At 44.1% G+C, this 57,671-nt stretch carries 56 protein-coding genes, 1 tRNA gene and 1 pseudogene (1 of these 58 running past the window's edge); 47 read left to right on the plus strand and 11 right to left on the minus strand.

The annotated features are described in order from the left end of the window. Positions 1-130: 130 nt before the first annotated feature. Genes D1151_RS12745 through D1151_RS12755 form a run of 3 tightly spaced genes read left to right on the plus strand, consistent with a single transcriptional unit; the run spans position 131 to position 3,937 of the window. On the plus strand, positions 131-2,611 hold the full coding sequence (locus D1151_RS12745; RefSeq protein WP_161909151.1) for a YfhO family protein: 2,481 nt from the start codon (positions 131-133) through the stop codon (positions 2,609-2,611). Continuing rightward, positions 2,608-3,006 (plus strand): GtrA family protein, encoded by a 399-nt coding sequence (locus tag D1151_RS12750; protein WP_160201906.1) that lies wholly within the window; start codon positions 2,608-2,610, stop codon positions 3,004-3,006. Before D1151_RS12745 ends, D1151_RS12750 begins: the two co-directional genes overlap by 4 nt. Beyond that, positions 2,999-3,937 carry a glycosyltransferase family 2 protein gene (locus D1151_RS12755; RefSeq protein WP_161909152.1) on the plus strand — a complete coding sequence of 313 codons (939 nt, stop codon included), beginning with the start codon at positions 2,999-3,001 and terminating at the stop codon, positions 3,935-3,937. Before D1151_RS12750 ends, D1151_RS12755 begins: the two co-directional genes overlap by 8 nt. Positions 3,938-3,945: 8 nt before the next feature. Here the strand turns inward: D1151_RS12755 and D1151_RS12760 are convergent, their stop codons facing one another. Both D1151_RS12760 and D1151_RS12765 read right to left on the minus strand, forming a co-directional pair. Further along, entirely contained in the window at positions 3,946-5,940 is a 1,995-nt protein-coding gene (locus D1151_RS12760) for a thioredoxin domain-containing protein (protein ID WP_161909153.1), read from the minus strand. Between the two features lie 143 nt (positions 5,941-6,083). After that, positions 6,084-7,442 carry an NCS2 family permease gene (locus D1151_RS12765; RefSeq protein WP_160201903.1) on the minus strand — a complete coding sequence of 453 codons (1,359 nt, stop codon included), beginning with the start codon at positions 7,440-7,442 and terminating at the stop codon, positions 6,084-6,086. Between the two features lie 163 nt (positions 7,443-7,605). Between D1151_RS12765 and D1151_RS12770 the strand changes: the two genes are divergently transcribed. Then, a complete protein-coding gene (locus D1151_RS12770) occupies positions 7,606-8,322 on the plus strand; it encodes a TIGR01906 family membrane protein (protein ID WP_161909154.1) in 717 nt (238 codons plus the stop codon). A gap of 433 nt (positions 8,323-8,755) precedes the next feature. Here D1151_RS12770 and alr read toward each other — a convergent pair whose 3' ends face one another. The 3 genes from alr to purB all read right to left on the minus strand — a co-directional run bounded on the left by alr (position 8,756) and on the right by purB (position 12,804). Further along, positions 8,756-9,895 (minus strand): alanine racemase, encoded by a 1,140-nt coding sequence (gene alr, locus D1151_RS12775; protein WP_161909155.1) that lies wholly within the window; start codon positions 9,893-9,895, stop codon positions 8,756-8,758. Positions 9,896-10,020: 125 nt separating this feature from the next. Beyond that, entirely contained in the window at positions 10,021-11,310 is a 1,290-nt protein-coding gene (locus D1151_RS12780) for an adenylosuccinate synthase (protein ID WP_160201900.1), read from the minus strand. 60 nt (positions 11,311-11,370) lie between these two features. Beyond that, positions 11,371-12,804, minus strand: a complete 1,434-nt coding sequence (purB, locus tag D1151_RS12785) for an adenylosuccinate lyase (RefSeq protein WP_160201899.1) — start codon at positions 12,802-12,804, stop codon at positions 11,371-11,373. Between the two features lie 670 nt (positions 12,805-13,474). Here purB and D1151_RS12790 point away from each other — a divergent pair. The 3 genes from D1151_RS12790 (at position 13,475) to D1151_RS12800 (ending at position 19,510) form a co-directional block, all read left to right on the plus strand. Further along, complete coding sequence (locus D1151_RS12790; protein WP_161909156.1) at positions 13,475-14,605, plus strand: DUF362 domain-containing protein; 1,131 nt, start codon at positions 13,475-13,477, stop codon at positions 14,603-14,605. A 192-nt stretch (positions 14,606-14,797) separates the two neighbouring features. Continuing rightward, the gene (locus D1151_RS12795) at positions 14,798-17,068 is read left to right on the plus strand and encodes an ABC transporter ATP-binding protein (protein ID WP_161909157.1); all 2,271 of its coding nucleotides are present in this window, start codon (positions 14,798-14,800) and stop codon (positions 17,066-17,068) included. A gap of 3 nt (positions 17,069-17,071) precedes the next feature. Further along, entirely contained in the window at positions 17,072-19,510 is a 2,439-nt protein-coding gene (locus tag D1151_RS12800) for an ABC transporter ATP-binding protein/permease (protein WP_161909158.1), read from the plus strand. 79 nt (positions 19,511-19,589) lie between these two features. Here the strand turns inward: D1151_RS12800 and D1151_RS12805 are convergent, their stop codons facing one another. After that, positions 19,590-20,948, minus strand: coding sequence for an acetyl-CoA hydrolase/transferase family protein (locus tag D1151_RS12805; protein WP_160201894.1), 1,359 nt, complete (start codon positions 20,946-20,948; stop codon positions 19,590-19,592). A 508-nt stretch (positions 20,949-21,456) separates the two neighbouring features. Between D1151_RS12805 and D1151_RS12810 the strand changes: the two genes are divergently transcribed. Next, positions 21,457-21,531 (plus strand) — tRNA-Arg (locus tag D1151_RS12810). Positions 21,532-22,248: 717 nt separating this feature from the next. On the opposite strand, the gene D1151_RS12815 is transcribed toward D1151_RS12810, so the two are convergent. Beyond that, positions 22,249-22,482, minus strand: coding sequence for a helix-turn-helix domain-containing protein (locus D1151_RS12815; RefSeq protein WP_161909159.1), 234 nt, complete (start codon positions 22,480-22,482; stop codon positions 22,249-22,251). Positions 22,483-22,630: 148 nt separating this feature from the next. Next, positions 22,631-22,951, minus strand: coding sequence for a helix-turn-helix domain-containing protein (locus tag D1151_RS12820; RefSeq protein ID WP_160201892.1), 321 nt, complete (start codon positions 22,949-22,951; stop codon positions 22,631-22,633). A gap of 227 nt (positions 22,952-23,178) precedes the next feature. Here D1151_RS12820 and D1151_RS12825 point away from each other — a divergent pair, with 227 nt between their 5' ends. The 6 genes from D1151_RS12825 to D1151_RS12850 all read left to right on the plus strand — a co-directional run bounded on the left by D1151_RS12825 (position 23,179) and on the right by D1151_RS12850 (position 27,148). Continuing rightward, positions 23,179-23,706, plus strand: coding sequence for a hypothetical protein (locus D1151_RS12825; RefSeq protein ID WP_161909160.1), 528 nt, complete (start codon positions 23,179-23,181; stop codon positions 23,704-23,706). A gap of 177 nt (positions 23,707-23,883) precedes the next feature. Beyond that, complete coding sequence (locus D1151_RS12830) at positions 23,884-24,432, plus strand: DUF3793 family protein (RefSeq protein ID WP_161909161.1); 549 nt, start codon at positions 23,884-23,886, stop codon at positions 24,430-24,432. 32 nt (positions 24,433-24,464) lie between these two features. Further along, positions 24,465-24,887, plus strand: a complete 423-nt coding sequence (locus D1151_RS12835; protein WP_161909162.1) for a flavodoxin — start codon at positions 24,465-24,467, stop codon at positions 24,885-24,887. 204 nt (positions 24,888-25,091) lie between these two features. Next, complete coding sequence (locus D1151_RS12840) at positions 25,092-25,352, plus strand: hypothetical protein (protein ID WP_161909163.1); 261 nt, start codon at positions 25,092-25,094, stop codon at positions 25,350-25,352. A 272-nt stretch (positions 25,353-25,624) separates the two neighbouring features. Further along, positions 25,625-26,125: an NUDIX domain-containing protein gene (locus tag D1151_RS12845; protein WP_243151218.1), complete on the plus strand. Its 501-nt coding sequence runs from the start codon at positions 25,625-25,627 to the stop codon at positions 26,123-26,125. A gap of 48 nt (positions 26,126-26,173) precedes the next feature. Further along, positions 26,174-27,148, plus strand: a complete 975-nt coding sequence (locus D1151_RS12850) for a glycosyl hydrolase family 18 protein (RefSeq protein ID WP_161909164.1) — start codon at positions 26,174-26,176, stop codon at positions 27,146-27,148. Positions 27,149-27,260: 112 nt separating this feature from the next. Here the strand turns inward: D1151_RS12850 and D1151_RS12855 are convergent, their stop codons facing one another. The 3 genes from D1151_RS12855 to D1151_RS12865 all read right to left on the minus strand — a co-directional run bounded on the left by D1151_RS12855 (position 27,261) and on the right by D1151_RS12865 (position 28,478). Then, the gene (locus D1151_RS12855; protein ID WP_161909165.1) at positions 27,261-27,491 is read right to left on the minus strand and encodes a hypothetical protein; all 231 of its coding nucleotides are present in this window, start codon (positions 27,489-27,491) and stop codon (positions 27,261-27,263) included. 50 nt (positions 27,492-27,541) lie between these two features. Further along, positions 27,542-28,027 carry an ImmA/IrrE family metallo-endopeptidase gene (locus D1151_RS12860; RefSeq protein WP_243151219.1) on the minus strand — a complete coding sequence of 162 codons (486 nt, stop codon included), beginning with the start codon at positions 28,025-28,027 and terminating at the stop codon, positions 27,542-27,544. 106 nt (positions 28,028-28,133) lie between these two features. Further along, positions 28,134-28,478, minus strand: coding sequence for a helix-turn-helix domain-containing protein (locus D1151_RS12865; protein WP_161909166.1), 345 nt, complete (start codon positions 28,476-28,478; stop codon positions 28,134-28,136). A gap of 248 nt (positions 28,479-28,726) precedes the next feature. Between D1151_RS12865 and D1151_RS12870 the strand changes: the two genes are divergently transcribed. The 33 genes and pseudogenes from D1151_RS12870 to D1151_RS13025 form a co-directional block, all read left to right on the plus strand. Further along, positions 28,727-29,131 carry a hypothetical protein gene (locus tag D1151_RS12870; protein ID WP_160201832.1) on the plus strand — a complete coding sequence of 135 codons (405 nt, stop codon included), beginning with the start codon at positions 28,727-28,729 and terminating at the stop codon, positions 29,129-29,131. A gap of 84 nt (positions 29,132-29,215) precedes the next feature. Next, positions 29,216-30,097 carry a hypothetical protein gene (locus D1151_RS12875; RefSeq protein WP_161909167.1) on the plus strand — a complete coding sequence of 294 codons (882 nt, stop codon included), beginning with the start codon at positions 29,216-29,218 and terminating at the stop codon, positions 30,095-30,097. 3 nt (positions 30,098-30,100) lie between these two features. Next, positions 30,101-30,280, plus strand: a complete 180-nt coding sequence (locus D1151_RS12880; RefSeq protein WP_161909168.1) for a hypothetical protein — start codon at positions 30,101-30,103, stop codon at positions 30,278-30,280. Further along, positions 30,281-31,663 (plus strand): phage tail sheath subtilisin-like domain-containing protein, encoded by a 1,383-nt coding sequence (locus tag D1151_RS12885; protein ID WP_161909169.1) that lies wholly within the window; start codon positions 30,281-30,283, stop codon positions 31,661-31,663. Positions 31,664-31,692: 29 nt separating this feature from the next. After that, positions 31,693-32,154 carry a phage tail tube protein gene (locus D1151_RS12890; RefSeq protein ID WP_161909170.1) on the plus strand — a complete coding sequence of 154 codons (462 nt, stop codon included), beginning with the start codon at positions 31,693-31,695 and terminating at the stop codon, positions 32,152-32,154. Between the two features lie 115 nt (positions 32,155-32,269). Beyond that, positions 32,270-32,830, plus strand: a complete 561-nt coding sequence (locus tag D1151_RS12895; RefSeq protein WP_161909171.1) for a hypothetical protein — start codon at positions 32,270-32,272, stop codon at positions 32,828-32,830. Positions 32,831-32,901: 71 nt separating this feature from the next. Further along, a complete protein-coding gene (locus D1151_RS17070) occupies positions 32,902-33,036 on the plus strand; it encodes a hypothetical protein (RefSeq protein WP_279261623.1) in 135 nt (44 codons plus the stop codon). Between the two features lie 97 nt (positions 33,037-33,133). Beyond that, a complete protein-coding gene (locus D1151_RS12900) occupies positions 33,134-36,118 on the plus strand; it encodes a hypothetical protein (RefSeq protein ID WP_161909172.1) in 2,985 nt (994 codons plus the stop codon). After that, positions 36,115-36,795: a LysM peptidoglycan-binding domain-containing protein gene (locus D1151_RS12905; RefSeq protein WP_160201825.1), complete on the plus strand. Its 681-nt coding sequence runs from the start codon at positions 36,115-36,117 to the stop codon at positions 36,793-36,795. Before D1151_RS12900 ends, D1151_RS12905 begins: the two co-directional genes overlap by 4 nt. A 12-nt stretch (positions 36,796-36,807) precedes the next feature. Then, positions 36,808-37,827, plus strand: a complete 1,020-nt coding sequence (locus D1151_RS12910) for a hypothetical protein (protein ID WP_161909173.1) — start codon at positions 36,808-36,810, stop codon at positions 37,825-37,827. Between the two features lie 153 nt (positions 37,828-37,980). Then, positions 37,981-38,280, plus strand: coding sequence for a hypothetical protein (locus D1151_RS12915; protein WP_161909174.1), 300 nt, complete (start codon positions 37,981-37,983; stop codon positions 38,278-38,280). Position 38,281: 1 nt separating this feature from the next. Then, positions 38,282-38,740: a DUF2634 domain-containing protein gene (locus D1151_RS12920; protein WP_161909175.1), complete on the plus strand. Its 459-nt coding sequence runs from the start codon at positions 38,282-38,284 to the stop codon at positions 38,738-38,740. Positions 38,741-38,745: 5 nt separating this feature from the next. Continuing rightward, positions 38,746-39,897: a baseplate J/gp47 family protein gene (locus D1151_RS12925; RefSeq protein ID WP_161909176.1), complete on the plus strand. Its 1,152-nt coding sequence runs from the start codon at positions 38,746-38,748 to the stop codon at positions 39,895-39,897. A gap of 8 nt (positions 39,898-39,905) precedes the next feature. Continuing rightward, positions 39,906-40,487 carry a putative phage tail protein gene (locus D1151_RS12930; protein WP_160201820.1) on the plus strand — a complete coding sequence of 194 codons (582 nt, stop codon included), beginning with the start codon at positions 39,906-39,908 and terminating at the stop codon, positions 40,485-40,487. Continuing rightward, entirely contained in the window at positions 40,488-41,282 is a 795-nt protein-coding gene (locus tag D1151_RS12935) for a hypothetical protein (RefSeq protein ID WP_161909177.1), read from the plus strand. It abuts the gene before it with no gap. After that, positions 41,279-43,357, plus strand: a complete 2,079-nt coding sequence (locus tag D1151_RS12940; protein ID WP_161909178.1) for a hypothetical protein — start codon at positions 41,279-41,281, stop codon at positions 43,355-43,357. Before D1151_RS12935 ends, D1151_RS12940 begins: the two co-directional genes overlap by 4 nt. Before the next feature lie 97 nt (positions 43,358-43,454). Further along, the gene (locus tag D1151_RS12945; protein ID WP_160201817.1) at positions 43,455-43,727 is read left to right on the plus strand and encodes a hypothetical protein; all 273 of its coding nucleotides are present in this window, start codon (positions 43,455-43,457) and stop codon (positions 43,725-43,727) included. Between the two features lie 11 nt (positions 43,728-43,738). Beyond that, on the plus strand, positions 43,739-43,933 hold the full coding sequence (locus D1151_RS12950) for a holin (RefSeq protein WP_201759558.1): 195 nt from the start codon (positions 43,739-43,741) through the stop codon (positions 43,931-43,933). A gap of 348 nt (positions 43,934-44,281) precedes the next feature. Continuing rightward, on the plus strand, positions 44,282-44,854 hold the full coding sequence (locus D1151_RS12955; protein WP_161909179.1) for an N-acetylmuramoyl-L-alanine amidase: 573 nt from the start codon (positions 44,282-44,284) through the stop codon (positions 44,852-44,854). Positions 44,855-45,244: 390 nt separating this feature from the next. Then, complete coding sequence (locus D1151_RS12960; RefSeq protein ID WP_160201814.1) at positions 45,245-45,736, plus strand: DUF3990 domain-containing protein; 492 nt, start codon at positions 45,245-45,247, stop codon at positions 45,734-45,736. An 11-nt stretch (positions 45,737-45,747) separates the two neighbouring features. Next, a complete protein-coding gene (locus tag D1151_RS12965; RefSeq protein ID WP_160201813.1) occupies positions 45,748-45,987 on the plus strand; it encodes a hypothetical protein in 240 nt (79 codons plus the stop codon). A gap of 2 nt (positions 45,988-45,989) precedes the next feature. Next, entirely contained in the window at positions 45,990-46,205 is a 216-nt protein-coding gene (locus D1151_RS12970) for a DUF3791 domain-containing protein (RefSeq protein ID WP_160201812.1), read from the plus strand. Between the two features lie 316 nt (positions 46,206-46,521). After that, complete coding sequence (locus D1151_RS12975) at positions 46,522-50,082, plus strand: long-chain fatty acid--CoA ligase (RefSeq protein ID WP_161909180.1); 3,561 nt, start codon at positions 46,522-46,524, stop codon at positions 50,080-50,082. Between the two features lie 78 nt (positions 50,083-50,160). Continuing rightward, the gene (gene greA, locus D1151_RS12980; protein ID WP_160201810.1) at positions 50,161-50,640 is read left to right on the plus strand and encodes a transcription elongation factor GreA; all 480 of its coding nucleotides are present in this window, start codon (positions 50,161-50,163) and stop codon (positions 50,638-50,640) included. A gap of 17 nt (positions 50,641-50,657) precedes the next feature. Beyond that, complete coding sequence (gene lysS, locus D1151_RS12985; RefSeq protein WP_161909181.1) at positions 50,658-52,208, plus strand: lysine--tRNA ligase; 1,551 nt, start codon at positions 50,658-50,660, stop codon at positions 52,206-52,208. Positions 52,209-52,461: 253 nt separating this feature from the next. After that, complete coding sequence (locus tag D1151_RS12990; protein WP_160201808.1) at positions 52,462-52,824, plus strand: hypothetical protein; 363 nt, start codon at positions 52,462-52,464, stop codon at positions 52,822-52,824. A gap of 172 nt (positions 52,825-52,996) precedes the next feature. Further along, positions 52,997-53,407: pseudogene (locus D1151_RS12995) on the plus strand (CHAP domain-containing protein); the annotation flags it as partial. A 152-nt stretch (positions 53,408-53,559) separates the two neighbouring features. Next, positions 53,560-54,372: a phosphate ABC transporter substrate-binding protein gene (locus tag D1151_RS13000; RefSeq protein WP_160201807.1), complete on the plus strand. Its 813-nt coding sequence runs from the start codon at positions 53,560-53,562 to the stop codon at positions 54,370-54,372. 63 nt (positions 54,373-54,435) lie between these two features. Then, the gene (gene pstC / locus D1151_RS13005) at positions 54,436-55,308 is read left to right on the plus strand and encodes a phosphate ABC transporter permease subunit PstC (RefSeq protein ID WP_160201806.1); all 873 of its coding nucleotides are present in this window, start codon (positions 54,436-54,438) and stop codon (positions 55,306-55,308) included. Further along, a complete protein-coding gene (gene pstA, locus D1151_RS13010) occupies positions 55,305-56,153 on the plus strand; it encodes a phosphate ABC transporter permease PstA (RefSeq protein ID WP_330588340.1) in 849 nt (282 codons plus the stop codon). The genes pstC and pstA overlap by 4 nt, the downstream gene beginning before the upstream one ends. Beyond that, positions 56,150-56,905 carry a phosphate ABC transporter ATP-binding protein PstB gene (gene pstB / locus D1151_RS13015; RefSeq protein WP_160201805.1) on the plus strand — a complete coding sequence of 252 codons (756 nt, stop codon included), beginning with the start codon at positions 56,150-56,152 and terminating at the stop codon, positions 56,903-56,905. Before pstA ends, pstB begins: the two co-directional genes overlap by 4 nt. Further along, on the plus strand, positions 56,906-57,547 hold the full coding sequence (gene phoU, locus D1151_RS13020; RefSeq protein WP_160201804.1) for a phosphate signaling complex protein PhoU: 642 nt from the start codon (positions 56,906-56,908) through the stop codon (positions 57,545-57,547). Positions 57,548-57,640: 93 nt separating this feature from the next. Beyond that, positions 57,641-57,671, plus strand: the start of a protein-coding gene (locus D1151_RS13025; protein WP_160201803.1) for a winged helix-turn-helix domain-containing protein. It continues 644 nt past the right edge of the window; the window shows 31 of its 675 coding nt (coding positions 1-31); the start codon lies at positions 57,641-57,643; its stop codon lies beyond the right edge, outside the window.

The raw sequence follows: 57,671 nt of genomic DNA on the forward strand, positions 1-57,671 counted from the left end.
GTATCATATTTAGGGGAAATCTCCCCAAAGATGTTAAGATTTTTTTAAGAAAAGCATAAGATTTCTTTTCAGGTTTATTTAAGAACTGTACCTTATGATAGAGATGTAAACAAACAAAGGAAGGGTAAAGATGGAGACATTAGAGAACTGTAGGGAATGGGAAAAGAGAATAGGACAGGCAGGGGCGGAAATACTTCCGTATCTTTTACTGACGGGACTTACATTTCTGCTTCTCTATTTGCCTGTCGAACAGGGAGCAATCTTTGGGTCAGAAGGGGATTGGTACAGTCAACATGTAGGAGCTGCGGAGGCACTGAGGCAGACTATGCTTTCAGCAGGGGGGATTTTCCCGCAGTTTGTCGGACTCGGCGGAGGGATTAACGCATATGATCTGGCTTACTACGGATTGCTCAGACCGGATGTACTGCTTTCCTGCTTACTGCCGAATATCGAAATGAAAGAAATTATTTCAGCATATGCGGCGGCTGGGGCAGTGGTGAGTGTCAATCTTACGTATTTTTGGCTGAAGGGAAAAAGTTTCGCGATGAACTTTGCGGCTTTCGGTGCGGTGCTCATGGCGGCAGCCACGTGTTTCTTCCATGCACATCACCAGATTATGTTCATCAACTATATGCCATTTCTGGTGCTGGCGCTGCTGGGCATCGACCGGATTCTCGCGGGAAAGAACAGTTTGCTTTTGACAATCGCTTTGTTTCTGATCTGTATGCACAGCTTTTACTACGCGCCGACCTGCATGGTCGTATGCTTTCTATATTTTGTACATCAGCTTGCGGTTTCGGGAAATACTAAAAAAGTAGTGGTTCAAATTACGGTGAAGACGGCTTTCGCAGTCGTAATTTCTATCTGCATGGCGGCGGTACTGCTCCTTCCGACGGGACTTGCCATTTTATCGACGGAAAAAGATGCTGGAAGTTTTGCGCAGGAGTCCATCGAAACTATCAACTTATCTTTCAGCGGACTTTTATATCAGCCTTACAGCTGCGGCATGACCTTGATTTCTTTGTATCTGCTGCTATTGTCTCTATGGGATAAGAAAAAACGCTGGCTGACGGCAGTGGTGCTTCTGATTCTTATGGTGCCAGCTGTTTGGTACGTACTGAGCGGATTTCTCTATGCTAGAGAAAAGATTCTGATTCCGCTGGTTCCGTTGATTGTCTGGATTTGCACAGATACGCTGGCAAGGATATTAGAGGGCAAGCAGAAAGCGCTGATGTTGCCGGCGCTGCTTTGTGCCGTACCAATTGTGCTAAGAAAAGAAGACGCGTGGGCGCTGCTAATCTTGATAGATGGACTTGTGGTATTGGCATGGGTGCTCGTTCAGAGAATGGGGAAAATTCCCCAAAGAACAAAGCATGTGCTTACGGCATGTCTGCTGTTGCTTCCTCTCTGTGCCAACTTTGGGGTGAACAAAGAGTTAGAGCACTGGCTGCAGAAAGATGATATGCGACAAAGCTGGTTTTCTTTCGGAGATATTACCATGTTTGCTTCAGAGCCGTTATACCGTTTTGACTATCTCAGCAATAACTACGTCAACAGTAACGTGTTGCCGGACGGTAGTCTGAACAAGACAGCCATGTATTCTTCGGTGACAAGCAGCACCTATGGGAAATTTTATTATGATACGATGGGAAACCCAATCAGCATACGAAATCGGGTAGTTCTCATGCCAAATCAGAACAGCCTATTCAATTACTTCATGGGAATAAGGTATGTTTTGACCGGAGAACAACAGGTGCCTTACGGCTATGAGCCGATTTTCAGGCGAAACGGTTACGTCCTTGCCGAAAATCCCGATGTGCTGCCCATGTGTTACGGCACCGACAAAGTGCTTTTACAGGAGAAAGCAGAGCGTGGGGGAATTAGTGAATTTCCAAAGACTTTGGCACAGCTTTGCGGTGTGAGTGCAGAAGCGCAAAATCCAGAGGAACTCTTTGAAGAAGCATTTCCAACGGTTTACGATGAGAGTGTGCAAGGAAAACAGACGGTACACCTGAAAGAAACGCTGAAGGGCAAAGCCCTTGTCATCAGCCTTCATATAGACAGGAAGGACGACAGGCAGGTGCTCATCAATATCAATGGAATGGCGAATAATCTGTCTTCATGGTATGCGCCGTATCCTAATGAAAACTACGACTTCACTTATGTACTGTCGGATTCTGCAGGACTTTCGGAGCTGGAAATTGCGATGAGCAGGAGCCGCTACAATATCGAGGATATCAAAGTCTACACTTTGGATATTCCGACAGCAGAAGCGCAGGACATTGCGGTGCCGACTCTCGCAGAGGATTTTCAGGCAAACGGCAGCGATATATTTCAGGGAATAGTAACGATGAAGCAAGATGGCTATTTTGTTACATCTTATCCATATAAGAAGGGCTTTCAGATTTTGGTGGACGGGAAAGCGCAAAAGGCTGAAAAGGTCAATACCGCTTTCGTGGGATTTCCACTGGAGAAAGGAAAGCACAGCATTCAAATCAGTTATAAAGCGCCGGGGTTTGCAGCAGGAGCAGCACTCAGCGCAGCGGCGATGGCAATGCTGCTGTTATCACAAATTATAGTATTTTTAAGGAAAAGGAAAAGAGAGAAATGAAGAAATTGCAGGAATCACAAATTGTTCGTTACATTATGACGGGCGGCATGACAACAGGGGTTAACTATATCATTTACATCGGACTAATGGCACTTTCTGTCAACTATTTAACAGCAAACACGCTTGCATGGCTAGGCGCAGTAACTTTCGCCTACTTCGCCAACAGGAAAGTGGTCTTCCACTCCAAAGGAGATAAAAAACAGGAGTTTCTTCAGTTCTTTTCGCTTCGGGCGGCAACTTTGGTCATTGAGAATTTACTGCTGCTGCTTCTGGTAGACTGCATTGGCGCAGGAAGCTTTGTGTCAAAGGTTCTCGTCAGCGTTATCACAGTGGTACTTAATTACTTTGCTTGCAAGTACAGTATTTTTAAACAAAGGGGTGTTTCACATGAATAAGAGAGATTTAATCAGTGTTATTGTGCCTTGCTATAATGAAGAGGAGTCTTTACCTTTATTTTACATTGAAACTGGGAAAGTACTGCGTCAGATGACGGAGGTGGACTATGAGATTATCTTTGTAGATGACGGCAGCGGTGATAAAACCAGAACTATTATGAAAAATTTGGCAGAAAAAGATGAAAAGGTCCGCTATGTAGTTTTTTCCAGAAATTTTGGGAAGGAAGCTGCGATGTACGCCGGGCTCAAAGAAGCCAGAGGGGATTATAGCGTGATTATGGATGCAGATCTGCAGCATCCACCAGCGTTGCTGCCTGAGATGTACAAGGTTGTCAGCTGCGAGGACTATGACTGCTGCGGCGGGCTCCGCCTGAGCCGCGAAGGGGATGGTTTTCTGCGCAGTCTGTTTTCTAAAGCCTTTTACAAAATCAGCAAAGGGCTCACCCACATGGATATGACCGACGGGCACGGCGATTTTCGTATGATGAACCGCACGGTGGTTAATGCCATTTTGGAAATGAAAGAATATAACAGGTATATGAAGGGACTTTTTTCCTTTGTGGGATTTGATACCAAGTGGATTGAGTACGAGGGTGTGGAGCGTGCAATGGGATGTACCAAGTGGAGCTTTAAGAGTTTGTTTGCTTATGCATTTGAGGGAATACTTTCCTTTTCAACGGCACCGCTGAAAGCGGCAGGTCTAATGGGAATTTTCCTCTTTCTTGCCGGTGTGGTGTTCATGGGCTGCAACCTGATACAGAGTATCTGGGTTCCGGGGGCGGTGAGCAGCTTGGACGTGATACTCTTTGTGGTACTGCTTCTGGGCAGCCTGCAAATGTTGTTCATCTATATTTTGGGCGCCTACCTGTCTAAGGATTACCTAGAAAACAAGAGACGCCCCATCTACATCGTAAAGGAAAAAAGCTGCTGATGCAGTAATTACAAGGATTCCAGCGCATCCAGACTGTGGACAGGGCTATAGCATACATGGTTTCGGCAGAGGTAAAAGTCGCTGCCTTCTTCCGGAATCTCATAATTTTTCAGATAAGGAGATACTTTATGCAGTGTCTCCTCTGTTTTTCTTGTTTTCAGCACTACGTCCATCTGAAGATCCCAAAGTCGGCACAGCGTGTCTGTGGATAGGTTTTCTGCGTCAGGCATAGTGCAGATGAGTTTGCCCTCTTCAAAAAGATCCTGGCTGACACTCCAAAGGTAAAAACTATTACCAAAGGGATAATCACTGCAGGCTCTGTCCATGAAAGCAGACTGCTTGTCAGCAATGTCCTCCCAAAAGCTTTCACCGGTAAGAAATGCCAGTTTTTTTGTAATATGAGCAGCGACGGCATTGCCGGAAGGCATAGCCCCATCATAAGTTTCCTTAGGGCGCAGAAAAAGTGCCTCACTGTCGGCAGCATAAAGGTAAAAGCCGCCCTCTTTAGAGTCGAAAAACAGTTTTATCATGGTGCTGCCAATCCGGTCTGCGCGTTCCAAAAAGATAGGATTGAAGGTCGTGCTGTAACATTCCAAAAGTCCCCAGATGTAGCAAGCATAATCGTCCAGCGTTCCTGCAAAGGCATAGTGACCCTGCCGCCATCTGGCAAAAAGTTTTCCCTCATCTTGGAGATGTTTCCAGATAAACTCCGCCGCGGAAAGAGCAGCTTCCAGATAATCAGCATTTTTCAGCTGTCTTGCAGCTTTTGCAAAGGCGGCGATAGCAATTCCATTCCAGCTGGTGAGAACTTTGTCGTCCTTATGGAGTTTGGTGCGTTCTAACCGGTAGTCGTATAAAATTCGCAGCACGTCTTCGTCGGGCAGAAGACCGTGGTCTTTGGTACTCAGAAGATTGGGGATATTTTTCCCCATAAAATTGCCTTGTGGTGTGATGTCGTATTGAGAACAGAAGGCTGCCGCAGGTTCCAGATGAAGAACACTGCGAATTTCCTCCGGTGTAAAGAGGTAATAGGTGCCCTCTTCACCGTCGCTGTCGGCATCTTGTCCACAGTAAAAGCCGCCTTCTGGATCTTTCAGTTCTCGCAGCATGTAGGAGGCGGTTTTATTTGCTACAGTCAGATAAAGGGGAGATTTTGTCTCATAGTAACATTGGCTGTACGCCATGAGCAACAGGGCATTGTCATAGAGCATTTTTTCAAAATGGGGAATAAGCCACTTATCGTCGGTTGCGTATCGGCAGAAGCCGCCGCCAATGTGGTCAAAAATGCCGCCCAGATACATTTGGGTTAGGGTCTTTTCTGCCATAGCCAGGTATTTGTCACCTTTTTTACTTTTCTGCGCCATGAGAAACAGTAGGTTGTGCGCTGCGGGGAATTTAGGACTGCTGCCAAAGCCGCCATACTTTCTATCGAAGTTTTTTACAAAATATGACAGGGCTTCTGCAATAGAATTTTCTGGATTCTGTTTTGTCTGAGGTGCAGCGGCTTCCTGCTTTTGAAGAAAGGCAACTATTTGACTGCCCTGAGTAAGGAGGGAGTCTCTGTCCTCGGTCCATTTTTGAGAGACTGCGGAGAGCAGTTCTAAAAGACCGATTTGACCGTATTTGGTATGTTTTGGAAAATAGGTTCCGGCGAAGAAAGGTGTCCTTTCAGGCGTCATGAAGATAGTAAGCGGCCAGCCGCCGGAACCGGTCATAGCCTGAGCAGCGCGCATGTAGACGCTATCGATATCGGGGCGCTCTTCACGATCCACCTTGATGGAGATAAAATGGTCGTTTAAGAAAGCAGCAACCTCTTCATCCTCAAAGGATTCGTGTGCCATGACATGGCACCAGTGGCAGGTGGAGTAGCCGATACTTAAGAATATGGGAAGGTCCTTTTCTGCAGCGAGGTCAAAGGCCTCTTCACACCAGGGATACCAGTTTACCGGATTTTCAGCATGCTGAAGAAGGTAAGGAGATTTTTCGTGTTTCAGATGATTCATAATAAAAACGTCCTTTCAAAGCTTTTTATATTCCTTAGTATGACCGATTTAGGGAAATTTAGACAGGAGAATAAAGTGGAGGCTGGTTAAATGAAGACAAAAAAAGAGGCAATCAACAAGACTGCCTCTTAGTTCTTTATTAATTAGCGAATCAGTGTATAAATTCTGATTGCGAAAAGTAATGCGGATATCCACATAACCCAAGGAATATCTTTTACTTTTTTGGTGAGGACCTTCAGAATAACCCATGCCAGAATGCCGAACATGATTCCGTTGGCAATGGAGTAAGTGAATGGCATGAGTACCAGGGCGAGGAACCCGCCGACCACGTCTGCAATGTCACCGTCAAAGTGCATATTTTTCACAGCGCCAATCATTAAAAGCCCAACCCAGATGAGAGCAGGTGCTGTTGCAAATCCCGGAATTGCAAGGAAAATTGGGGAGAAGAATAGTGCAGCAATAAAGAGAACAGCAGTGGTTACTGCAGTCAGACCGGTTCTGCCGCCGTTAGCAACACCGGCACTGGATTCTACATAGCTTGTAACAGTGGAAGTGCCCAGACATGCGCCGACGATAGTACCGCAGGCATCCGCCATGAGAGCGCCTTTTACCTTAGGCAGATTTCCCTTTTCGTCCAGCAGATTGCCTTTGGAAGCAACGCCGATTAAAGTGCCGACAGTGTCAAACAGGTCAACGTAAAGGAAAGAGAATACGATGACAAGGAACTGCACCATGTTTTCGCCAATCCATGCAAAGTCAAATGAGAAGAATGCAGGGGCAGCTGGGATAAAGCTTGCACCGGAAAAATCAGGGAACAAGGAATACACGCCAGCTTCAACATCAACTGCATACCAGCCGATTGCTTCTGCAATCATACCCAAAATCCAAGTAGCCAGAATGCCGATGAGGATATAGCCTTTAACGTTGAAGTGGAACAAAACTGCGGTCAGAATCAGACCAACAAGTGCAAGTACCACTTGCGGCGTTGCAAAGGAGCCCAAGTTTACCAGAGTGGAAGCATCGCCGATGACGATTCCTGCACCTTTGAAACCGATTAAACCGATAAAAAGTCCGATACCAGCAGTAATGCCGTATTTCAGATTAGCAGGCACATCGTTTACCAGCTTTTCTCTGAAATTGCACAGAGACAGCAGAATGAAGGCCAGACCTTCCACAAGGACCGCAGCCAGTGCGATTTTCCAAGGATCGTTGATGCCTTTTGCAGCAAGGTCATCGCAAACGGTGAATGCAAAGTATGCGTTCAGTCCCATGCCGGAAGCAAGGGCGATAGGGTAGTTGGCAAAGAATGCCATGAACAGAGTTGCAATAGCAGCGGAAACAGCTGTTGCAGTGAAAACGCCTGCGCTGTCCATACCGGCTGCTGCGAGCATGCCCGGGTTTACTGCAAGAATGTAAACCATTGAGAGGAACGTAGTGGCGCCGGCGATAACTTCGGTTTTCACATCAGTGCCGTGTTCCTGTAGCTTGAATAATTTCTCCATAGTAGTACGTTTCTCCTTTGTCTTAAAAAATAAAAATAGATATGTCCATTATATATGCTAGAGGGCGCAATGTCCAAGAAAAAATTTGAATTTGGGCAGATTTTGGATAGTTTTGTCGAAATTGGTGCTTGAGTTTGTCTGTGTTCGGCAGTATGATAAAAGCATGAGAATATTAGAGTATATTGTGGGATTTGTCATGAGCCTTGCACTGGTACTGATACTATTGATTACTGCAGTGGAGGCGGTCGTTTATTGGAGTCCCGATTATTTTAAAAGTGAATACGAAAAATATGATGTGACAACGAGTGTAGAGATGGAAATGGAAGATCTGCTTCATGTCACTGATGAAATGATGGCATATTTGCGTGGGGACAGGGAAGAACTGCAGGTGCCGACGATGGTTGCCGGGCAGTCCCGCGGATTTTTCAGCGCCAGGGAAATTGCGCATATGGCAGATGTGAAAGAATTGTTTTTTGGTGGTATGATGATAAGACGGTGGGCGATTGTAGTCTTTGTTGTGTGCTTTGGCTGGCTGTTTTTGCGAAAACGGCTTTTGCTGACTCCTAAGTTTTTACTTTGGGGGATTTTGGGCGTGCTTGTGGTCTGTGCTGTCTCCGGCTTGATTGTGGCGACGGATTTTCACAAATACTTTGTCATCTTCCATCATATCTTCTTCGACAACGACCTGTGGCTTTTAGATCCAAAGACGGATTTGCTCATTCGCATTGTACCGCAGCCTTTCTTTGTGGATACAACGCTGCGGATTGTGCTGACTTTTGGCGGATGGCTGGTGGCGGTGCTTATGATTTGCAGCTTTTTCGTGTGGCGGCAGCGTGTGATGCAGCGTCAGTCCCATGACACAAGACGGACTGCGGCGTGAGCAGGACATTTGCCGATTGGACCAGTGTTATAATTCTTTAGTTTTTAGATTTTTGACCGCAAAGCCTTGTTTTGGGCAGATGACGGTCAGAGTTAAAATTTTTGTTTTTGAGGATTTGACCGTACTGATGCGTTTTATATGAAATGCGGTCAAAATTGGGAGCTCAATGATATTTGCAATTGCAGGGATATGTAAAATAATGGGAGATTCGTTGAATTTGCCTGTAAATATAATACTAAAAATTGGAAATTCGTGTGGATTTGAGGGAGTTTAAGGGGATAGGCAGCATGTTGTTAGCAGAGGAAATGGATTTTATGACCGCAAGTTGGATGATCTGAGCAAATGCGGTCATTTTTGTAAAACAAGAATTAAAAAAATGACCGCAATGTCTTAGAATTGGCATGTTGCGGTCATTTTTGCAAAAACACGAAGTTTATCGAACGTAAACTTTTGGAAGTCTCTGGCCGAAAGCGCAGCAGATTTCGTAATTGATGGTGCCAGTTGCGTCTGCAATGTCGTCGGCAAGGATTGTGTTTACGCCGTCTGTACCCATGATGATGACTTCGTCTCCAACTTTTACGTTTGGAACGTTTGATACATCAATCATGCACTGGTCCATGCAGATATTTCCGGCAATCGGGCAAACTACACCGTTTACGATGACTTTTGCCTGTGCGGAGTACGGACGAGGATAGCCGTCTGCGTAACCCAGGGCAATGGTAGCAATTTTAGATGGTTTACTGGAAATGTATTTTCTGCCGTAGCCCACAGAAAAGTTTTCCGGCACGTCTTTCAGGTGGACGATGTTAGCCTTGACGGACATAACCGGTTTCAGCGCCAGCTGGTTTTTATCTACTTCATGGGAAGGATAGCAGCCGTAAAGGATAATGCCTGGACGCACTGCATCAAAGTGAATGCTCGGCAGTTCCATGATGGAAGCGCTGTTTGCAAGGGTTCTCATCGGCACGTCAACGCCTGCTGCAACCAGTGCTTCGTAAAAACGATTGTATTTTTCTTCCTGCTGGTGGGAGTAGGTCTTGTCGTATGCGTCAGCGGTGGACATGTGGGAAAACAGACCTTTGATTTTGAAACCTGCCAGCATGGTGATTTTCTTAATATCAAAAATTGCGTTATCAATGTCATCTGCAAGATAACCGATTCTACCCATGCCGGTATCAACAGCGATTAGACCGGAAACAGTTTTGCCTGCTTTGAGAGCGGCGTCGCTGATGGCTTTAGCATTGGAAGCGCTGCAGACCACCGGTGTGATGTCGTATTCTACGATGGTGTCTGCATACATGTCCGGCGTCAGTCCCAGCATGATGATTTCTTCTGTTGCGCCAGCTTGGCGAAGTACGATGGCTTCCTGCAGTGTGGCGATGGCAAAGGTTTTTACGCCGTTAGCACGCAACACGTTTGCGCACATTACTGTGCCATGTCCGTAAGCGTCAGCTTTGATGACGCCAATCATTTCTTTATCTGCGCCGACTTTTGCTCTGATATTTTTGATATTGTAGTCTAAATTGGTTAAATTGATTTCAGCCCATGCGGGTCTGATTGCGTCCTTATACATAATCTCAAAATCCTTTCTTCGTAATAGGAACTGTGTTTTTAGAAAGGGAAAGGCACCGCCTGTTTCCCCTTTCTACGATTGTCGTATTTGTTAAGCCTGGTGCCAAAGATTGCAGCAAAACCAAATTACAGCTGCGGGGTTCTGTGAATGATATCGTCTCTGCCAGGCCCATTCGATACTAGTGTAATTGGGAATCCAATCTGACGTTCGATTTCGTTGACATATTCCTGGCAGGCTTTCGGCAAATCTTCCCAATTGCGAATGCCGCTTACATCGCTTTTCCAGCCGGGCATTGTTTTCAGTACCGGTTTGGCGGTTTCCAGATAAGTGGTATTCGGGAAATCCTGATGGATTTCTCCATCGATTTCGTAGCCGACACAGATTGGAATTTCATCCAAATATCCGAGCGGATCGATAACGGTTAAGGCAACTTCTGTAGTTCCCTGCATTCTGCATCCATATCTGGTAGCAACTGCATCGAACCAGCCAACCCTGCGCGGGCGCCCGGTGGTGGCGCCGAATTCGCCGCCGTCGCCGCCGCGGCGGCGAAGTTCGTCAGCTTCTTCTCCGAAGATTTCGCTGACGAAGGCGCCCGCGCCAACTGCGGATGAGTAAGCTTTTACGACGGTGGTAACTTCTTTGATTTCATATGGCGGGATACCTGCGCCTACAGCGCCGAATGCCGCCAACGTAGAGGATGAAGTAACCATTGGATAAATGCCGTGGTCTGTATCTTTCAGCGCGCCCAGCTGTCCTTCCAGAAGGATGTTTTTTCCTTCGGAAATAGCCTGGTGAAGGAAAGCGGAAGTGTTGGCAACATATGGTTTTATCATCTCTTTATATTGCTTCATGGTTTCCATGAGATCGTCAACTTTGAGTGCAGGTTTGCCGTACAAATTGACAATCATCACATTCTTTAATGTGCAGACGTTTTCCAGTTTCTCACGAAGTTTATCCTCCGGCATGAAGAGCTCGTTCACCTGGAAGCCGATTTTGGCGTATTTGTCGGAGTAACAAGGTGCGATACCGCTTTTTGTGGAGCCGAAGGATTTTCCGCCAAGGCGTTCTTCCTCGTATTCGTCCAGCAAGATGTGATACGGCATGACGATGTGGGCGCGATCTGAAACCAGAACTTTTGGCGCAGGGACGTCCCGGTCTGTCAAGGATTTGATTTCCTCAATCAGCTTCGGAATGTTCAGTGCTACGCCGTTGCCCAGAATGCTGGTGGTGTGTCCGTAAAAGACGCCCGATGGCAACATGTGCAGGGCGAACTTACCGTAATTGTTTTTGATGGTGTGTCCTGCGTTGCTTCCACCCTGAAATCTGACGATGATGTCGCAGTTTTCAGCCAGTGTGTCTGTGATTTTACCTTTTCCCTCGTCGCCCCAATTGGCGCCGACAATTGCTTTGATCATAGTGTAACCTCCTATTCGTTCACGTTTAGACGGGTTTTGCCTTACAGATGCGCTCCCCGATTAAACGTTAATTTCAGCAGTGAGACCAAGCAGCGCCTCATTTGCTGATAGAATAGGCTTTATGACCCCGCTGAGAAACTCTGTTGTCTGCTGTGGGGCTCTGCCCACATAGTTTTCCGGTTTCAAAGCCTTCTGTAAAGCCTCTTTTGTTATATGAAAGGCTGGGTCTGCCGCAATACGATCTAAAAGATCATTTGGCTTACCCTGCTCTTTGACAACTTTGCCCGCTTCCATGGAATGTACGCGGATTCGCTCGTGCAGTTCCTGACGGTCTCCGCCGGCTTTTACGGCATCCATCATAATGTTCTCTGTAGCCATAAAAGGAAGCTCTGCCATCAAGTGTGCTTCGATGACTTTCGGATAGACCACAAGACCGTTGGAAACGTTGATATATAATTCTAGGATTCCGTCCACCGCAAGGAATGCTTCGCTGACGGAAATTCTCTTGTTTGCTGAATCGTCCAGAGTTCTTTCAAACCACTGGGTTGCAGCTGTCAGCTGCGGGTTCATGGCATCACTCATGACGTAGTTGGCAAGGGCTGCCATACGCTCTGAACGCATAGGGTTTCTCTTGTATGCCATGGCAGAGGAGCCAATCTGGTGCTTTTCAAAGGGCTCTTCAACTTCTTTCATGTGCTGCAGCAGACGAATGTCGTTGGAAAATTTGTGTGCGGACTGGGCAATACCTGCCAGCACGTTCAGCACTCTGCTGTCAATTTTTCTGGAATAGGTCTGGCCGGAAACCGGGTAACAGCCGGGAAATCCCATTTTGTCAGCAATTTTCTGGTCTAAGGCTTTGCATTTTTCGTGGTCGCCTTCGAAGAGTTCCATAAAGGAAGCCTGACTTCCGGTAGTTCCTTTGGAACCGAGCAGTTTGAGACTGTCCAGAACGTATTCCAGATCCTGCAGGTCCATGACCAGATCATTGAGCCAAAGGGTTGCACGCTTGCCGACAGTGGTAGGCTGCGCTGCCTGATAATGGGTATATGCCAGCGTTGGAAGGTCTTTGTAGGTGTCTGCAAATTTAGCTAAAGAAGCGATGGTGTTGATGATTTTCTTTTTTACCAGCGTTAAAGCTTCGCGCATGATAATCAGGTCTGTGTTATCGCCAACATAGCAGCTGGTTGCGCCAAGGTGAATGATTCCCTTTGCATCCGGGCACTGCTGACCATAAGCGTACACGTGGCTCATGACATCATGTCTGACTTCTTTTTCTCTCGCCTTTGCGACATCGTAGTTGATGTCCTCGGCGTGAGCCTTTAATTGGTCGATCTGCTCCTGCGTGATGGCAAGCCCCAGTTCTTTCTCAGCTTCTGCCAGTGCAATCCAAAGTTTTCTCCAGGTGCGGAATTTCATGTCCGGCGAAAAAAGATACTGCATTTCCTTGCTCGGGTATCTTTCTGAAAGCGGACTGGTGTAATTGTTTGTTGACATACGAAAACCTCCCTACGTAATCTATAAAAATAACATATTATTATAGCATTTTACACGGGGAATTTCAAGAGCAGGACTATCGTATTTTTGCAATCATGAAGGATTAACTTAAAACGGTTGTTTTTGGAAAAAGTGTATAAGAAAAAGGCTGAATCTTAACCGAGAATTAGAAAATGTTAAAATAATGTATAAAAGTAATCGGTCAGATTCTCATTATAGTTATGGAAGGCTCATCTATTACTGTTCTCCACCCTAAAAACTTGCGTTTTATGCAAGTTTTGCGTGAAATTGTTTGAATGATTACAAAAAATGCAAGATATGAGAAAGGTCAAGATGAATTATTTATACACTTTTTTTAGAAAATCGTAATATAGGTTGAATCTCTTTACTTTCATAGGTCGTTCGCATATAATTTCTGACAATAAGCGTCAGTTCTTTAAGGTAAACATAATTGGTCTGATTGGTTCCTTGACCATTGCAATTACATCATTTTTCTTAAAAGCGCCTACATCAGATGCGTGTAAATCAGAAAAGGTTGAGATGGTGCTGACCTTGTATGAGACGCTATCAGATAGAGAAAAGGAGCTTTTTCGAAATAGAATAAGCTAGTGTTGACCAATCCTGCCAGATAACATATAATCAAGGTATATTAATTTAAGGAGGATGAAAGATGAGTTCAAGGGTTTATTTTACAGACATGCATGTAGGCATGGGCGATAGTTTGCTGGACAAGTTTGAACGTTTAATCACAAAAGCAGGCATCGATCAGATTGACTTTCAGGATAAATTTGTAGCAGTGAAACTCCACTTCGGTGAGTTTGGAAATATGGCATTTCTGCGTCAGCAGTATGCTAAGGTGCTTTGTGACCATATCAAGGCGAAGGGCGGCAAGCCATTCCTGACAGACTGCAATACCTTGTATGTGGGTTATCGCAACAATGCACTGAATCATTTGGATGCAGCATATATGAACGGCTATAACCCGCTGGCAACAGGTGTACATACCATTATTGCCGATGGTCTGCGCGGAACTGATGAACGTGAAATTCCGGTAGAGGGCGGCGAATATGTAAAAACCGCAAAGATTGGTGCTGCCATTGCAGAAGCAGATGTAATCATTTCTTTAACCCATTTTAAAGGGCACGTTGGTGCTGGCTTTGGCGGCGCTATCAAAAATATCGGCATGGGAGCCGGTTCAAAGAAAGGCAAGATGGAAATGCACAGCAGCGGCACTCCGATGATTAACACAGAGGATTGTATCGGCTGCAGCATGTGCGTGAAGAACTGTGCCAACGATGGTGTCCATGTGATCGATGGAAAAGCAGTGATTGATGAAGATAAATGTCTGGGATGCGGCTACTGCATCGCTTACTGTCCAAAGGGCGCTATTGCAACGAAGTGGGACGAAGCAAAGCCGGTGATGAATAGAAAGATTGCAGAATACACCAAGGCAGCCTTAGCCGGAAAAGAGGCATTCCACATCAATATGCTGATAAACGTATCTCCTGACTGCGACTGCGAGGGCGGAAATGACGTTGCAGTAATTCCTGATGTAGGCATGTTCGCTTCCTTTGATCCCATTGCCATCGACCAGGCCTGCGTAGATGCAGCCAACAAGCAGCCGGTGATTGCTGGCAGTGCGGCTGATAAGTGTGCCTGTCATGATCATGGATGTGGCCACGCACATGGTCACGACGTGTTCAAAATCATGCACCCGGATACCGATTGGGAAGCGGGACTGATTCACGGCGAAAAGCTAGGCATCGGCACCAGAGAATATGAACTGATAGACGTAAAATAATTTTTAAAACAGACAGACAGCAGATGAATCCGCTGTCTGTTTTTTGTGCAGAAGTAGTGCAGGGGTGCTGCGGAAGTCGGCGCCCCAACCTTTCTTACATTTTCCTTACATTTCTTAAATTTTCTCCAAAGTTATAGACGGTTGTGAGATTGTCGTGATATAGTAGTGGAAGAATTAGGAAAGGGGAGAAATATGTTAAGATTAGAACGAGTATCGAAATTCTACTCAAGCGGCGGACTGGTTTCTACAGGGTTCAACAAGATTGACCTAAATTTTGAAATGGGTGAGTTTGTCGCAATTACCGGAGAAAGCGGGAGCGGAAAGTCTACACTGCTCAACGTGATTTCTGGACTGGATTCCTTTGAGGAAGGCGAAATGTATATCATGGGTCAGCCGACCAGCGGATTTTCCAAAGAGGATTTAGAAGAATACAGAAAGAAATATATCGGAAATATCTTCCAGACGTTTCATTTAATCAACAGCTATACTGTGTATCAGAACGTAGAGCTGGTACTTTTGATGAGCGGATATGACAAGTCAGAAATTCCGGAGCGGGTACGAGAAATTATAGCGAAGGTCGGACTTTCCTCCTACGAGAAAACCAAGGCCTCCAAACTTTCCGGCGGACAAAAGCAGCGTGTTGCCATTGCCAGAGCGCTGGCGAAAGAGACGCCGATTATCGTAGCTGATGAGCCGACTGGAAATCTGGATAGTAAGTCAGCGGCGGAAATTATAGAGTTGCTGCACCAGCTTTCTAAAGATAAGCTGATCATCATCGTAACCCATAATTATGAGCAGGTTGAGCCTTACGTGACCAGAAAAATCACTATGCACGATGGAAAAGTGGCAGAAGATAAACGGATGGCAGTGACCATCGGCAGCTGCGGGGACGCGGAGGAGTCTGTCGAAACTGCGAAGGCAGACGGCCTTACCTTAGGAAGTATGGGACGGCTTGGCGTGCGCAATACCTTTAATATTCCTGCAAAATTTTTCCTGCTGCTGACGGTTTTTTTGTTCCTGTGCATGAGTGTAATCAGCCAGTACACATCCTTTAAGAACATGGGGGATATGGATACAGGCGGTTATAACTACTATTTCATGGATACTGACAGAAATAGAATTCTCTTTACTAAAGAGGATAGAGGCGAGTTGACCGAGGACGATTATGAAAAGATTGGAAAAATAGATAATGTAGAGCGAATTATCAAAAATGATCTCATGCTGGATTTAATCACCGATGTATCGGACGATTTTGAAAATGGAGATTTTTACATTACTTCTAAAATAGAAGAAGCAAAGGTTATGGAAGGACAGCTTGTGGAGGGCAGAATGCCGAAATCGTATAACGAAGCAGTCCTGATGATTCCGGAAGACGGTTATGCCGAAGCGGTTATCGATATGGTGATGAAAGCCGACAAGGTCGATGCGCGCAATCAAAATACAGGAAACAGTATTTTGCGTAAAAAAATGAAAGTCGTTGGCTACGGTTATCTGACCAAAGAACAACAGGAGACTTTAGACGAATCAGATATTTTATATGAAGCTTTATATTGTGTCGGTGAAGAGACTTTGGATGATATCAGATTGACAGTGCTGGAGCACCAGTGCAGCCAGGAGATTGTCTTTGCGGATAACATTTTAAGTGGGGACTCCGGTGCAGGCGTTTTACCAATCAAAGCAAGCGACAAAGTGCCTAAGGGTGAAATTTACGTGCCTGCAGACATTGCTGCGCTCAGTACGGAAAGCGCAGTAGGTAAAACTTTGAAACTGATCAATAAGAGCTTGTATTTTGAAAGCGAAATCAACTTCAGTGTGGGTGCGGTTTACAACCAGAGTAATCTGAAAACCCTCCTTGAAATCGAGAATTTTGAAGAGGTGAGCGGCAGTCTCTTTATCAATCCGAAGGACTATGCAGCCCTGTTTGACAAAGGGAATTTCCAGTCCTCCGTCCGTGTAAAAGACGATAAGCTGACTAAAGAAACAGCGGCGGAAATTGAAAAGGAGGGTTACCACACTTTCTGTGTACATGACGGATATGTGAGCTACGCCGGTGGTTTTGGAGTCATTCTCACTACATTTTACACCATCATGCTGGCGGCAGTGCTGATTGTGCTGTTCTTCATCACTTATTTCATCATTAAGCTAATCTTGAAGTCGAGGAACATCTATTTTTCGACTATCCGTATGCTGGGTGCAAGCAAAGAAAACTGCAGCAGTCTGCTGAAAGTAGAACTTTTTGCAGTGTTCAATATTGCTTACTTTATTTGCATGGGGCTTTTGGCGCTGGTAAAGTTGGAAGTGGTGAAAGTCGCTTATCTGCAGCAGTTGGTGTCTTTCCTTTCTATCGGGGATGTAGTGATTCTGTATGTAGTGCTCTGCCTGATGTCGGTACTTCTGGCGGGCAGATATGCCAGACAGCTATTTAAAAAGACAGCGATGAATGCGTATAAAGAGGAGGTGTAAGAGATGATTCGATTAACAAATGTAAACAAGTATTTTAATAGGAAGAAAAACAACGAAATCAGAGCCATTGACCACACCTCTATAGAACTTGCTGATAAGGGTCTCGTCACTTTTTTGGGAAATTCCGGCTGCGGAAAGACGACTCTGCTCAATGCAATCGGAGGTCTCGACAAAGTTGACAGCGGTGAAATTTACATCGGCGAGGAGAGACTGACAGGTCGTTCTGACGGGAAGAAAGACGAAATCAGGAATGCAAATATTGGATATATTTTCCAAAACTATAATCTCATTGAGGATGATACAGTTTTTAACAACGTAGCGCTGGTTTTGCGCATGATGGGGATTAAAGATAAGAGAGAAATCGAAGAGCGGGTCATGTATATCCTAAAGCGTGTAGGCATTGATCGATACAAAAACCGCCCGGCGAAAATGCTTTCCGGCGGAGAGCGGCAGCGTGTGGGGATTGCCCGTGCCATCGTAAAAAATCCAAAGATTATCATTGCTGATGAGCCGACAGGTAATCTGGACAGTAAAAATACGCTGGAGATTATGAATATTATTAAGGCAATTTCCCGGGAAAAGCTGGTGATTCTCGTCACCCACGAGAGAGAAATCGCGGAATTTTACGCATCCCGTATTGTGGAAATTGTGGATGGAAAAATCGTCAGTGACAGAGAAAATGCCCACAATAGCGAACTGGATTATCGGCTGGAAAACAAAATCTATCTTCAGGATATGCAGGTGCAGCAGGAGCTGGAATTAGAAAATGTGAAGTTAAAATTTTACAGTGATAAGAAGGACCAGCAGCTGGAAATCAAGGTAGTTCTCAAAAACAACAATCTATATATCGAAACTCCCGCTGGAATAGGAGAAGGTTCAGAAGCGGTGGAACTGGTCGATGACCATTACCGGAAAATTTCCAAAGACGTTTACGAGGCGTATGAATTTGACTATGCAAATATGCTGGATCAGAATTTTACGCCAAAGTACACCTCCATTTTTAATCCGGTGACTATGATTGCAGGTGGATACAAGAAAATTTTTTCTTATTCCCTCATTAAGAAAATTTTGCTTGTAGGGTTCATCATGGCGTCTATGTTTGCCGTTTATGCGGTAAGCAGTATTGCTGGAATTACCAATATTACAGACGATAAATTTGTCCAGGTTAATCAGAACTACTTGACGGTGAACGGGGCAAAGGTGACACCGCAGAACTTTAAAAAATACGAAAATATGGACGGCATTGATTATGCGCTTCCGGGCAATTCCCAGGTGAATTTCGCCTTTCCTCTGGATGATTATTACCAGACCAAAGGTGCGCAGGTCAGCTTAGCAGGATCCCTGACAGCTTTGGATATGGTAGAGGAAGAAAAACTGTTGGAGGGCAGAAATGCAAAGGACAGTTCGGAGATTGTCATCGATAGAATCACGGCGGATAGCTTTCTTTCTAACGATATGCCGAAAATGATTGGCCTGCTTTCAAAGGAACAGATTATTGGAAGAAAGGTAACGTTGCCGCGTCTGGGAGAATTCACGATTGTGGGAATTACTGATCAGGGAAGCCCTTCAATTTACGCAGACAGAGAGCTTTTTATGGATATTCTGATGGTGCAGGCAGAAATGCGTACGGAAGAAGATTCCGGATACACTGAAGAAAGCGAGGAGGCGATGCCGTTGGTGCTGTCCTACGGACTTCGTGACCGGGAAACGGTGACGCTTGTCGAAGGAGCGGCGCCAAAGAAAACCGGGGAAGTGTTGATTCATGAAATGCATCGATACGAGTCAGCTATCGGAAGTAAGCTCGATGTGAAGGTGAATGGTAAGAAGCTGACTGTCTGCGGTTATTACAACGATAAACGCGGTACAGACGCACTTTATGTCAGCAAGAATACAGCCATAGATTATCTGATGGAGGACCAGACAGAGATAGTGCTTTCTCCAAAGGATAAGGAAGCCACCTATCAAAACCTATCGGCGCAAAATGTCAAGGTCACAGATAATTATACTGCCGACAGGGAGTCTTATATCGATAGCTGCAAAAAAAAGATTATCGCAACAATTTTGGTGTCCGGCATTATCTTGCTCATTTCTCTTCTGGAAATGTATCTCATGTTGAGATCTTCTTTCCTCTCGAGAATTAAAGAGGTCGGCGTGCTTCGTGCAATCGGTCTAAAAAAGAAAGATATTTACAAAATGTTTGTCGGCGAAATCATCGCAATGACTACATTGACTACGATTCCGGGCATGGCGGTGATGGCATACATCTTAAATGGAATTTCAAAGATTCCAATGATCGGAGAACAGTATCTGATGAATCCGCTGGTATTGCTCATCAGCTTTGGTCTTGTGTTTGGATTTAATCTGGTAGCGGGACTACTGCCTGTATTTAACACCATGCGCAAAACGCCGGCAGCGATTTTGTCAAGAAACGACGTGAATTAAGATACACGAAAAAATATGAAAAAGTGGGTTGCCCCTTTTGGGTCAACCCACTTCTTCTTAAGATTGAGATATATTTGGATTAGAATGTACACTTGCTTGTATTTTTCCATATACCGTTCTTTTCAGCTGCTTTGATAAGGTCTTCTCTGAAGTCAGGGTGGGAGATGTTGATTAACATTTCGGCTCTTTCCCAAGTAGATTTTCCTTTCAAGTTAGCAGCGCCGTACTCGGTTACGATATAGTTGGTTGCAGTTCTCGGAGTGGTGACAATTGCACCTGGCGTCAAAATTGGGGAGATCAGTGATTCTTTGCTTCCGTCTTTCAGTGTTCTGGTCGACGGTGTGCAGATGAAACTCTTTCCTCCTTTTGACAGGAATGCGCCCATTACGAAGTCCACCTGTCCGCCTGTGCCGCTAATTTGCTGATGACCTGCAGACTCGGAACATACCTGTCCGTAAAGGTCAACCTGGATGCAGCTGTTGACGGAGATGAAATTGTCGATGCTGGAAATAACGTTAACATTATTTACGTAGTTTACCGGCGCACTGCAGCAAATCGGGTTATTGTCGATGAAATCATATAATTTTTTTGTGCCGCCTGCAAAGGTATAAAGGGCTTTGCCTTTATCTACCGGCTTATTTCCAGTTAATTTTCCTGCGTCAAATAAGTCCACATAAGCGTCCACAAACATTTCAGTGTGAGCGTTGATATTTCTTACATCGGAGTCTGCCAGCATCTGACCGATACAGTTTGGAAGACTGCCGATGCCCAGCTGCAGGGTGCTGTGGCTGTTGATCAGTTCCACTACGTGGGCGGCAATCTGTTTGTCGATGTCTGAAGCGGGCTTTGTTCCAAGTTCTGCCAAAGGTGCATTGGACCCTTCCACGATATGGTCGATTCCGTAAAGGTTTAGCTGTGTCTGATGACCGTGAGCGATTGGCATGTTCTGGTTGACTTCTACGATGATTTTCTTTGCACTTTTAATAACGCCCCACATGTCAGCAACCTGCGGTCCCAGATTGAAGTTACCGTGGCTGTCCATTGGCGCAACTTGGAAGAATGCGATGTCGATGTCGTTTTCATTGTTGACCCAGTAGTACGGCAGTTCATTGAACAGCATTGGGATGTACCAGCATCGCCCTTCTTTGTTCATTTGTCTGTCAAATGCGCTGAAATGGGCTGAGGCAAATCTTACCTGTTCGTTGGAAGAAGTTGCCTGATAAAGCTTAAATGGTTCTTTTCTGAGGGCTACCGTGCTGAGCACTTCAATGCCCTTTAGTTCATCTGCGCGCCTTGCAAGAGCTTCGTCGATATCATTGACAACACCGCAGCCTGTTCCATAGTGGATACGAGTGTTATTATGAACCATTGCGGCTGCTTCGTCCGCAGTAATTAGTTTCTTCTGGTATTCTTCTGCAAGTGAAGATACTTTGTACATAATGTTCCTCCCTTATATAAAAACGTCCTAATTCAATGACCAGCAAACTTTTCGGTGCACAGGCACGGTGACTCAGCATGGCATCGTTATTTCGTCTGTTAAAGTTTGTCTAGTTTTTAACAAATCCTTCCTCTATTCTACTACATTGTCAAATAATTATCAACCCCTAAATTACAAGTAAAGAGAAAACGATGGTGAAATCAGCAAAATAAAAATGACTATGCCTGTAAATTTAAGGGGGATTAAGTCAAACTGAGCGGATTTTACAATAAAATTTTTCCTGTGTATTTATTCCAGTTTTCAATCTTACATAGACTGATTACCAAATCTGTCTTTCTTACGAAAAAAGAGATCTGTTTTTGCAGAGTTTGAAATCTTTTTGTGAAAGCGTGCAATCTTCCATAAAATAACATTAACTTTGTAGAACTTTGAAAAGACATTGAATTTCTGTCAAAAAAGTGGTATGATAAAAAAGTGTTCGTTAAGGACACTTCTTTAAACTGAATACGCCTCCGTAGTTAAATGGATATAACAGTGCTCTCCTAAAGCATAGTTGTGGGTTCGATTCCCGCCGGGGGTACCACTAGAAAAGCTGAAAACCTTGAATTATCTGGGGTTTCGGCTTTCTTCTTTTTGCCTTTACTCTTTTGGAAAACGAACGACCATTATATTCAAATTTTAGTTTTGATGTCAAGATAAAGACTTTTGAGGGGGATTGCGTGCTAACATTTGTGAAATGTTTGCTTTAAGAGCTGTCTGGTGATAGGGGGCTTTAATTAACTTCGATACTTGTATGTCGCTGTCTTCTATAATTTGCATCTTCTAGCAGTTTAACAGCAGCGGGGTTGCCGGAAAGTAATGCAAAATAAAGTGCCTTGTCCGCAGGAACGGGGTGTAGTATAATACATATAGTCAAGAGGACGAAGGTTTAAAGCGGTTACCCCTCAGAGAGGGGGTGTTACAATGACGGATTATGAAATCTTAATGGTTGTATTTACAGTCTTAGGAATAGTAGTATCACTAATCATTGCTTACATAAAAAAATAGCCGCTCCCATCGATCAAAATGTAGCGGCTAAGTCGTAAAACTTTGGTAACCGTTTTTTCCGGTTTCCTCTTGACACCAATATACCACGAATGAAAAGATTATGCAATAGTCAATTCACCCTGCCATGTGCGGGCTTTTTATTTTTAAGGTCAGAACATCAGAAGTACTACAAAAAAACCTTAAATGCCTTAATTTTTCAGAGGTTTTAAGGTTTTTGCGCAAAGTGCTATCTTACTATAAAGTGTTATTATGATTATATATCCTCGGACATATCATTCCAGTAGTCAGTATCAAAAAATTCTGATGGTGTTAAACCAAAGTAATCAATAATATCAAACAAACCTGTTACTGACGGTAACGATCTGCCAGATGTAATTGCTCTAATATAGTTTTTATTATGCCCAAGGTCGTAAGACATTTGATATTCAGAGACCTCCATTTTTAGTCTCAATTCTGTGATGCGTTCACCTATATATTTTGCTTTCATTACTGCCACCTCCATTTTCATTATGATAACTTTTTTAAAAAATATGATATCGGGCTGAAATGTGGCTTTTTTGTAAATAAGCCGGTAATAATTCTCTATTCTGTGTTTTATATATGGAATAAGGAGATTTAAACTACCAAAATGATCTTTAGTCAGATTGTTTTCTTTTTTGGCAAATTAGCTGCATGATATTCAGCAGTATTACCATGTCTTCTTCATCAAGTTGTTCCATATATTCCATCGCTTTTCTAATCATTTGTGGTCGTTCATTGTCAAAAAACTCTGATGGCGTTAGTCCGAAGTATTCGATGATATTAAATAATCCTGTTACTGATGGCAATGAGCGACCAGACGTGATCGCTCTGATATAATTTTTGTTGTGTCCTAAATCATAGGACATTTGATATTCAGAGACGTTCTTTTTTAGACGTAACTCCGTTATGCGTTCACCGATAAAACTTACATTCATTTTCATACCTCCCTGTGATATAGAATAACTTTTTTATAAGCCTTTTTATCGGGCTGAAATGTTGAATTTATTTTAAAATATGTAGTAAAAATTGTTTTTTATCGGGCTGAAATGTGGTATAATTCTTTTTAAGATTCTTATAAACTCATAATAACGTCAATACGGTATTGAATTGCAGTAATTTGTGCGCAGAGTGGTGAAAGGTCAAATTGTAATAGGAGAATATGATGAGAAAAGAAGCAGATTTTCTAACGAAACATCGGCAAAGAACGCTGGGATTAAAACAAATGGAAAAAATTTCAATGACGGACTATGGAAGAGAAGAATTTCAGTTGTTGGCAGCATTATTAGAAGCAAAAGAATCGCAATTTCTGAAAAAAAGAAATGACGAGCGATATCGAGTGCTTACAGAAGTATTATACCCGTTACTTTATGAAATTGCGTGGATACAAGGCGGGCATATCATATTAAATGTTGACGAGCAAGAATTTATTGGGACTCTGACTTATATAGGTGACGAACTTATATTGGATAATGATATGGGTTTGTCAGATTTTGTTGCAATTATATCTTCTGCAGATGATATTTCTATTTCTATGGGAGATAAGGGATTGGAAATTAATTTGATGTTCAAATTGTATGACAAGGTACAAGTTACGGATTGTTCAGAGGAAATTTCAAACATAGAAGAAAAAATTCGGCAGCATAGACTAAAAAAAGCTGAATTGCAAATTTGCCATACAGAAGAGCAGTAATAGTGAAATGAATTTTTCTATTGACAGGGGGTGAAAATTGTAGTATAGTTAGTCAGAACTAACTATACTAACTAACTAACGCCGAGAGAAACGAGAGTCGGTTTTATTTTTAGAGATGGGTTAGTTGAAACTAACCAATGACGAAGAACAACAGGAGTTGATACAGGAGAACGGAAAATGGAGAACTATTTGATCGAGCACTGCTCACCAACGCTGGCATCACTAAAAACAGCAAATTTATTTAACTATAGATTTGAATCGGAACAGGCATTATACGGTTACATTAGAACTTTAAATAGTGAGTTATCGTTGAAAGGCGTTTCTGTTGCAATTCTTCGAAAGTTTGATCATAGCGCACTGATCTATGTCTATCGTGAGAAAAAACTGCAGGAAGACCTTAACCGCCCTGGAGCAGCAGAATTTTTGCGGGAGCAGGGATATGAGGCATTTACGCCGAGCAGCGCCATTGCAAAGCTGCGCCAAAGATTCATAGAAGAAGGAGACTTTCCTCATGAGATTGGATTGTTTTTAGGTTATCCGCTGGGTGATGTGGTCGGTTTTATAGAAAATGCAGGCAGAAACAGTAAATGCAGTGGCTGCTGGAAGGTTTACTGCAACGAGTGCGAGGCTGTGAAACTGTTTGCAAAGTTTGATAAATGTAAAATGGTCTATAAACGGCTTTTTTATGAAGGCAAGTCTTTGCTGCAGCTCACTGTGGCTGTGTAAATATATAAAATGAAAGAAAAGAGGTATAAAACATGAGTAAGATTGCAGTCGTATATTGGAGTGGAACAGGAAATACTGAAAAGATGGCAGAGCAGGTTGTTGCCGGAGCAGTAGAAGCTGGCGCAGATGCAACGCTTTATGGTGCATCAAAGTTTTCTGCAGATTTGATGGATCAGTATGAGGCTGTCGCCTTCGGCTGCCCGTCTATGGGAGCAGAGGAACTGGAAGACAGCGAATTTTTACCGATGTTTGAACGGTGCGAGAAGAAGCTTGCAGGAAAGAAGATTGCACTGTTTGGCTCATACGGATGGGGCGATGGAGAATGGATGCGCAGCTGGGAAGATCGCTGTATTGAAGATGAAGCTGTCATTGCGTGCCCTTGTGTAATTTGCAATGAAGCGCCAGATGCAGATGCGGAGGCTGATTGCAGAGCTCTTGGCAAAAGTTTGGCTTAGTTATTTCTGCTGATATATATGACGGGGCTGTCTCAAATAAAACGAGACAGCTTTTTTTCGGCTTTAGGTCAGCGAGCTGGCTTGAAGCAGTCAGTCAGGCAGGTTTGGGTATGGGAGTAAGCTTAGCAGACCGAAAAATAAGATATGCCGGTGATTTGCCCGCGCCAATTTTGAGCTTGATTTCTGTATACATGGCGCGGACCTATGAGAAAGTGCCAGATACAAAAGCTTTTTAAGAAAAAATGGCGGCGGCAGAACAGAATGCAGACAGATAGTCGGAAAAAATTTAGCACCCTACAACAAAATATCAAAAAAGTAAGTACCAGGCGGCAGGCGCGCGCCAGTTTTTTAGAAAATGAATCCCAATATGGCGTTTGGCGGATGGCTGACGCCATGTATACAAAAAAACGCTTAGAAGATGGCGTTTTTCATGGGGTGAACGCCGGATATCCAAAAAAATCTTGAGACTATGGCGCGCCGGATTCTCTGCAGCACGAACTACCGCATACCAATCATTAAATCAGATTGAATTTCATCCCGGGATTTGACCTGGACCGTTTTCAGTTCAACATCACTTTTCTGCAAAGGGACCGTCTGATCACCTTTTTCGTTGAGGAGCAACCAATCGATAGATGCGTTAAGCGCCTCAGAAATGTCAATCAGCGCGTCCATATTTTAGGAAAGGATTGCTCAGAAGAAAAATTCGGAGTAAAATGAAGGCTAAGGAGGAATTGTCAATGAAAAGTATGAAGGAAGCTGCGCTGCGAAATATGACTGCGATTTATATAGAAAAGGATGGGAGCATGCTTATGCTCTACAGGATTGGCTCAAAGGTGGTTGCGCCTTCTTGGTGCGGTATTGGAGGACATTTTGAGCCGCAGGAACTGAATAAGCCAAGAGCCTGTATGCTGCGGGAATTACAAGAAGAAGCAGGGCTTTGCGAAAGCGATATTACTTCTGTAGAAATGCGATATGTAACTTTGCGGCTAAAAAATGGAGAAATCAGACAGAATTACTATTTCTTTGCAAAGCTAAGGGAAGGCGCGGCTGTAAATGAATGTACAGACGAGGGCATACTGCGTTGGATTCCTATAAAGGACGTTTTAGAGTTGGAAATGCCCGTAACGGCAAAACAAATGCTGACGCACTATTTTGGGGTTGGACGCTTTACTGAGGAAATTTATTGCGGCGTGACTGGTGAAGCGGGAATGGAATTTGCTGTGCTGCAGGAGTTCTAAAAAGATGCCCGGCTCCGTATTCTGTAATATGAGAATGGGGGCTTATAAATGAAAATAATTGTTGTGAGCGGCTATGCTTATCCGTCTATTGAGCCATGGGTACTTTCTTCCTGGCTGCCGGATCTGACATTTCTGGGAAATTTCAGCTATGGAATCACTGCAGAGGGCGGTGTTGTAGATTTGAACGACGAGAATCTGATTCAGGCAGCATACACTGCAGGGGTAAAACCGATGATGGTGCTGACACCCTTGGACGAGTCGGGAACTTTTAATGATGTAACCGCAGGCATTTTACTTTCGAATCCGCAGGCACGCACAAATTTGGTAAACAACATCTTGCAGACGATTCAAAGAAAAGGACTCGCAGGGATAGATTTTGACTTTGAGTTTGTACCAGTGGAAAATAGGCAGGACTATGTAGAATTGATTCGACAGACGAAAGAATTGCTGGGACCGCAGGGCTACTATGTAACGGCGGCTTTGGCACCTAAGACTTCCGATGCGCAGCAGGGAAGCATTTATCAGGGGCATGATTACAGGCAGATTGGGGAAATTGTGGATTATGCGCTGATTATGACCTATGAGTGGGGCTACACATACGGACCGCCTATGGCGGTTTCGCCAATCAATCAGGTGCGGAAAGTGCTGGACTACGCGGTCAGTGAAATTCCAAGGGAAAAAATTCTGATGGGCATGCCTAATTACGGTTATGATTGGAAACTCCCCTTTGTCAAAGGAGAAACCCGGGCAGAAAAAATGTCCAGCGGAGGGGCTTTCTGGCGGGCGCAATATTATGGCGCGGAAGTAATTTATGACCAACTTTCGCAGGCGCCGTATTTCACCTATTTTGATTCGGCTGGAAATAAGCACGTAGTCTGGTTTGAAGACATTCGCAGCATTCGTGCAAAGCTGGCGCTGGTTGAAGAGTATGATTTGGCGGGAGTGGGGTATTGGAACATTATGGACTACTTTCCGGCAAATTCTGAAGTACTCAATGAGATGTATCAGGTGCGGAAGCTGTAAAAATCGAAAATTTTGTAAAACGCCTGCGGGCGTTTTTTTGCTTTTCTTGACAAATATACTCGCAAAAAATAAAAGTGATACAAGAGTTTCTTAGAAATTCCTGCATCACTTTTTAAATCACTTGCGCAAAGTCTGTAAGTCCTTCCAAAGCCGAGGCTGGAATCATCATATGTAGCTGGTGGTTATCAATATAACCAATCTCACGGTCATAAATCTGACATTGACGTTCATGACTAAACCTGGCATTGATCATGATGATATAGGTGTCATCAGCGCAAATGACTGTGCGTCCGTCAATTTCCACGGGAAGGTTCAAAAGTAATACGCGTACAAATTCGTCCATATATTCTAAATTCATCTCCTAATATTATCAGGCAATACAATTCCTTGAAACTATTCCAGTGTATCGATGTCAGCATTGCGAGTGTAGTTCAAAAGAGCATCTGCAAGTGCCTGCTGTTTCTCCTCTTGCCAAATATCACCATACTTAGATTCGTAACAGATGATAGACTCTCTGAGAAAAGCCTCATCAATATCCAGATATTCTGCTATTTCGTAAATGTCGGTGCAGCCGTTTCTGCAGGCTTCTTTAATATGTTCTAGTGGAATCAACTTGTTGTATGCCCAGAGTCTGGCAGCACGCTCCTGCTTGGCGTTGTTTAAATCGTTCAAATCCAGTATGTTGCCGACAGAAGTTTCATAATGTCCTAATTCTTCCGCTAAAATACAAGCTTTTCGCTGTTCTGGAAGTTCCTTGTTAATCCAAATCGTATCGTCACCATAGAGTCCTTCGTGGCACATGGAATGTTCCTCAATATCCAGCATATCTTCGTATTCACCAATTAAATCTTCGTATTTGCTCATAAGATTTTTACTCAAAGTTATCACCTCGCGATCCCTTCTTTGCAGAAAAGCAGGCGAGTTTACCTATATGCAAAGGATTGCTCCACTGCAAACATACATGCTGCTAAAATGCAAATCAAGGTTATTTCTTCTTGCGTTTCGATAGTATATATTTCTTGAATGCTTCGATTTCGTCTAGTTCTTCTTCGGTCCATTCCGTCCCATCATGATGGGCAGCAATGGTGTGCACTTCTTCTGTCTGATGCTGCGTATTCTGTGCCGGCTCTGTCTGCCAGCCCATCAGTACAGCGGGCGTTACATCCAGAAGTTCTGCCAGTTTGACAATATTATCGTACTTCATATTCTTAATGTTGCCGGATTCCCAGCGTTGAACCGTAGCCTCGGACACATCCATTTTCTTTGCAATATCAAGCAAAGTGAATCCGCGGGCTCTGCGGAGTTCTTTTAAGGTAGTAAAAAGACTCATGAGATACCTCCTAGGAAAATTTTAGCACATATGTTCGCCCCTTGCAACCGTAAAAACTTGCATTTTACGTAAAAAATTTTCGAAAAGCCTATTGACAAACGTATGTTCTTGTGTTAGTGTAATGACACGATGAAACTTACGTAAAACGCAAGTTCGGTATGAAAACCATATTTTTTTCTGCAAAAACTTACGCAAAATGCAAGAAATGAGAATGTGAGTGAAGCCAAATGAAAAGGGAGGTTAGAGAAATGACAAAGCCGAAAGAACCATATTGGTACTACGTAAAATCTATCATTAAGGAGTATCCGCAGCTGGAAAAGGAAATGGCAAAGCCGCTGGAGCAAAGGCTCAGTATTTCTTTTGACGCAAGAAGCGGCGGGAAAATCAGCGATCCGACACAGACCTGTGTTATTCACGATTTACCGCCGAAGAAGCAGCGAAAGTATGACGCTGTTACCAATGCAATTTTAAAAACGCGGCTGACACATCCGGAAACAGCGAAGGACAGGCTGAAAATCATCGATCTGGTGTATTTTAGACAGTCTCACACCATTGAAGGCGCCGCCATGAAAGTCCCGTGTCACCGCAATGCAGCGGGAAAATGGCAGGGCGATTTTATCAAACTGGTGGCAGAAGAACTTGATTTGGTTTGAAAAACAGGTGTGTGCATCAGGGACCCAAAATCGTGCTAAGATGTGTACAGTGAAAAAATGAATTTCACCAGAAAGGAGGTAACCATGATTGAAGAGTATATACTGCAGCATTTGCAGGAACAGGCAAAACTGAAATCCTACCTTGCCAGCTATAACGGACTGCCGGCAGTCTTTTTAAACACTACGCCGTCAGAGCTGGACCCGGCTTGGGATGAGGAAAGACACTTCAGCCAGCTGATTTTGCATCTGGCAATGCAGGACGACCCGCAGCGTCAGGCAAAAAGCAGGCTGACTGTAGAGGTTTTGTCTGAGAAAAACAGTCAGCCGGAATATGCGCTGATAGATGCAGTGCGCGAAAGTCTTGACGGCTGGTTTTTCGCAGAAGCGAAAAAAGTCATATCGGCGCAGTGGATGTCCATGGAGTCTATAGAGGGAAAGACCATCGTAACCTTTCAAGTTACAGAATACCAAGACCAGACACTTTTCGCAGAAAATCCCGCAGCACTGCTTTCTGAATGGAGCAAAGAACATTTGCCGGAAATCCTGGGCACGCCATGTTATCTGCTCGGCAGAAATGATGTGACATTGCAGCGCGCCTTTAAGCCATCGGAAGAAAAACCGGCGATTTACTGGCGACTTTACAAAACCGGAAAATGCGAGACTTTCAAAGGCGGCAGCGGCACATTATGGCGAAGCGGAATTATATGCGGTCATATTATCGTGCCGGGAAACAGCGCAAGAGCTGATGCTATAGCGATTTTTCTCGAACATGCGCTGCTGCGCGAGAGCCGTATCGAAGGAAACGGGAGCTTTGTTCTAATCGGAGAAAGTCAGGGGCTTGATCTGACCCAAAGTCCGGCGCAAACCGGGCAGCTGACGGTGGAAGCAATATATCCGATTACAGCAGACAAACCTGCCTGCGAAAAGTTGCAGCATGTATCAGTAGCAATGAAAGAAAGGGAGTAGAGAATGAAAGAGAAGAAAAACAAATCTGTGTACACTGTAGACCAGCTGGCAGATGCTGCCGGTGTGTTTGGCAGCAGAAGCGTGCTGGTAAAAGCGGCTCTTTTAACAGATGGTCGAGAAACGTATACAGAGGAAGAAGCCAGAAAAGTAATTAAAATGTTTAAACAAAAGGAGGTAAAGTAAATGGCTCAGATTTTTAAAGAAGGAGAAATGAAAGTAAGACCGGACGTATATTATCGTTATGACGTTCGAGGAGAAGAAACAGTTGGTGCAACAGACGGCATCAATGCACTGGTGATGGAAGCGCCGTGGGGACCGCTGGGCGAGGTAAAAGCATTTTACAATGCAAAAGACCTAGCAGAAGCCTATGGAACCTGCGATGGCGTAGAAATGGCGGCAATTATGTTTGCTGAAGGCGCAAGCACAGTATATGTGTACAGAGCAGGTACAGGCGGTGCAAAGGCCAGTCTGACTCAGGGTGACAATGTGGTGATTACCGCAAAATATGAAGGCAGTCGCCCGATTAAAGTAAAAGTTCTGGCGCTGCCGGGCGGAAAGCAGAAACAGTGTCTGGTTATTGCAGACGACAAGGTAAAGGAAGTCTATACCTTTGCAGCCGGCGGTGAAAATGAAGCGGCAGAATTGGCAAGCGTGTTGCAAGCAAGTGCATATGTCACAGCAGAAGAGGGCAAAACCGGCACTGTGGAAGAATTTGAAACAGTGCTCAGCGGTGGTGAGGATCCAAAGGCTGTCGCAGACGATTATCTGGATGGCTTCTATGCGCTGGAACCGTACTACTATAATGTCATCTGCTGCGATACCATTTCTGACAGCATCCAGAATGTGCTGGCAGCTTACATCGAAGAAGTTGTGGAAACCGGCAAGTTTCCTATTGCCGTAATGGGTACAGACTGCACAAAGCCACTGACAGACAGAATGGCAGCGGCAGCAGAAAAGAACAACGGTCAGATTGCCATGATCGGTAATACTTATACGGAACTGACCGGAATTGCAGCAAAGATGAACTGTGCAGTTGCCCATCTGGCTGGCGCAGTAGCTGCAACACCTGCAAACCAGAGTATCGTACATAAAGCGCTGAAAGGTGCTGGTGATGTGACAGAAAGATTCACAGGCACTCAGTACGAGGAAGCAATAAAGAACGGTTTAGTACTGCTTTCCAGGAGTGCGGATGGTCAGGTCTGGTTTGACTCCGGCGTTACTACACTGGTAAATCTGGATGAAAATCAGGACGCAGGTTGGAAAAAGCTGAAGCGTACCAAGGTAAGAAATGAATTAATGCGCAGACTGCACGTTGCTATGGAAAAGAAAATCGGAAAAGTGAACTGCGACAGCGACGGCATTGCCGATGTAATTCAGACCGGTATCCGAGTGCTGAACGACATGGCAAGAGAAAAGAAGATTATGCAGGGAGGCATCTTTACGCTGGATACAGAAAATCCGCAGACCAGCGATAGCGCTTGGTTCATCGTAGAGGTTGACGATATCGATACACTGGAAAAGATTTACCTGCACTACAGATTCAGTAATACACAGACCAATGCTTAAAATTTTAGAATGACGAAAGGGGAAAAAATATGTTAGATCAGAAAACACTTGTAAAAAATCTTATGACAGGAAAGGATGGAAGCTTGTTTATTTCAGTTGGAGATGATCCTGTAGAGCTTTTTGAAATCGACACTTATTCTGTCAAAGCAAACTATACCAATCTGGATTACCAGCCGGTTGGTTCTTATCAGAAATTCGGCGTACCGGCAGACGTATCCTATACGCTGACCTTTACGGAAGCGGTTGTTAGAGATGATATCATTATGAAACCGCTGATGGACGCAGCGAAGGCCGGAAAGAATATTAGCTTTACGTTCAGAGCGAAGGTGAAAAGACCTGACGATACAAAGGCACATCTGGTGCTTGAGGAATGTATTCCAGATGGAGAATTTGACCTGATGACCCTGACACCGGGCGAAATCATCAAGAGAAATCAGTCTTTCAGAGTTAATGGCGCACCGGATTTTCAGGATTGGTTAAAAGACTTATAAAAAATTCAGGCTAAAGTTTATGGAAGCTGCCGCCAGCGGCAGCTTCCGATTAAAGAAAACCGTAGGGGACGATAGAAATTTCACTACGCAGAAGCTAACAGGAGGAGATTAAAACATGGAAAACAACACACAGGAAACGATGAGAAGCACATATATTACACCGGTAACCGATCCGGATATTCCCGCAAAAGTTGCGGAGAAAATTGAAAAAGAAGATGAATACGATTTGGTGAGCTCACTTCTTGCAGCAGCGGAGTATCAGCAGGCGCCTGAGATGGTGAAAGAGGTGGAAATCAGAAGAAAGGGAAAACTGTACTTCACTGTGCATGTTCACCCGGTATCTGAGGAAGATATTTCCTTTGCTAGAAAGAAAGCCTCCAAATATTATGAGAATCCACAGGGTAAAAAGCTGCCGAGAGTTAGGGGTGAGTTGGATAGCAACCTATTTAACTCATGGATTATATATTTAGCAACGACAGAGGCTGACAGAGATAAAATTTGGGGCAATGCCGCAATGATGAAAAAATTAGGTCATTTGAAACCGGTGGAGTCCATCAATTCTCTTTTGATTGCTGGTGAAAAATCCCAGCTCATTGATCTGATCTTTGATATCAGCAGAATGACTGACGATGAGGATGAGGAAGAAATCGGCAGTGAGAACTACGCAAAAAACTAATTAAGGTAAGCGGACTGGCGCAGTGGCTTCACTTCGCTTATCAGAATCATAACAAAGAACCCGGCATTCTGATGGGACTTCGAACCTGCCAGGATCTGGTACTCCCCGGCGAGCGCACTTTCATGATGGCGTCGGATTTGCTGGCGGTGGAAGAGGGCTTCGTACCTGTCAAAGTCAGCAGCTTTGGGAAAAAAGAAGTGGAATAGAGATGATAAAAGGACGGCATACACAGAAGGGGTTGCCGTCTTTTGGTTTAAAGAGATAATGGGGACGAATACATTATAATGCAAGAAAGGAGAGAATATGGCAGATAAAGTTATAATTGCGATTGATGATAAAGTTACAAACAAAACAACAAAACAACTAGGGGAACTCTCAAAACAGATTACTGGGATCAAAGATACAGTAAAAACATTTGGAAAGATGAATGTAAGACCTAAAGTAACATTAGACAATACAAAGTTTTTGGAGAGCGTAAAGGATTCTGAGTCTAAATTAAATCGTTTGGAAAAGAAATGGGTGGCTTCTATGGAGCTAAGTGACAAAACATCTCTAAAGGTGCGACAAATACAGTCTCGTTTATATAATCTTGCCAATCGTAACTATCAAATTAAGATAGGAATAAATTCTGCAGGAGTGTTGCAGGAAATTGGAAAAATAAGGCGTGAACTGAACCAACCGTTTGTAATCGGAGTCCAGCAGTCTGAAAAAGGATTTAGCAGTTCTGGTGGAATAAAGTTTAGTAATCCAATAAAGACACAAGATGGATTATCTTCAGCTACAAAAAAATGGACGCTTGATAGTATGAAAGAGGAGTGGAAGGACTTAACGGATACAGCCTCAAAATATAAGTCCACAGTGGAGAAATATAAAAACTTGAAGACCCGCTTTGAAACGGCGGATCCTGCATCTCCAGCAGGACGATTAAAAGGCGTTTTAAACAAAGTTAAAATGAAGTTTTCAGGAGGGGTAAATACAACAAGTGGTGTTCCTATGCTTACATCAGAGGTGCCGATGGTACAAAGCCTTGAGGTGGGCGCTCCAGCACTTGTGACTAGTGCGGCTCAAACATTTGGTTTAGCGCTGGGAGCTGCTGGGATAGCAGAGGGAATAGATCATATTGGGAATGGAATTTTAGCAGATAATAGCTATGCAAGAACATATGAAATGTCTAAAGGTGCTGCGAAAATAGGTGCCGTAGGAACAGGTGCCGCAATTGGTTCTGCGTTTGGCCCTCTTGGAACCGCAGTGGGGGCTGGAGTTGGTTATCTTGCAGGAAAATATCTTAGTGATCCGATAGCAAAATGGGCCGGGGGAGGAAAACTAGGTGCAATGAAAAATGCTGCCATATCCCCAGAGGCAGCAGAACGTTTAGAGGAATATCGACAGAAGCAGGCAGAACTGGCAAAATCTAAATTAGATGAAAAGTTTGGGAAGATTACACTTTCCGCAAAAGAACTATCGGAAGTGGTTAAAGGATTATTTGACCCAGCACAAACTGCAAGAATTAATAATGCAAGTGCTGCGATATCAGAGGTTGAAACGGCCTTTAATACATTACAGCAAAATAACGCTGGATTTAAAAAAACTCTGTGGCTTTCGTCATCGGAAAAGCTAGATTCAGTTGAACAAAATAATTTAAAGTTTTCTGCTGACAATTTCGGAGAGGAACAAATTGCATATTTAAAGGATAAACAGTATGCAGATATTGAAGCGGTTAAAGCTGTAGCAGGGGAAGGAGAATCTGGTGAAATACTAATCGATAGTATAAATGAGAAATATACAGAGAAAATTGATGAAGCACAAAAATTAGTTTCGAAGTTAAAGGAAAAGACTGCTAAAGCACTGGAAGATGGGTATATTGACAAAGCTGAACAAAGTGGGCTTGATAAAATAATACAGGATATAGAAGCGCTTGAGAATGGGACGAGTACCTCTGATAAGAATGAAGATCAGACCGAAAAAAAGATAAATCCTTTTGAGAATATGGCAGTAAGCAGCTTGAAGGATATGGATTGGGCTTCTTTTCAGAACATTATATCTGGTGGAATTAGCAGTGCGGACGAAAAAGCAGCGGTTCTGGAGGATGCTTATAACAGCGTTGGATCGCAGTTCAACGCTGAGGAAAGAAAGATAGCACTGTGGGGTAAAAACGGAAATGGAGAAGAAGGTCTATATGCGGAAAAGACAAATCTTTATATGGATGTTGCTAAGACTACAAATGAGGAGTTCAAAAATCGTTTTAAAGGTGAACTCGGGTATTTCGGAGAATCATCGATAACTGAAATAAGTGCACAGATGAAAGAGAATCCTTATGAAAGTTTTAAGAAGTTTAGAGACCAAGGCAATGCATTGCGTGCGGATGAAGAAACAAGAGCGGCTGTAGGAGAATATGTTGACAGTATGGCTGGCACTACACAAAAAATATTAGAGTTAGCCAAACAATTTGAAGCTGCTGGAGTTGCTGTGCCACAAGAAATGCAAGAATATTTAAAACAAATGGACTTTTACGCATATGTCGCAGATGACAAAGCGATGAATTGGTTAAGTGATAATGCTAATAGAAAATTCCAGACGGATAACTATGATTATCTGGTAGGCGCTGCACAAACACCACAAACAGAAAGTTCCCAGGAGGGTGGTGGAACTGCGACAGTTGCGACACAATTACAGGTAGATGGTGAAAAAGTAATTGATGGACAGATAAATATTACACCGGAGGATTTTGGAATTCCTAAATTTATACAAGCACCAGTAGATGTATATATTAAAGGCAATAAAATTGTTGGAGAAGCACCATCACTACCACAACCATCAGGAAATAGAGGAAAATTAGTTAACCATAAATACCGCGGCGGCATTATCGCCCCAGCCTTCGCAGACGGCGGCTACGTTCACGGCGGTGCCCAGCTGATTACTGTAGCAGAAGAAGGCACGCCGGAGGCGATTATTCCGTTGGGCAGACATAGAAGAAAGCGGGCACTGGAGCTGTTCAACCAGGTTGGTGGATATCTGCAGGCACCAGGCTTTTCTCCGAAAGGCTTTGCAGCGGGAGGTATCGTAGGCAGCATTGGCAGTCTCAGCGGCGGTGCAGGAGGCAGCGGCGCACCGGTCGCAATCGAAGTCGGCGGTGTGGAAATTAAAGTGGAGGCAAAGGATGGACAGTCCCTGGTCGAAACTATCAGAGAGAACAAAGAAGCAATCAGTGAAGAAATCGCAGGCGTATTTAATGCAGCCTTTAAGGGACAGTTTGCTAATACGCCGGCAGCAGGAGGTGCAGGATTATGATGAGAATTGTTGCAAGAGAAGTAAATAACAGCAAGAAAGAACTGGACTTTGACTGGCTGCCGCTGGAAATCAAAGACAGCGGCGGCGATATAAGTTTTGCCAGCTATAATCTTTTGGACAGAGGTGAAATCGTAAGACCCGGCGGCAAAGGTCTGCGGCGTATCTCGTGGGAAGGACGTTTTCCGGGGGAAAGCAGAAAGGATCTGTCTATGCTGGCAGGGCCGTGGCGCGATCCGATGGAATGTGACGAGCTTTTGCGTAGATGGCGTGATAAAGGCAAGAGAATTAGCCTGACCATAGAAGGAACCAATATTTCAAAATTCCAGTGCTATGTCAGTCAGTACTCGTCTTCCTATGCGGGCGGACTGGGCGACCTTGAGTATTCCGTCGAATGGATTGCCTACAAGCCAGTTTCTGTTACCGTAAAACCTAAGGCAAAAAAGAGCAAGAGCGGCAAGACTCGCCCGTCGAAAAGCTTTACGAAGTATACCGTAAAAAGCGGAGACACCCTCTGGGGTATTGCAGAAGCAAAATTAGGAAATGGAAACAGATACAAAGAGATTTATAATCTCAATGAAAAGGCAATAGAGGATGCGGCGAAAAAGCATAAGTTCAGTTCCTCAAACCACGGCGACCGTATCTGGCCGGGGCTGGTACTGAAATTACCGAAGAAATAAGGAGGGAGCAAAATGAATTATGAGATACCGACATATAAGGTCGTGGTTAAATCGCCGGATGGCAAGACCTTTGATACAGCAGGAATTATAACAGGACTGACGCTGACCGAGTCCAAAAGCCAGCTGGCGCAGCGGGCGACAATCAGAATGTTTAATAGATATATTAGCAAACACGGATATCCCAGTAACCTTTTTCCTGTGAGAAGCCGTGTTTTTATTTACGCAAAAGGCGGTGGAAAAACGAAGCGAGAGGAGGTCTTTCGTGGCTACGTGTGGGACACCGATTATAGCCTGGGAAATGGAACCCAGCTGACCCTGACCTGCTACGACAATATGATTTACTTTATGAACTCCCAGATTTTGACTTACTTTTCCAAGGGAAAATCCACCAAGGAGATTGTAAAGACCCTGATGGAAAGGCGGGGCGTGAAGCTGACCTATAACTACAGCAGTATCACCCATCCCAAACTGCCGCTGTCCGGAACCCTTGCTGACGTGCTGACTTCTGAACTTCTCGATGAGGTGCAGAAAAAGAAGGGCGTAAAGTATGTGGTTAAAAGCAAAAAAGGAAAGATTTATATCGACAAGCAGGGAAGCAATGAGAAGGCGTACTGCATTTCCCGCGGGTCGCAGAGTATTATGCAAAGCTATAACAGGTCTGTCACCATGGATGGCATGGTAACAAGCGTAATAATTGCCGGAAAAAGCGATGAAAACGGAAAGCGCAAGATAGAGGAGCGGGTTGATAAAAACAGGAAGACCTATGGCACTTTAGCAAAGATCATTTATAAGGATGAGGATACGAAGCTTTCCGAGGTGAAGAAAGAAGCGAACTACATTCTGGACGAAAATGCGACGCCGCAGCGGGAGTATGAGGTGACTGCGCTGGATGTTCCGTGGATTCGCAAAGGAGATCGGGTACGGATTGAGTTCAACAAGGGTACATATCACGACTGTGTTGTCAACGAAATTACCCATAACTGCGATCAGGCAACTATGACCCTGAATGTACGACGTATGAAGAAAAAATAAGGACAGGGCAACACTGTGCAAAAGGGGCTAAAAAAACTGATAGAATGTGTATAGTGAAAACGTATAGAGATACTGCCGTGTTAGCGTAAACTGCCCCATTTTGAGAAAAAAGGGCAGTTTTAAGAGGTTTTTCGAATAAAAAGGAGGGGTTATATGGCAAGCAATATTGAAAAGCTGGGAGAGACTCTGCAGGGCAGAATGCGGAGTGTGAAGCAGTCCGGCAGCAGCACACTGCTGGAACTTGCAGAAATAGGGTCGGGCGGAGCGCTTTTGCCTGATGTGTCACCGGGACCGATTCCTGCGGGTGAGTATTCCATTTGCAGAGCTGTATCAGGTAAAGTGACAGCGGATTTTCGCTACGAGAAATTGAAAGCCGGCGACCGGGTTTTGCTCTGCTGGTGCGGGCGCGAGCCGGTTGTCATTGATGTAATTGCAAAGGAAGGAGGTGAATAATGTGGAGGACGAATATTTATTCCCAGAGGATTTGGAAGAGATAGAACCAGATGAAGATGTGCTGGAATCAGGTGAAGCGGCAGGCTATGTGGGAGCACCTGCTTTTGATGGAGACTTTGTCAGGGATGGAAAAAATTGCGTGCAGGCAGCAAGTCCTATGGATGCGTGGAAACAGTGGTGCGTTAACTGCCTATCCATGGAGCGGTATGCAAGTCCCTTGTATTCTTCGGATTTTGGCATTTCTCTGACAGAGATTTTGCAGGCGGATACCAGAGCTGAGGCAGAGGCGATGTTTCGGGCAGAAGCAAAGGAAGCCCTGGAAGCAGACCCTTATGGCAGGACTGACTATGTCGGGGAGATTACCTTTGACTGGGGCAGTGACAGCGTAAAAGTAACAGTAGAAGTGGTTGGCATTGATGGTGCTGCCATAGATTTTGAAGTGAATTTGGAAGGAAGGTGAGAAAGATGGCAGAAGAATGGACTATGCCGGAATTTCTAAACAGAGATTTTGAAGAAATTATGGAAGAGATGACCGCAGATTTGCCGGAGGATATTGATGTGAGCGAGGGCAGTCACCCGTACAACCTCCTTGCGCCTACGGCAAAGCAGGAAGCGTATTTTGCGCAGTTTATCCTGGCAGAAGCGATGAAAAGAATCTTTCCACAGTTTTGCGAAGGAGAACCGGAATATGTGGACTATCATGGACAGGTAAACGGGATGAGCAGAAAGGCGGCTGCTTATGCAGAGGCGGAGCTTTCCGTGACGGGCACAGCAGAAGCGGTAATCCCTGCAGGAACGGTTTTTACAACAGCCAGTGTCAATGATGCGGCGTCGGTGAGTTTTGTTTCTGCGGAAGCTGTGACGCTGGATGAGAACGGCTGCGGACGAGTTACCGTAAGGGCAGAAGCGCCGGGAGCAGGCGGAAATGTAGGCGCAAACACGATTATCCTGCAGGAAAGCCCTATTGACGGGATTTCTGCAGTGACAAATCCAGAAGCTGCAAAAGGTGGAACCGATGAGGAAAGCGACGCAAGCTTTATAGCGAGGATTATGGAATACGAAAAAATGCAGGGTCTTTCCTTTGTAGGAAATACCAGCGATTACAAGCGCTGGGCGGAGGAAGTGGACGGCACGGGAACAGCCGTGGTGGTGCCGCCTTCGGAAGACGATGATTCGGGGCTTGTGACGATCGTGCTGACAGACAGTCAGGGGAATCCCGCAGCGGAGAGCCTTTGCAAAAAAGTCTATGACTATATTGTAAGTCCTGATGAGCCGGAAAGGCGTAAAGCGCCAATTAACGGCGCTGTGCTTTCTGTAGTGCCGCCGATGATTTTGCCGGTGCATATTTCAGCGACGGTAAATCTGATGGAGGGTGTATCTTTGGAAGCAGTTAAAAGTGCTTTTGCAGAAAAGATAAGAAGATATTTGGCAGAAGTGCCTTTGGAAAAGGAAATCCGCTATACGCGTATTGGGGCATTGCTTTCGGAAACCCAGGGCGTGAAGGATTACGATTATGGAAGTCTTCTTGTAAACGATGGCCGCAGCAATATTGCTGTAGAAGTCAATCAGTTCCCGCAAATTGAGCAAGACGGTATTTCCCTTGCAGAAAGGCGCTAGGTGACAGGATGGAATATTACAGCAGTGAGAGAATTGAAGAGATTTTGAAAAGCGATAAGGCGCGGGAAATTCTCGGCTGGTTTCCGCCGGTATACAGCGATGCCTATGTATTTTTGTGGCTTTTGGAGGAGGTGGGCATGAGTCTTTCTCGTCTGGAACAGTGGGCGAGAGAGTTTGCTGAACAGGTTATGCCCCAGACGGCTACCTGGTCGCTGCCTTACTGGGAAGAGCGATACGGAATTTTGCCCGATGAAAAACTGAGTCTCTCTCAGCGGCGAAATCAGATTGTGAACAGGCGCAGAACCCGTGCGCCGATGCCGCCTGCCAAGGCAATAGAAATCGTTGAAAATTTAACCGGCGTGGATGTGCGCATTGAAGAAAATACGGGAAAAAACAAGTTTACTGTGATGTTTGGCGATGTAGTGCCGCAAGACGTCATAGCAGCAGTGAGACGGGAACTGAATATACTGAAACCCGCCCATTTGATTTATGAAATAGTCACTTCGATTTTTTATGAAATGGTGACAGCAAGATATCTGGCAGCAAAAGCCGGAGTATTTAAAATGTATGAGGTAAAGGAGGAAGAATAAATGGCAACATGGACAAATTTTTGTAGAACCCAGCAGGGAAAAGCGCTGGATATGAAGCTGATTAGCAAGGAGCAGCCTCTTCGGCTTACGAAGGCGATAGCAGGCGCTGGGCGCATTGATTCAGCGCAGCTTGTTTCGCTGGTTCAGCAGCCGGAGCCGAAGCAGCAGCTGGTTTTACTGGACAAGGAAACGAATACTGACGCAGCCGAAATTACTCTGCCCGTTTTGCTTACTAATAAAGGGCTTACAGAGTCTTACCATATGCAGACTCTGGGGATCTATGCACAGGATCCGGACCTTGGAGAAATTCTCTACATGGTCAGTCAGACTTTAGCGGAGGAAGGTGAAGAAATTCCGACAGAAGCACAACAGCCGGCATTTTCTATTCAGTGGAATCTTTGTATAAAGGTGTCGGATACGGAAAACGTGACCGTAGAAGTGCCGCAGGCGGGAGTTTTGACCGAACTTGCCGCAGACAGACGGTATGCGAAGGCGGCTGATTTTGCGGAGCTTGCGGAAAGTGTCGCAGGTAAGGCCGAAAAGTCTGCAGTTGTACTGGGTGTGGTGAGAGCGCAAAGCTGGGATCAGACGGACAAAACCTACAGCTTTGAGACCGAGTATCCGGCAGGTTCTTATGATCTTGCAGTGGAGCCGGACAGCAGCTGCTCAGAAGAACAGCTTGAAGCGTGGGGCAGTGCGAAGGTTGTAGGTAGTGTATCTGCAAATGTATTAAAAGCATTTGGAGATGTGCCGGCAGTGGATGTGCCGGTGATTATGGAGGTGAAGAGGAAATGAGTATTAGTGTGAAGAATACTGGCGGGGGAAGCGGCAGCAGTTTTCCTAATGGGACTAAATGGACGCAGAGTAATATAAAACCTATTGGCAAATTCGTTAATTATAATAATTTATGGGTATTGTCCAGCGATGGTTTTATGTATTCAGAAGATGGAAAAACTTGGATACAAAGCAACATTACTGGAGTTAATTTTGATTCTATCTATTATAACGGTGAAATTTGGGTTATTGGTAGTACTGAACATGGCCTTTATTATTCAACCGATGGTAAGACATGGACACAAAGTAATGTGACCAATAATAGTTTTATGACTATATACTACGCAAATGATATTTGGATAGCGGGGAGTCAGTATGCTTCAATGTATTACTCCTTAGATGGCAAATATTGGATTCAATGTAGCGGAGTAGACGAAGACTATTTTAATGATATATATTATAATAATGATATATGGATTGTAAGTGGTGCAAATGGGCTATATTACTCAACAGATGGTAAATTATGGACGAAAAATACAGAAATCCATAATTCTTCAAAAATATATTATTATAATTCAATATGGAATATAACTTGTACTAATGGGCTGTATTACTCAGAAGATGGAAAAGCTTGGACAAAAAGTAATATAACATTTGGAGATGTTAAAGGTATAAAATGTAATAATAATATTTTTATTCTATATTCTGATTATTATGGGTTGTATTACTCAACAGATGGAAAAACTTGGACAAGAAGCAATATTACTAGTGGATTTTTCAATTTTGTAGATTACAATGACGATGTTTGGGTTGCCGGCGGTTCAGATGGTTTATATTATTCAGACGATGGAAAGGTTTGGACGCAAAGTAATATAACCGACAAAAATTTTATGAGTATATGTTATAAAAACGATATTTGGGTCGCTGGGAGTAATAGTGGCCTTTATTATTCTATTAACGGAAGAGATTGGCAAAGCGATGTATCTAGTGGAAATTTTAGCAACATACAGTACTCTGATGGTATATGGGTTATTGGAGGTAACGGATTATATTATTCTGAGGACGATTGTAGGCATATTACAAATATTTTTATTTCTACTGGAGAATCTATTAAATTTTATAATGCTAATGGTACATGCGTGATTACAACTCATGATGGAGTATGCTATACAAAAGATGGAAAAATATGGAATCAAAGTGATATAACTGGTTCTTATTTTAATTTTATAGATTATATTAATAGATTATGGTTATGCGGTAGTTTATACAATGGTCTTTATTATTCAGAAGATAATTGTAAGACATGGACTAAAAGCAATTTAACCACCGGGGTTAATTGTGTATACAGCGCTAACAATTTATATGTTGCTGCTGTCAGTTATAGCGGTCTTTATTATTCATCAGATGGTAAGTCATGGACTAAATCAAATATAACTTCTGGTGAATTTTCCTCTGTCTATAATTGTAATGGTATATGGGTAGCATGTAGCAATAGTGGCCTTAATTATTCATTGGATGGTAAGTCATGGACTAAATCAAATATAGATAGTGGATATTTTCATAAGGCATATTTTGCAAATGGCATCTGGGTTGCTGGAAGCGGTAAGGGCTTATATTATTCATTAGACGGAAAAAACTGGACTCAATCAAATATAACTTCTGCCAATTTTTCTTCTGTCTATAATTGTAATGGTATATGGATAACAGCTAATGATCTTAACACCGGGGTATATTATTCATTAGATGGACAGACCTGGACTCAATCAAATATAGACAGTGGATATTTTTATAGTATATATTATAAAAATGATATTTGGGTTATGGGACATTCTACTGGTTTATACTATTCATTAGATGGAAAAACCTGGAGTCAATCAAATGTAACTGGAATAAATTGTTTTGAAATTCAAAATTCAAATGGTATATGGATAGCAGGTTGCGATACTGGTTTATACTATTCATTAGACGGAAAAAATTGGACTCAATCAAATATAGACAGCGGACATTTTAATTATCTATGTTGTAATGATAATATATGGATCGCTTATAATGGAAAATATTCGTATTATTCAGTAACATGGGAACCATCTAGTTAAAGGCGGATATAAAATGAATTACAAGCATTATCAAAAAAGTTGATATGACAGGGATAGAAAGTCTATGGAAAAAAGTAACAAAGTAAAGGAGGTACATATGACAGAGATTATGACAGCTGCAATCACCGCAACGGGACTAATTATCGTGCAGCTAATCGTATCCAGCCGGCAGCAGCGGGCGCAGGACATTAAGGTTGATGCGGCACTGAGCGAGGTAAGAAAAGACATCCAGCGCCTTGAAGAAAAGCAGGACAAGCATAACAATCTTATTGAGCGCACCGCAGTGCTGGAACGGGATGTGAAAACTGTTTTCAAGCGGGTTGATGAGAATAAGGCAGAAATTGCATATTTAGAACATAAAGGAAAGTAGGAGATATGAAAATGAGTAAGAAATGGCTTAAAGCAGCAGGAATCAGAGCAATTAAGACAATGGCACAGGCAGCCGTTGCCATGATCGGGACAAGCGTTGTGCTGGAAGATGTAAGCTGGCAGGTCACGGCATCATCAGCAGCGCTGGCAGGTATTTTGTCTATGCTTACCAGTGTGGCAGGATTGCCGGAAGTCGATGAAAAGTAAAGAACCTTGTTCGCAGGAACAAGGCATGGTATAATACATATAGTCAAGAGGACGAACTAAGAAAGCGGTTGACCTTCCCCAAAACTCGAAAGGGGTTTTGGATTTCAAGGAAGGTGATGGCATGACAGAGTACATATTTGATGTAGTTTATCTGCTGATTCTTTACAGAATTGTGAAAGAAATAAAATAACCGCCGATAGTTTAGCGACCTAGGCGGCTATTTTTAGCTAACATGGTTAACCGTTTTTTTCCGGTTTCCTCTTGACTCCAATATACCACGAAAAAAGAGATTATGCAATAGTCAATTTACCCTGCACCCCGCAGGGCTTTTTATTTTGGAGGTGTATTATGGCAAAGAAACCAATTTTATTCTATTTATCTGCAGGGCACGGCGGCAGCGACCCCGGTGCCGTCAGCGGAAAGTTTGTGGAAGCAGATATGGCAAGAGTTGTGATGGCAGCATGCAGAAAGGAATTGCTGGCGCATAAGGGACGTACATATAAAGTGGCATATCCGGAAAAGGACGGTAGCGGCATGTCCCTTGCGGCACACGTTGCCGACATGGCACGTTACAAAGCGAAAGGCTACAGAGTAGTGTCCGTTGACGGACATTTTAATGCCGGTGGCGGCGATGGTGACGAAGTCTGGGTATGGAAGGGCACCGTGACAAAGAGTCGCCTCGGCAAGGTGCTAGCTGATCTGATTATCGCGGAACTGAAAAAGGAAGGTCAGAACACTAGAGGCGTTAAGTACACTAAAGACCTGTACTTTCTCAAAGGCATCGGCGTGCCGGTGCTGGTGGAATACGGCTTCGTGGATAATAAGACCGACCGGAAAGGTTTTGACACGAAGAAAGAGCTAGAGGCTTACGGAAAGGCAACCGCAAGAGCACTGATTAAGTATTGGGAGAAATATCAGTAAAAATTTTGCGAGAGAAATATTATAGTTTGTAATTACTTTTTGGTTATAAATGCAATTCCACAAGATTCGCAAATTCCAGCAACTTTACTGTTGTCAACTTTTATCGTAGTGCCATATTGTGTACGCTTTGCTGCAACTTGTAAATTTCGTTCCTGTATGGGGAACTAGATGAATTACTATCTAATTAAAGAACTGAAAAAATACCAGACGAAACGAGTTCTATTTTGTCACAAGATGCGGAAATATGTGATAGAATGCGATTAAAAACTATACAAGATGTTACAAATTCGTTGTAAAATGACTCTGATTATGTTAGGATTAAGAAAATAAGCGAGGGGGTAAAATCCTCCCCTGCCTGCGGGAGATTGAAGACTTGATTGGAGGTGCAGGATGCGTTTATATCATGGGAGTAATGTGGAGGTACCCGCACCTAAATTGATTCGGCAGAATCGGTTCCTGGATTTTGGTTTTGGATTTTATACTACGACGAATAGAGAACAGGCGATTGCCTTTGCGGACAAGGTATATAAGCGTAGCAGAGAAGGTAGCAGAGTTGTGAATATATATGAAATTGACGAAACTGTCGCCTTTGCGGAATGCTTTGTACTGCGTTTTGCGTTTCCTGACGAAGATTGGTTGGATTTTGTATCGGAGAACAGAGCGGGGACATATGACGGGGACAAATATGACATCATCTATGGACCTGTCGCTGACGACGACGTCTATACGACATTTACGCTTTATAGTGCCGGAGCGCTGACAAAAGAACAGGCTTTGGAGGCACTTAAAATCAAGAAATTGTACAATCAGCTGGTACTGACCTCCGAACATGCGTTAAGCTATCTGCGGTTTATCGGGACTGTGCCGGAAGAAGAACTTTGATGGAGGCAGGAATGGAAAAGAAAAAATTTGAAGCGATGCTGATACTCCTTGTTCCACAGGTGGTCGGCTTGATTGCAGAAAAGTATTGCTGCAGCGAGGTAACTGCTTCAGAGGAATTCTACAGTTCCAAAGTCTATTCTTTTTTGGAACAGGAGGATACTAAGCTGTGGCATTTTAGCCCACTGACCATATTCAATATGTTTGACGAAGAAAAACAAAGGGGAACGTTTACGTTTCCGGAGGAGGCATGACGATGAGCAGAGAAGGAGATTTTCTGATTTACTGCACGGAGCAGTATAAGTCGGCAAAAAATCTGACCGGCGCGCAGGTGGCCGAGTTATTCAGCCGATACAAGGTCTGGAATTACATCTATTCCTGCTTTGAGGCGCTGCACACCACAGGAGAAAATTATATTATCAGAGACATCGATTTGTACATTGAAGAGAGAAAGGCGGCAACGGTATCATAACGGATTGCCGCCGTTTTTTATTTGCAGTGCGCTGCTGGCAAAGTGCTGCATTGCTCCACGTTTCGCCCTAAGCCCCATCAAAGAAAACCGTTCCACACAGTCCCCAAAATCTTGAGGAAGATGTTACAAACCGGCGGCTACAACTCCGAAATTATCTTACGGCTTGAAAACCGCCCTATTTCTTTAAAATTTTTTAAATATTTCTCCTATACCACCAGCAAACCTATTGCTAAAACGGGCTGAAAATGGTAAAATATTATATTAATGATTAAGCAAAATTTGCCTGGTCAACAGGGGAAAAGGAAGATAAACTGATATGAACAATAAAAAGTACGATGGCGTGTACTATCCGGTGAGGGAGGTCACGGATTTAAAGGACATGATAGAAAGCAGTGCAGCGCTTTTCAAAGATGTTCCTGCATATTTACAGAAAGATAAACCGGGCGGAACTTTTCAGCCGATTACCTTTGGCGAATTTAAAGAGAAAATGGATGCTCTGGGAACCAGGCTCCTTGACCTGGGACTTGGAGGCAAGAAAATCGCAGTGGTCGGTGAAAGCTGCTGGCAGTGGATTTTGACCTATTTTGCAGTGGTCTGCGGTGTCGGCGTTATCGTACCGCTGGATAAGAACCTGCCTATCGATGAGATGAAGAGTCTGGTGCAGCGCTCCGGCGCAAGCGCCCTGGTATACACTAAACGCAGCGAAAAGGCGCTGGCGCCTCTTTTTGAAGAAAAATATGATGTGGAACACTTTATTTCCATGGGGCAGAGCGAGCACAGCGAGAAGGCGCTTTCCTTGGATGAACTCATTGAAGAGGGCGAGCGGCTTCTGAAAGAGGGCATTCGCGACTACGTGGATGCTGAGATTGACAGAGAGCAGCTGGCGACCCTGATGTTTACTTCCGGTACTACCGGTATGTCCAAGGGCGTTATGCTTTCCCACAAGAATATCGTTGCCAATGTAGTCAGCATGTCCAAGTTGGTTCACGTGCCAGTTGGGACAAAGACTTTGTCCATACTGCCGATTCATCATGCTTACGAGTTCACTTGCGACATCTGTACCTGCTTCTATCAGGGTGGAACTGTTGTCATATGCGAGGGAATCAAATATATCCAGAAGAACATGAACGAAGTTCATAATCAGATTATGCTGGGCGTGCCTCTCGTCTTTGAAAAAATGTACAAAGGCATGTGGAAACAGGCTGAGAAGCAGGGCGAGGCGGATAAGCTGCGCAAGGCGATCGACCTGTCCAAGAAACTGAAACTTTACAACAATCCGAAGCTGATGAAAAAGTTGTTTAAGGCGATTCACCAGAATTTCGGCAACAATATCACCCTGCTTATTGCAGGCGGTGCAGCGATTGACCCTAAGGTTATCGAAGACTTTGAAGCCATGGGGCTTCCGATGATTCAGGGATACGGCATGAGCGAGTGCGCACCGATTATCGCAGTAAATCAGGATAGATACAGTAAAGCCGCCTCAGTCGGAAAACCCATGCCGGGCACGCGGGTTCGCATTGAGAACCCCGATGAAGACGGAATCGGTGAAGTGGTTTGCAAGTGTGACTCCGTTATGATGGGCTACTATGATAATCCGGAAGCGACTGCGGAAGTGCTGAAAGACGGCTGGCTTTACACCGGCGACTTGGGATATCTGGACGAGGAAGGGTTCCTCTATCTGACCGGCAGAAAAAAGACCGTCATCGTTACCAAGGGTGGCAAGAATATCTTCCCCGAGGAAGTGGAAACTGTGCTTATGGAAGATGAGCTGATACAGGAAGCGTTGGTGTACGGCAGAGAAGACGACAAAGTCGGCAACGTAATGATTACCGCCGACATCTTCCCGAACTATCCGCTTTTGAAAGAGCGTTTCGGTGAAATGAACGGAAGCGAGGTGTACCATCTCTTCAAAGATCTGGTAGATAGGATTAACAAGAAAATGCCGACGTATAAGGCAATCAAACGCATCAATATCAGAGAAACAGAATTTGATAAGACGACCACCGGAAAGATTAAGCGCTACGGTAACTTTGCAGCGGACAGCGTGCAGACAGAGCCGCAGGAAAAGCCTGGTTATGCGCAGATGAAGGATGCTGAGATGAAGAGGGCAAAGGCTTTTGTGAAAGCGATTTCTGAAAGCACGGATCCTTACGTAAGATATAAGGAGAGCCGCCCGATTACAGATATCAAGCACATGTTTGAAACCAGCGCAGAACTTTACGGAGACAATGTCGCCTTTATGCAGAAATTTGAGAAAGACGCTCCGTATACAGCAATCACATATAAACAGGCGATTGCCGATGTCAACGGTCTGGGAACGGCGCTGATTAACCGCGGTCTGAAAGGAAAACGCGTTGCAGTTATTGGGGAAACCTGCTATCAGTGGGAGTCTTCTTATCTGTCAGTGTTATGCGGAACTGGTGTTGTAGTGCCTCTGGATAAAGAACTTGGCGAGCAAGAACTGAAAGCACAGATTATCGATGCCGAGGTTTCCGGCGTTATCTTCGGCGGAAAATTTGCGGATATGTTCCGCGACATGAAACGCAGCGGAGAAACTGGATTAGAAATTCTGGTAAACTTTGACACAGAAGAGCATGAAGAGGAAACTCTTTCCTGGAAGGCTTTGGTGCAGGAGGGAAAAGCGCTGGTTGCCCAGGGAGACAGACAGTTCCTGGATGCGGAAATCTACGGCGATGAAATGAGCGTGATTCTGTATACGTCCGGAACCACGGGCATTGCCAAGGGGGTTATGCTGTCTCATTACAATCTGGCGAGCAACCTGATGAGCGCACCGACGATTTTGAAAGTCAATCCGACTGATATTTTCTTCTCAGTGCTGCCGGTGCACCACACCTACGAGTGTACCTGCGCGTTCCTGATGCCGCTTTACAAAGGCGCCGCAATCGCGTACTGCCAGGGCTTGAAATATATCACAAAGAACCTTGAAGAGGTGAAACCGACTATGCTTCTTGGCGTGCCGGTGCTCATTGAGACTTTATATAAGAAGATTTGGAAAAATGTCAGAGCAAAAGGCAAAGAAAAGATGCTGAAACGGCTTCTGACAATGAATAGAAAGACCAAGAAGATGGGTGTGTCCATCAGCAAGCCGTTTACCAAGGAAATTCTGGAAGTATTTGGCGGTAGAATGCGTGTTATCATTTCCGGCGGCGCGGCAATCGATCCTGAGATTTTACAGTTCTTCAATGACCTGGACATTGTTTGTGTGCAGGGCTGCGGTTTGACGGAGTGCTCACCGATGACAGCGCTGAATCCGGACGTCGAAAAAGATATGCGACTTGCTTCTGTGGGACATCTGCTGCCTGGCATGGAAGTCAGAATTGCAGAGCCTGACGAAGACGGCGTTGGCGAGATTTGCTACAAAGGCGATAATGTAATGCTGGGATATTACAAGAATCCCGAAGCGACTGCAGAGGTAATGGAAGACGGGTGGCTTCATACCGGTGATCTGGGTTATGTGGATAAAGAAAACTTCATATATATTACAGGAAGAAAGAAAAATGTGATCATCACTAAGAACGGTAAGAATGTTTTTCCGGAAGAGCTGGAATACTATCTGAGCGCTGTACCATATATTTCAGAAAGTATGGTTTGGGGAGATGAGGTTGAAGATGGAAACGATATGACCATCGCAGCGACAGTGACTTTAGATGAAGAGGAAATCAGCGAAGCGCTGGGAGAAGCTTTTACCGAAGAGGATGCAAAGGAGTTGGTATGGGAAGCCGTTGATAAAATCAACGAGAAACTTCCGTACTATAAAAAAATCAAAAAGCTCCGCATCCGCAGAGAAGATTTTGAGAAGACCACAGGTAAAAAAATTAAACGTTTCGTCGAAGGAAACAAAAAAGGAAACAAGTAAAGGGCGAAAACATTGACAAATGCACAATTTTAGAGTATAATACTCGGACTATGGCATTGCTGAAAGGAGAATTAGAATATGTCAGAAGAAATACTTCTAACCCAGGAGGGTTATGATAAATTAGAGGCCGAAAGAGACATGCTGGTATCCGTTAGAAGAAAAGAAGTTTCCGAAAGATTGAAGGAAGCGATTTCTTACGGAGACCTTTCCGAAAACGCAGAATACGATGCCGCTAAAAATGAGCAGGCTGAACTGGAAGAGAGAATCCACAAACTGGAAACCATGATGAGAAATGCAAAGATTATCAACGAAGATGAAGTTTCCGGCGATCACGTAAACGTAGGTTTGACTGTAAGAGTAGTAGAGACACAGACCGGTGAGGAGCAGTCCTTTGTTATCGTAGGATCTACAGAAGCAGACCCGTTTGCAGAGCCTGCCAGAATTTCCAACGAATCACTTGTAGGTCAGGGACTCCTCGGAAAAGGAATTGGCGAGGTTGCCGAAATCGTAGTTCCGGATGGGGTGCTGCACTACAGAATTGAAGAAATAACTAAATAGTATAAAGGATGATAGATATGAGTACACAAGATAACAACATGAATGTAAATCCGGAAGTTGAGGAACTTTCGGAAGAAAATCTGAATGAGCAGAGATTGATCAGAAGAGAAAAGCTGAAGAAACTGCAGGAAGCTGGCAGAAATCCTTTTGTCAACGAAACATGGGATGTGACTGCCCATAGCATGGACATCAAAGATAACTTTGACGCCATGGAGGATCAGGAAGTGTCCTGCGCCGGAAGAATCATGGCGTTCAGAAGAATGGGCAAGATGGCTTTTGTCGACATTCAGGATAAGCAGGGCAGAATCCAGTGCGTAGTCAAGAGAGACGACATCGGCACAGATGAATACACCTGGTTTAAGACTTATGATATCGGTGATATCATCGGTGTAGAAGGAACTATTTTTAAGACAAAAGCAGGGGAAATTTCCATTCAGGTAAAGAGACTGGTACTTTTATCCAAGTCATTGCAGGTGCTGCCAAACAAGTGGCATGGTTTGAAGGATACGGATATCCGCTACAGACAGAGATATGTGGACTTAATCGTAAATCCTGATGTCAGAGAGACTTTCTATAAGAGAGCAAAGATTATCCATGAGATCAAGAGAGTACTGGAAGAGGATTACAACTTCCTGGAAGTGGATACACCGATTCTGACTACCATTGCAGGCGGCGCCAACGCAAGACCGTTCAATACCCATCACAATACTTTGGACATCGACATGAAACTGCGTATTTCCAATGAGCTCTATCTGAAACGTCTCATCGTAGGCGGTCTGGATCGAGTTTATGAAATGGGCAAGATGTTCAGAAATGAGGGCATGGACAGAAATCACAGTCCTGAGTATACTTCCATGGAATGCTATATGGCGTATGGCAACATGGAAAGCATGATGGACGTGACGGAGCAGGTGATTTACAAGGCAGCCATGGCGGTCAACGGAACACCAGTCATCACTTATCAGGGGAAAGATTTTGATGTGACTCCGCCTTGGAGAAGACTGGATATGACCGATGCCGTAAAGGAAATTACCGGCGTAGATTTCCACAAGATTGACTCTGACGAAGATGCGAGAGCCGCCGCTATCGCCTATGGCATGGATGCTGATGAAGTGAAGGAAATGACACGCGGCAAGATTATTGCTGAGATGTTTGAAGAATACTGCGAAGATGTTCCGGGCTATCTGGACGGACCAGTCTTTGTTGTGGGACATCCTGTAGAGATTTCGCCGCTGGCAAAGAGAGACCCGAAAGATCCGAGGATCACCAGAAGATTCGAAGGCTACATCAATGGATGGGAAGTCTGCAATGCGTTCTCCGAGCTGAACGATCCAATCGACCAGTTCGAAAGATTTACCGAACAGCAGGCACAGCTTGATTCCGGTGAAGATGATGAAGCACATCCGATGGATATGGACTTTGTCAATGCGCTGGAAGTAGGTCTTCCACCGACAGGCGGACTTGGAATTGGAATCGACAGAGTGGTTATTTTAATCACAGATTCTCCGAGCATTAGAGATATCATCCTGTTCCCGACGATGAAGTCCTTACCGAACGAAAAAGGCTAAAAAGTCCCTATTTATGTGGGTTTGCGGACTTTGAAAAACGCCGAAAAATACATCTTTACATCAAACTTACATCAAATGGTGCGTAGACTTGTGCAGAGATGAAAAAATCGCATAATTTTGTATTTAAGACCTTGAGAGGACAACACCTTTCAAGGTCTTTTTTGCGTTGTGCGGTGTATCCGGTCGCAAACTTCAAGTTTTCTTTGATTTCCAATACAATGTAATTGCAAGGGAAATACAGGAGGGAAAGCCTATGAATAAACAGACATATATAACAGAGGAAGAAAGGGAAAAATGCAGAAAGGTTGCCAATGCCTTTTTGGAAATCTATCAGGAAGATGATGTGCTGGTGGTGGACGCCGGAAGGTTCGGGTTTGTGAAATTGCAGAATTATATGCCAAACGAGGGATTTGACAGTGTCACGACTTATACGGACAGCAGGGATATGTTGGAGGACTTATGGCAGGATTGGCTGATTACACAGCTTTTTGCTCTTTCAAAAGGAACGCCGATGGAAGATTTTACGCAGGAGGAGTTATTAAAGATATTGCCGACGAAAAAGCAGAAGGAATTTGCTTATAAAAAGATTTGCTTTATGAATAAAGCCGCAATTTGAAATGGTTTTTAATATGTGGATAGCAATGTTTCCCTGAGATAAAGAAGCTTCTCAGGGGAATTTTTTGTCTCAATTCGCAAACTACAAGGACTACCTTGCCGAATTGCTGAAAGATGAAAACAATTCGCTTTGGTCGGCTGTCCTTTATGGTATCTCGTACAGCAGCGATCAGATTGTAACCGTTGCGTTGTCTCAGGTCGGCAATGTCGGCGGAGAGCCGTACTGAAGTTGGTACAGCTTCAATTCTCGTGTGGAATGGTGTGCCTGTTTCGTAAGCTGGTGCGCTAACGAGTGCGGCTATATTGATACTGGGGTTATCCCGAAATTTGCGGGCTGCGTCAACGGCGCACAATGGTTTAAGGACAGAGGACAATGGCTTGACGGATCTGCCGAGCCTGTTCCCGGAATGATTATTTTCTTTGATTGGGAGAGCGATGGTGAAACCGATCATGTTGGAATTGTGGAAAAAGTCGAAAACGGTATTGTTTACACCGTAGAAGGCAATTCCGGCGATAGCTGCCGAATCAATCAGTATTCAATAGGGAATTATCAGATTTACGGATACGGTGTGCCACAGTATTAGAAAACAAGCCGTTTGCAGAAATGCAAGCGGCTTACATAAAATCAACTTTACAATGTTTTTACAATCGCAAGATAACGAATTTGATGTTCGGTCGGTATAATAAAACCGTAATCAAAAAGATTATGGAGAAAAAACAAAAGGAGAATTTGATTATGAAAACAAAGAAAATACTTGCATTAGCACTTGGCGCAGTTTGTGTTTTCGGTATGCTTGCCGGATGTGGAAAACAGGAAACAGGTACAGTTTCAACAGATGGTTCTACCTCTATGGAAAAAGTAATCGGCTCGTTGAAAGAAACCTTTGAGGCAGAGAACGAAGGAATTACCGTTACATACAATCCCACTGGTTCTGGTACAGGCATTACAGCAGTAGCGGAAGGACGCTGTGACATCGGACTTTCCAGCCGTGATTTGAAAGATGAAGAAAAAGCAAAAGGACTTGAAGGAACAGTTATTGCTTATGATGGTATTGCAATCATTGTCAATCCCGAAAATACCGTAGATGATCTTACGATTGAGGATATTGCCAAAATCTATACTGGTGAGATTAAAAACTGGAAAGAAGTCGGCGGTAAGGACGCTGAGATTGTCTTAATTGGAAGAGAAGCAGGAAGCGGAACCCGTGACGGCTTTGAATCCATTACGGGAACAAAGGATCAATGCAAATTGAAGCAGGAACTTACCTCTACCGGAGATGTGATTACGACCGTTGCGGGGAATCCGGCAGCAATCGGATATGCGTCTCTTGCTTCCGTAAAGGACAGCGTAAAAGCATTGAAAGTCGGAGGCGTAACGCCCAGCGAAACAACAATTAAGGACGGCAGTTATAAGGTGCAGCGTAATTTTGTGCTGGTTACGAAAACCGAGGGTAAACTGTCTGATGCAGCACAGAAATTCTTTGACTACATTACTTCAAGCGACGCTTCGGAACTAATCAGGAAAGCAGGAGCCGTACCGGTAAAATAAAGGACTGTAAAAGCGACGGCGATAGGAAACCGCTGCTTTTCACATTTTGAAAGGAATGTAGTGATGAAGAAAAAGAGATTATTTGAAACCATCATACACGGCATATTCCTGATATTGGGGCTTATTACAGTAGGATTTGTTTTGCTGATTACAGTGTATCTTATCATATCGGGTATTCCCGCTATTCGGGAAATTGGAGTTTTCAAATTTCTGTTTGGGAAAGTTTGGGCTTCCACAGCAGCAAAAGCTTCCTATGGAATTCTGCCGTTTATTTTAACCAGCGTTTACGGTACAGCCGGAGCTATCGTAATCGGTGTACCGGTCGGCTTTATGACCGCTGTATATCTTGCAAAGCTTGCTCCGGAAAAAATAAAAACCATTATGGGATCGGCGGTCAGTCTGCTTGCGGGAATCCCGTCGGTGGTTTACGGTCTTGTGGGAATGCTTGTATTAGTGCCGGCAGTTCGGACGCTGTTTCATCTGCCGGACGGTGCAAGTCTGTTTGCGGCAATGATTGTTTTGGCGGTAATGATTCTCCCGTCAATTATCAAAGTTTCCATAACCGCATTGGAAGCTGTACCGAAGGAATATGAGGACGCATCTTTGGCACTTGGCGCTACTCCGGTGGAAACCTATTTCCGGGTGTCTGTTCCGGCGGCAAAAAGCGGAATTGCGGCGGCTGTTGTGTTGGGCGTAGGACGTGCCATTGGCGAGGCGATGGCAGTAATGATGGTGGCAGGAAATGTAGCCAATATGCCATCCCTATTTGGGAGTGTGCGTTTTCTTACAACAGCAGTTGCTTCAGAAATGTCTTATTCAAGTGGGTTACAACAGCAGGCATTGTTCTCCATCGCCCTTGTACTGTTTCTCTTTATTATGCTGATAAACGCTGCACTTAATTTCTTTTTGAAGCGGGATAAGGAGGGTTCAAAGTGAACAAAAGTCGAAAAGGATATATTTTTGCTATGAAGTGGCTCTGCTGGCTGTCAGTGGGAATTACGGCGGCACTTGTATTGTTTTTGCTCGGATATATTCTTGTGAAAGGAATTCCCCATATCACTTGGGAACTGCTCTCTACAAAACCGAGCTATATTGAAGAACGCATTGGGATTCTGCCAAATATTCTGAACACCTTGTATATTATTCTTGCCACGCTTGTTTTTGTAATACCTCTTGGAGTGGGGGCGGCGATTTATTTAACGGAATATGCAAAGAATAAAAGAATTGTTACGGCGATTGAATATGCTGCGGAAACCCTGTCGGGAATCCCATCAATCATTTACGGGCTTGTCGGTATGTTGTTCTTCTGTCAGTTTTTAAATATGAAAACATCCCTTTTGGCTGGTGCGCTGACGCTTGTTATTATGAATCTGCCTACTGTTATGCGCACTACGCAGGAAAGCCTGAAAACCGTGCCACAGAACTACCGGGAAGGTGCGTTCGGACTTGGAGCCGGAAAATGGCGGGTAATTCGTACTGTGGTACTTCCCGGTTGTGTGGATGGGGTGGTCACAGGATGTATCCTGTCAATCGGAAGAATTCTTGGCGAATCGGCGGCGCTTTTATTTACAGCTGGACTTGCCCACGAATTATATGGATTATTTGAGGGGCTGCAAAACTCCGGCAGTACGCTGACAGTAGCGTTATATGTTTATGCAAAGGAACAGGGTGAATTTGAAATAGCTTTTGCGATTGCCGCAATACTAATGATTATGACGCTGCTTATCAACCTTGCCGCTGATATTGTCAGCCGTTATTTCAAGAAAAGGAGAAGCCTATGAGCAGTATAATGACAGTAAGAAATCTGTGCTTATGGTATGGAAAAGCACAGGCACTTAAACATATCAATATGGAAATCCCCGAAAAAAGCATAACGGCGCTTATCGGTCCGTCGGGTTGTGGAAAATCCACATTTTTGAAAACACTTAACAGGATGAACGATTTGGTTTCCAGCGTTAAGATTACGGGCGAAGTTATGTATAACGGTGAGAATATTTATGACAATTCCGTTGATGTAAACGAACTTCGTAAAAATATCGGAATGGTGTTTCAAAAACCGAATCCATTTCCAATGAGCATTTATGACAATATTGCTTACGGACCTCGTACACACGGAATTAGAAGCAAAGCAAAACTCGATGATATTGTGGAACGCTCACTCCGGGATGCAGCTATTTGGGAGGAAGCAAAGGACAGGCTGAAAAGAAATGCTTTGGGACTATCCGGCGGTCAGCAGCAAAGGCTCTGTATTGCGAGAGCACTTGCAGTAGAGCCGCAGATTCTCCTGATGGATGAACCGACTTCGGCGCTTGATCCAATTTCCACTTCGCATATTGAGGAACTGGCAATGAAGCTGAAAGAAAAATATACGATTGTCATTGTTACACATAATATGCAGCAGGCTGTCCGTATCTCAGATCATACGGCATTCTTTCTGCTGGGGGATTTGGTTGAATTTTCAGAGACAGAAGCAATGTTTTCACAACCGGGGGATAAACGCACAGAGGATTATATTACAGGGAGGTTTGGTTAAATGCGGTCAAAATTTGATGAACAACTGGAACTGCTTCATAAAGAGCTTATTGAAATGGGCGCTCTTTGTGAAAATGCCATAGCAATGGCGGCAAAAGCACTCTCAGAGGGCAACACGAAAATGGCGGCAAAAGTCCCCGAATTGTCAACTGAGATAGATAGAAAAGAGAGGGATATTGAAACCATGTGTATGAAGCTGCTCCTTCAGCAGCAGCCGGTGGCAAAGGATTTGCGAACGATTTCCTCCGCACTGAAAATGGTGACGGATATGGAGCGCATTGGGGACAATTCCGGCGATATTGTAGAAATTGTGACTATGGCGAACATTTCACCCTCCGATAATACGGAGCATATTCAGGATATGGCAAGAGCGACAATCAAAATGGTAACAGACAGTATTGACGCCTTTGTGAAGAAAGATATAGAGATTGCAAATGCAGTCATTACCTACGATGATGTGGTAGACGGTCTCTTTGACGAAGTAAAGACAGATTTGATAGAAAAATTTGGTAATCCTGAATCAAACGGAGAAAAAGTTCTCGACCTTCTTATGATTGCAAAGTATTTTGAGCGTATGGGTGATCATGCGGTGGAAATTGCAAAGTGGGTATTGTTTTCTATTACTGGAAGGAAAGAGAGATAAACGATAATTTCATTGCATATAAGCAAAGTTGAAAAAGAGGCGGATTTACGCTATAATATAATATGGGTATTTTTATGCAGAAGGAGAATGACAATGATTTATTGTGTAGAGGATGACAATGGAA

It is taken from the genome of Emergencia sp. 1XD21-10, from assembly GCF_009936045.1.
Classification (GTDB): domain Bacteria; phylum Bacillota; class Clostridia; order Peptostreptococcales; family Anaerovoracaceae; genus Senimuribacter; species Senimuribacter intestinalis.

Bases quoted from the DNA above. Each gene is read 5' to 3' on its own strand.
- D1151_RS12910 (WP_161909173.1), top strand. From the start codon at position 36,808: ATGAATTATGAGATACCGACATATAAGGTCGTGGTTAAATCGCCGGAT.
- D1151_RS12900 (WP_161909172.1), top strand. From the start codon at position 33,134: ATGGCAGATAAAGTTATAATTGCGATTGATGATAAAGTTACAAACAAA.
- D1151_RS12940 (WP_161909178.1), top strand. From the start codon at position 41,279: ATGAGTATTAGTGTGAAGAATACTGGCGGGGGAAGCGGCAGCAGTTTT.
- D1151_RS12965 (WP_160201813.1), top strand. From the start codon at position 45,748: ATGGAAAAGAAAAAATTTGAAGCGATGCTGATACTCCTTGTTCCACAG.
- purB (WP_160201899.1), bottom strand. From the start codon at position 12,804: ATGTCAACAAACAATTACACCAGTCCGCTTTCAGAAAGATACCCGAGC.
- D1151_RS12825 (WP_161909160.1), top strand. From the start codon at position 23,179: ATGAGAAAAGAAGCAGATTTTCTAACGAAACATCGGCAAAGAACGCTG.
- D1151_RS12930 (WP_160201820.1), top strand. From the start codon at position 39,906: ATGGAATATTACAGCAGTGAGAGAATTGAAGAGATTTTGAAAAGCGAT.
- pstB (WP_160201805.1), top strand. From the start codon at position 56,150: ATGAGCAGTATAATGACAGTAAGAAATCTGTGCTTATGGTATGGAAAA.
- D1151_RS12800 (WP_161909158.1), top strand. From the start codon at position 17,072: ATGATTCGATTAACAAATGTAAACAAGTATTTTAATAGGAAGAAAAAC.
- D1151_RS12905 (WP_160201825.1), top strand. From the start codon at position 36,115: ATGATGAGAATTGTTGCAAGAGAAGTAAATAACAGCAAGAAAGAACTG.
- lysS (WP_161909181.1), top strand. From the start codon at position 50,658: ATGAGTACACAAGATAACAACATGAATGTAAATCCGGAAGTTGAGGAA.
- D1151_RS12970 (WP_160201812.1), top strand. From the start codon at position 45,990: ATGAGCAGAGAAGGAGATTTTCTGATTTACTGCACGGAGCAGTATAAG.
- D1151_RS12850 (WP_161909164.1), top strand. From the start codon at position 26,174: ATGAAAATAATTGTTGTGAGCGGCTATGCTTATCCGTCTATTGAGCCA.
- D1151_RS12835 (WP_161909162.1), top strand. From the start codon at position 24,465: ATGAGTAAGATTGCAGTCGTATATTGGAGTGGAACAGGAAATACTGAA.
- D1151_RS12765 (WP_160201903.1), bottom strand. From the start codon at position 7,442: ATGGAGAAATTATTCAAGCTACAGGAACACGGCACTGATGTGAAAACC.
- greA (WP_160201810.1), top strand. From the start codon at position 50,161: ATGTCAGAAGAAATACTTCTAACCCAGGAGGGTTATGATAAATTAGAG.
- D1151_RS12895 (WP_161909171.1), top strand. From the start codon at position 32,270: ATGGAAAACAACACACAGGAAACGATGAGAAGCACATATATTACACCG.
- D1151_RS12865 (WP_161909166.1), bottom strand. From the start codon at position 28,478: ATGAGTCTTTTTACTACCTTAAAAGAACTCCGCAGAGCCCGCGGATTC.
- D1151_RS12780 (WP_160201900.1), bottom strand. From the start codon at position 11,310: ATGATCAAAGCAATTGTCGGCGCCAATTGGGGCGACGAGGGAAAAGGT.
- D1151_RS12880 (WP_161909168.1), top strand. From the start codon at position 30,101: ATGAAAGAGAAGAAAAACAAATCTGTGTACACTGTAGACCAGCTGGCA.
- pstC (WP_160201806.1), top strand. From the start codon at position 54,436: ATGAAGAAAAAGAGATTATTTGAAACCATCATACACGGCATATTCCTG.
- D1151_RS12935 (WP_161909177.1), top strand. From the start codon at position 40,488: ATGGCAACATGGACAAATTTTTGTAGAACCCAGCAGGGAAAAGCGCTG.
- D1151_RS12840 (WP_161909163.1), top strand. From the start codon at position 25,092: ATGAGAAAGTGCCAGATACAAAAGCTTTTTAAGAAAAAATGGCGGCGG.
- alr (WP_161909155.1), bottom strand. From the start codon at position 9,895: ATGTATAAGGACGCAATCAGACCCGCATGGGCTGAAATCAATTTAACC.
- D1151_RS12885 (WP_161909169.1), top strand. From the start codon at position 30,281: ATGGCTCAGATTTTTAAAGAAGGAGAAATGAAAGTAAGACCGGACGTA.
- D1151_RS12915 (WP_161909174.1), top strand. From the start codon at position 37,981: ATGGCAAGCAATATTGAAAAGCTGGGAGAGACTCTGCAGGGCAGAATG.
- D1151_RS12990 (WP_160201808.1), top strand. From the start codon at position 52,462: ATGAATAAACAGACATATATAACAGAGGAAGAAAGGGAAAAATGCAGA.
- D1151_RS12875 (WP_161909167.1), top strand. From the start codon at position 29,216: ATGATTGAAGAGTATATACTGCAGCATTTGCAGGAACAGGCAAAACTG.
- D1151_RS17070 (WP_279261623.1), top strand. From the start codon at position 32,902: ATGGGACTTCGAACCTGCCAGGATCTGGTACTCCCCGGCGAGCGCACT.
- D1151_RS12750 (WP_160201906.1), top strand. From the start codon at position 2,608: ATGAAGAAATTGCAGGAATCACAAATTGTTCGTTACATTATGACGGGC.
- D1151_RS12805 (WP_160201894.1), bottom strand. From the start codon at position 20,948: ATGTACAAAGTATCTTCACTTGCAGAAGAATACCAGAAGAAACTAATT.
- D1151_RS12790 (WP_161909156.1), top strand. From the start codon at position 13,475: ATGAGTTCAAGGGTTTATTTTACAGACATGCATGTAGGCATGGGCGAT.
- phoU (WP_160201804.1), top strand. From the start codon at position 56,906: ATGCGGTCAAAATTTGATGAACAACTGGAACTGCTTCATAAAGAGCTT.
- D1151_RS12945 (WP_160201817.1), top strand. From the start codon at position 43,455: ATGACAGAGATTATGACAGCTGCAATCACCGCAACGGGACTAATTATC.
- D1151_RS12770 (WP_161909154.1), top strand. From the start codon at position 7,606: ATGAGAATATTAGAGTATATTGTGGGATTTGTCATGAGCCTTGCACTG.
- D1151_RS12925 (WP_161909176.1), top strand. From the start codon at position 38,746: ATGGCAGAAGAATGGACTATGCCGGAATTTCTAAACAGAGATTTTGAA.
- D1151_RS12845 (WP_243151218.1), top strand. From the start codon at position 25,625: ATGAAAAGTATGAAGGAAGCTGCGCTGCGAAATATGACTGCGATTTAT.
- D1151_RS12950 (WP_201759558.1), top strand. From the start codon at position 43,739: ATGAGTAAGAAATGGCTTAAAGCAGCAGGAATCAGAGCAATTAAGACA.
- D1151_RS12975 (WP_161909180.1), top strand. From the start codon at position 46,522: ATGAACAATAAAAAGTACGATGGCGTGTACTATCCGGTGAGGGAGGTC.
- D1151_RS12745 (WP_161909151.1), top strand. From the start codon at position 131: ATGGAGACATTAGAGAACTGTAGGGAATGGGAAAAGAGAATAGGACAG.
- D1151_RS12815 (WP_161909159.1), bottom strand. From the start codon at position 22,482: ATGAAAGCAAAATATATAGGTGAACGCATCACAGAATTGAGACTAAAA.
- D1151_RS12760 (WP_161909153.1), bottom strand. From the start codon at position 5,940: ATGAATCATCTGAAACACGAAAAATCTCCTTACCTTCTTCAGCATGCT.
- D1151_RS12755 (WP_161909152.1), top strand. From the start codon at position 2,999: ATGAATAAGAGAGATTTAATCAGTGTTATTGTGCCTTGCTATAATGAA.
- D1151_RS12820 (WP_160201892.1), bottom strand. From the start codon at position 22,951: ATGAATGTAAGTTTTATCGGTGAACGCATAACGGAGTTACGTCTAAAA.
- D1151_RS12795 (WP_161909157.1), top strand. From the start codon at position 14,798: ATGTTAAGATTAGAACGAGTATCGAAATTCTACTCAAGCGGCGGACTG.
- D1151_RS12830 (WP_161909161.1), top strand. From the start codon at position 23,884: ATGGAGAACTATTTGATCGAGCACTGCTCACCAACGCTGGCATCACTA.
- D1151_RS12870 (WP_160201832.1), top strand. From the start codon at position 28,727: ATGACAAAGCCGAAAGAACCATATTGGTACTACGTAAAATCTATCATT.
- D1151_RS13000 (WP_160201807.1), top strand. From the start codon at position 53,560: ATGAAAACAAAGAAAATACTTGCATTAGCACTTGGCGCAGTTTGTGTT.
- D1151_RS12855 (WP_161909165.1), bottom strand. From the start codon at position 27,491: ATGGACGAATTTGTACGCGTATTACTTTTGAACCTTCCCGTGGAAATT.
- D1151_RS12955 (WP_161909179.1), top strand. From the start codon at position 44,282: ATGGCAAAGAAACCAATTTTATTCTATTTATCTGCAGGGCACGGCGGC.
- D1151_RS12960 (WP_160201814.1), top strand. From the start codon at position 45,245: ATGCGTTTATATCATGGGAGTAATGTGGAGGTACCCGCACCTAAATTG.
- D1151_RS12890 (WP_161909170.1), top strand. From the start codon at position 31,693: ATGTTAGATCAGAAAACACTTGTAAAAAATCTTATGACAGGAAAGGAT.